The following is a 57,351-nucleotide window of genomic DNA, read 5'->3' on the forward strand; positions in this document are numbered from 1 at the left end:
ACCACCTGATCCCTTCCCGAACTCAGAAGTGAAACCTCTTAGCGCTGATGGTAGTGTGGGATTACCCATGTGAGAGTAAGTCATCGCCAGCTCATTATTCTAAACACCCCCTTCTATTGAAGGGGGTGTTTTTTTATGGGCGAGATCTGATCAATTGATTGCTTACTGAAAACTGCGGGCCAACAGATCTATCAGGTGAAAATCTAATGTAATTCAGCCTGTATCAAGGGATAGTTTCAATATAGTTAAGACTTATCGGCGCAAGCTAGGGTTATTTTCGTTTACGATTGTTAACCTTTTTATGCTTTTAGTGAGCGTTTGAGATGCTAAATTGTAAGTTATTCGTTTTAATAAGTATGTAGAATAACAATGAAACAGGTTCATCTCGCAGCAATGTTGTGTTTAGGCTTTATCCCTTATAGCCTGACTGCCTGTCATGCACAGAACAAGACGTCACAGGAACTGAATAAGAGTCCGGAAGCGGCAAACTCTACTTCTGAAACTGTAACTACACCTTCTTCCACTCAAGTACAGCAAGCCTATAAGGTTAATAATATTGCCGAGTTTAATGAACCATGGGCGATAGCACCTTTAAAGGATGGTCATCTATTGGTTACCGAGCGTAAAGGCAGACTGTATTTATTCGATCCAGAAACCAAGAAAAAGACTGTAATTAAAGGCACCCCAAAAGTGGCTTATGGCGGTCAGGGCGGCTTGGGAGATGTCGCATTACATCCTGATTTCGCCAATACCCCATGGATCTATCTGAGCTATGCTGAACAGGGTCAAGGCGGTTATGGCGCAGTAGTAATTCGTGGCAAGTTGGATTTGAAGCGTAGTACACCACAGCTCACCCAGATCGAAAAAATCTGGACTCAGGTTCCTAAATTTTCTTCGGGGCAGGGCCACTATGGACACCGAATTGTATTCGGGCCGGATGGCAAGCTCTGGATCAGCTCGGGTGAACGTCAACAGTTTGATCCTGCACAAGATATGAAGTCTAACGTCGGTAAAATTATTCGCCTGAACGATGATGGCTCGATCCCTGCCGATAATCCCTTTATGAATCAGGGTGAAATTGCCCAGCAGGTTTGGAGTCTTGGACACCGTAATCCTCTGGGAATGGCGTTTGATCCCAAAGGGCAGCTCTGGGTCATTGAAATGGGACCGAAGGGCGGTGATGAACTAAACAAGATTATCAAGGCTAAAAATTATGGCTATCCTTTAGTATCAAATGGTGATCATTATGATGGAAAGCCAATTCCTGACCACAGTACCCGACCTGAATTTGAATCACCTGTATTGGACTGGACGCCGGTAATCTCTCCATCTGACCTGAACTTCTATACCGGAAAAATGTTCCCGCAATGGCAAAATAAAGCGATAGCCACAGGTCTTTCTTCCAAGGCAATTATTATTATAGATACAATGCAGCAACCTGCCAAAGAAGTTCAACGGCTCGATATGAAAGCACGGATTCGTGGCGCAGTACAGGCTCAGGATGGGGGCATCTGGGTGATTGAAGATGGTCCTCAGGCACGTTTGTTAAAGCTCACAGCGCTTTAAGTCATAATTTTTATATAGATAGGAGGATTCTTAGGAATCCTCTTTTCATTTAAGAGTAAAAATATGCTTCTTATAAAGGTATAAAAGAAAAAGCCCTGACATCCTGTCAGGGCTTTTCCAGATTCATTTATCAAGGTATAACTCCTGTCATACCGATCAACTTCCTGCTGCATTTATTGTTTTTTATTCTTCAAGACATCCTGTCCTGTATGTCTTAACTATAAGAGGAATTCCGGATTTGGTATAGCCTCAATTCTCCCCAATACTTGTACGCCATAGCGTACAGTGGTGCTGAAATTTGCAGCAAGAGAGCGGGAATATTTAAGCTTATAGACAACCCAGGAAGTAAAAGGCCTCGACAGGATGTCGAGGCCTTTTGGATTTGCTATGAAGATCTGACTCCTGTCGGATCTGGCAACTTCCTGTTGTGATGCGCTTTTTCTTATTCTTGTATCGCTATTGGACATCCTGTCCAGTGATGACTTAAATATAGCGTGTATATTTGTAGGCAAATAGCAGTGATTTCTGCTTGGCTTGTAAGCTAAAACGGACGTGGCTGTCCGCGGCAACTTATGCACTGACGTACTGAATCAGCTTGTCTACCACGCCTCGCAGGGTTTTATTATCGAATTCATTCCCTTCAAAGGTATAGTCCTTCGCACGACTAAAGATATCACGGATTTCGATTACCGCATTGGTATCCACTAAACCAAGCTGCGTACCGACCTGTCGGATCTGATCGATAGAGCGCGAGCCATTGGTCGCACCATAGCCGACATAAGCCGCCGGTTTGCCTTGCCATTCCTTACCCAGATAATCCAGGGCATTTTTCAGGGCTGGACTGTAGCCATGGTTATATTCCGGGCTGATAAAAATAATGGCATCTGCAAGTGCAATAAAATCAGCCCATTCCTGTTGTTTAGGCTGGTCATAAATACCGGTGAGTGGAGGATGTGCACCAGCAAACATCGGCAGGTCCCATTCTTTCAGATCGACAATTTCAGCTTCCACTGTACTGAAGTGATAGGTTTTAATTTGTTTAAAGATCCAGTCAGCTACTTTGATCGCTACACGTCCTTCGCGAATACTGCCTACAATGATGTAAATCTTCATCTTATTATCCTGTCATTGCTTCACTCAATTTAAATTAATCAGAATAAGCAAGGATGAATAGGCATGATTTGTATCTTGATATCTGCACTAAAAAAAGCGCCCGAAGGCGCTTTGTCTTGAAATAATGCTTACATCAATTTCACACCTTGTTGACCGGCTGGGGTTACTTTAAAGATTTCTACTTCAAAAGTAATATTCTTGCCAGCTAGCGGGTGGTTGAAATCCACTTCAGTGATGTCATCACCGACGGTTTTCACCACGCCATACAGGCTTTGTTTCGCTTTGTCTTCAAACTCGATCATATGACCTTCAATTGGACGTTCGCCAAATTTCACAGTATCAAATTTTTGTACGTTTTCAGGATTCCATGGACCGAAAGCATCTTCAGGAGGAAGACTTACGGTACGACGGTCACCGGCGCGTAAACCGAACAGCGCTTTTTCAAAGCCTGGTAGCAAGCTGCCATCGCCCATCACCAGACTTACCGGCTCAGTACGACTGCGGGTATTGTCAATTTCAACACCATTTTCAATGGCTACTGAGAAATGAAGCTCAACCTTAGAGCCAGCTTCAATACGAGTTTCCTCGTTAGGATTAATAAAATCAGTCATGTTATTTCGCCTGCTGTTGGTTGCGTTTTCCTTCTAAGAAGAAGGTGTCAATCAGCATTAAAATAGTACCTAACGTAATGGCACTGTCTGCAAGGTTAAAGGCAGGGAAGTGGCTATTCTGATAATAAACATGAATAAAATCGACTACATAGCCGAGAGAAACACGGTCAATCAGGTTGCCGATGGCACCGCCCAGAATCAGGGCAACGGCCAAAGGTAAAACTTTCATGTTCTTTGGCATACGCATCAGCCAGAACACGAAAATCACAGACACTACTCCTGCCAGCGAAGTAAAGAAATAACGTTGCCATCCACCGGCATCGGACAGAAAACTAAAGGCTGCGCCATAGTTATGCAGTAATGTCCAATTTAAAAAGGGCAGGACAGGTACTGGATCTGCGTAATTCAGACTAGTGGTCGCAATCCATTTGGTCCATTGATCCAGAATAATTGAAACAATAGTCAGACCTAACCACCACAAGTTGTGAGGATAGAACTGGAATAAGCCCTTTTTTTCTTGTGGATTAGGCATATTTTCTCTCTTCGCCTTGGCCTGTCGGCAGGTTGATGATACAGCGGCCACACAAGCCTGGGTGTGATGCATGTGTGTTTACATCAGGAAGTACATGCCAGCAACGTACACATTTCTCGCCGTCTGCTGCAGAAACTTTCACATTCAGACCTTCTAGATCAGATGTTTCACCTTGGGCAGCCTCAAAATCATTCACGATCACTTGAGAGGTAATCAGTACAAAACGCAGTTCATCACCCAGTTTGTCCAATACCGCTTTCAGCTCGTTCGACGCCCAAAGTTCAACTTTGGCAGACAAGTTCGAACCCACTGTTTTTTCAGTACGCGCCGCTTCAATAAACTTGTTCACTGCAGATTTTACCGAAATCAGCGTTTGCCATTCAGCTTCAGTCACCAAGTTCGCAGTAGATGCAGCTGGAATGTCATACCATTCAGCAGTGAACACATATTTCTCTGACTGCTCAGGAATCAATGGCCAAGCTTCTTGTGCAGTAAAGCTCAAGATCGGTGCCATCCAGCGTACGAATGCCTGTACCAGATGATACAGTGCAGTTTGTGCAGAGTGACGTGCCTGAGAATCGGCTTTGGTAGTGTATTGACGGTCTTTGATGATGTCGAGGTAGAAACCACCCAGGTCATTGATACAGAAATTGGTTAAGGCATTGGTTACGATATGGAAGTTCATATCTTCATAAGCTTGCTGAACGGTTTTTTGTACTTCAGCCGCACGTTGCAGGATGTATTGATCAAGCGCGATCAATTGATCTACAGGAAGCGCATCAGTTGATGGTTTGAAACCATTTAAGTTGGCAAGTAAGAAACGCAGTGTGTTACGGATACGACGGTAACCATCTGATGCACGGCTAAAAATTTCTTTACCTGCAGTCATTTCATAGCGGTAGTCCGCAGATGCAATCCAGAAACGTAAACCGTCTGCACCCATATCTTTAATGATGTCTTGTGGGGTAATAATGTTACCCAACGATTTCGACATCTTGCGGCCTTTCTCATCCACCACGAAGCCGTGCGTCAGCAAGCCTTTATATGGTGCGCGTTCGTTGATGGCAATCGAGGTTAACAACGAAGACTGGAACCAGCCACGGTGTTGGTCTGAACCTTCAAGGTAAAGATCCGCAGGATCTTGCAGTTCTTCACGTTCACGTAATACAGCGTAGTGCGTTGTACCCGAGTCGAACCATACGTCTAGCGTGTCACGTACCGCATTGTACTGTTCAGCATCATCACCGATGAACTCGCGTGCATCACGATTGTACCAGCCATCAATACCTTCCTGTTCAATCAGTTTAGCGACTTCTTCGATCAGTTCAGGCGTACGAGGATGTAGCTCATTGGTATCTTTATGTACGAAGAACGGAATTGGCACACCCCAAGTCCGTTGACGAGAGATACACCAGTCTGGACGGCCTTCAATCATCGCCTGGATACGGTTTTTACCCCAGTCCGGCACAAAGCTGATCTCGTTTTCGATCGCATTCAATGCGCCTTGACGTAAGCCTTTGGCATCCATGCTAATAAACCATTGTGGTGTCGCACGGAAAATAATTGGGGTTTTATGACGCCAGCAGTGCGGGTAGCTGTGTTTGATTGGGTGATGTGCCCAAAGCTTGTTGGCCTCTGCTAATGCAGCAATAATTTGCGGATTGGCTTTGTAGATATGCTCGCCAGCAAACAGCGGAGACGTTGGTAAATACACACCGTTACCGCCGACTGGATTTTCTACTTTCAGGTTGTACAGCAAGCCAACTTTATAGTCGTCCACACCATGGCCAGGCGCCGTATGTACTGCACCGGTACCACTGGTGGCAATCACGTGTTCGCCCAAGATTACAGGCACTTGACGATCGTTAATCAGTGGATGTTGCAGAATCAGGTGCTCAAGTTTGCTACCGGCAAAATCAGCAATGACTTCAACAGTGGTAAAACCGTAGCGTTCAGTTGCAGATTCCACCAGATCTTTGGCCAGGATAAAGTTTTGCGCCGCTTTTTCTTCGCCACGCGCTTTCACCAGTTGATATTCAATTTCAGCATGCAGGGCAACGGCTTGGTTCGCAGGAAGCGTCCAAGGCGTTGTGGTCCAGATCACGATATCAGTACGGTCAGCGACTTCTACACCTAAACGTGCAGACAGGTCAGCCAGATCGACTACAGTGAAACCGACGTCAATCGCGTCTGATTTTTTATCTTCATATTCAACTTCTGCTTCAGCCAGAGATGAACCACAGTCCAGACACCAGTTGACCGGTTTCAGACCTGGTTCGATATGACCAGCTTTTGCGATTGCACCCAGTGAGCGAACAATATCCGCTTCTTGTTTGAAGTTCATGGTCAGGTACGGATTGTCCCAATCACCGAACACACCCATACGTACAAAATCTTTCTTTTGTAATTCAACTTGGGTGTAGGCATATTCACGGCAAGCTTTACGGAAGGTAGACGCATCGACTTTCACGCCGACTTTACCGACTTTTTCTTCAACTTTAAGCTCAATTGGAAGACCGTGACAGTCCCAGCCCGGTACATATGGGGCATCAAAGCCATCCATGACACGGCTTTTAATAATGATGTCTTTTAAAACTTTATTGACTGCATGGCCCAAGTGGATTTGGCCGTTTGCGTACGGAGGGCCGTCATGAAGTACATATTTTTTCTTGCCAATACGCGACTCACGAATCTGCTGATAAATGTTGTCGGCATACCACTCTTCTAACCATTTCGCTTCACGTACTGCCAGATTTGCCTTCATTGCAAAGTCAGTACCTGGGAGGTTTAGCGTGGCTTTGTAATCCACTGCATTTTCAGGAGTTTGCTTATCGCTCATGCAAGTTGTCTTCCAATTCAATCTGTCATTTGACAGACACGTTTTACAATAAAAATATGGGGGATTAAAAGGGAAATGTGGGGTGATTTCGACGAAACTCAAGTAGTTTCTCGACATCGTCATCAATTCCGGCTTTTAGGGCTTCAAGCGAAGGATAATTCTTTTCGCCATGCAAATAGTTTAAGAATGTCACCCGCATCAACAGGCCATACAGATTAGCAGAAACATCAGGGAAATGTACTTCTAATCGCCATTCTGGTTGTTCCTGCTGAATGGCCGGGCGGGTCCCGACATGTCCGGCGCCAAACAGACCGGTGGGGTCATAGCCAGCAATGCCTGTTTTGCTTGCATCACTAGCTATAGCTTTATCTTTTAAAGATTCGGTTTCACACACCACCTCCACGCCATAAATACCCTGCAAACACGGTCTATGACGGTTTAAGCGCACATTAATGGTCGGGAAATCAATGGTGCGGCCAATCTGGTCACCATACTGTACCCGCCCGGTAATGCTATAAGGACGCCCCAGGAGTTTGGCAGCCATGGCAAGATCACCTGCTTGTAGTGTCTGACGGATACGGGTCGAACTGACACGTTCGCCGTCGAGTTGTACGGTATCCAGATTGGTGACCTGAAAACCATAGTTACGTAGGAATTCGCTATTGCCCTGACGGTGTTTACCAAAGTGGAAATCATCACCCAGCACCAGATGCTCGGCATTCAGTTTATCTTTTAGAATATCGGCAAACTGTTCTGCATTCAGGCTACGGAAACTTTCATCAAATTTCGCCACCGCAATATAGTCCACACCCAGTTCAGTCAGGTATTCCACCTTTTCACGTAAAGATGATATACGGGGTGGGGCCTCATAGCCTTTGAAATATTCCAGTGGCTGCGGTTCAAAGATCATGACCACGCTTTTCAGCTGCTGCTGTTCCGCCACGGCTTTCAGCTGTTTGATCATGACCTGATGACCTAAATGCACACCGTCAAAATTACCAATGGTAACCACCGTTTTAGGTAACTCTGTGCGAGACGATAAGGCATTTAGACGGAGCAGCTTCATGGGCGAATCAGGTGCTTGGAAATTCGAAGAGGCTATATATTGCCATAATCTTTACGTTTCGTCTTGTTGTTGTGTTTTTATGCAATATCTTTTATTTAAAAATCTTTAGCCTAGAACTTAATCGGCTGAATAAAATAAAAATTAATCAATATTTCCTGCTTCCTTAGCGCTCTAATAATCAGAGCTATCTCTATTTTTCTGGCAGTTTAAACAGGTTTATAGCAGACAGGGCAGAGACCATTTTCTGCTGAGCAGAAATCGATTTTTATTTGCAGCGCTCACCTGTTTATCTTTTAATAGTCCAGTATTTTAAAATTGATATGGAAACCCAATGTCTGAACATGCACTGATTATGGCTTTGCCCAATGAATCCAAAGGCTTATTTGAAGCACAAGGTATTGATGTGCATTATAGCGGTATTGGCAAAGTCAACGCAGCCTTTAAAGCCTTTGAAGTGATTCAGAACACAGGCTGCAAGACTTTATTGAACCTAGGTACGGCAGGCAGTTCGCATTTTGATGCGCATGCCCTGGTCGAAGTCAGCCATTTTGTGCAGCGCGATATGGATGTTTCACCACTCGGTTTTGACGTCGGCTTAACCCCGATGGATCAGCATTTCCCGGGAGCAATCGAGCTTGAGCCTTTCTTTGATCATTTGCCCAAGGGTATTTGCGGAACCGGAGATAGCTTCGAAACAGGACAACCGAAAGTGCCCTGCCAACTGGTCGACATGGAAGGCTATGCATTGGCCAAGGTATGCAAGAAACTCGGCGTACGCCTGATTTCTGTAAAATACATTACCGATGGTGCCAATGACACAGCGCATCTCGACTGGGAGGAAAACTTATTGTTAGGCGCGAAAAAACTGTTATTTTTATATCAGATGTTAAAATAAGAATAAGTTCAAAGACCGGATCGGCGACCATAATGACTATGGTCGTATGCCAAGCAAAACTTATGCGTTTTGTTCAGGACGTGGTAGTACACCGTAAAGCATCATATGTACAGTGTGCTGAATCACACGCTGCTGCATGCTACGGTTACGCAGCGTTTTGCCGGTCACCATTTCCATCTGTATGGCAAAGTCGGCATAGTTCTGTGTCACTGCCCAGATATTCAGGATCAGCAGTTCAGGGTCAATATCTTTAGAAATCTTGCCCTGTTCCTGCCAGTTACTGATCACCTTGGCTTTACGTTTCACCAGTTTTTTCAGTGGACCTTTCAGGATTTCCAGAATATGTGGTGCCCCCTGGATCACTTCCAAGGCGAACAGGCGAGATGCTTTCGGTTGCGTGCGTGATACTTCAATTTTCTGCATCAGATAATTGGTGATCGCTTCTTCCGGTTCTAGCTCGGCTTCAAGCATTTGCAGCGGTGCAAGCCACTTTTGCAGTACGGTGGTTAACACTTCTACATAGAGAGCTTCTTTATTTTCATAGTAATAGAAAATATTAGATTTATGCATTTCTGCAATTTGTGCGATTTCGTCCAGACTTGCCCCACTAAAACCATATAGGGAAAAAACGTCTAGAGCGGCACTGAGCAGCTGGTTGCGCTTTTGAGTACTCTTTTTTTGTTCCATCAGCAATATAAAAACAATTAAAAAAGGGAATATTGAATTGTACGGCAAATCATCAGATTTGTGCACAAAGTAGAAGTCTAATTTTTTGAATAATGATGATTTATTCTGTAGATCAACTATGTAATCCTTACAAAACTAGCGAATCCCAGTATAAAAATCAAGCTTTTGAAAATGTTTAAATTATTTTGAAGTCTTTTGTTATTGAGAAATCAGTTTAATCAATGTCAGATTCATGACATTTTATTTTTAAGATGGACTGTAATTTTAATTTTGATGAAATTCTAAGAATTATCTATCCTTCAAAGTGAAAACCCGGATTCTAGAGCCGGGTTTTATTTCTTTTTAGGTTGCCAGTACGGCATTCAGAACTCGCTGTTCCAGTTCAGCAAACTGGGTTCCTTTCTGACGTGGACGTGGCAAGTTGACACGGAACTCTTTGGCAATATGACCTTTGTCCAGCAGGATGATGCGATCTGCTAACTGTACGGCTTCACTGACATCATGAGTCACCAGGATCGCAGTAAAGCCCTGTTCAGTCCATAACTTCTCGATCAGGTTCTGCATGTCAAGGCGGGTCAAGGCATCTAGGGCACCTAATGGTTCATCCAAGAGCAGGATACGTGGTTTATGGGATAAAGCACGTGCCAAGGCTGTACGTTGACGCTGACCACCCGACAGTTGCGATGGCCATAGCCCTGCTTTTTCCTTTAAGCCGACTTTCTCCAGCATGCTTGATGCATTGGCATGCTGATCTTTCGGCAAGCCCAATTGCACATTCTGTTCAATGCTCCGCCATGGCAACAAACGCGGATCCTGGAACATCACCCGGATATCGTCCGCAGTAATACCTTCACGAATATGACGTGCTGACTTGAACTTGATTTCGCCGTAGCTCTGTTTTTCCAGATCGGCAATCAGACGCAGCAGGGTACTTTTACCACAACCACTACGACCGACAATTGCCAGGAATTCGCCCGGCTGAATATGCAGATCCAGATCTTCCAGAACCTTGACCGAGCCATAGAACTTATGCAGCTGTTCAATAATAATTTCGGCACCGATGACTGCATGGGGATCAATATCTGCCGCAGCATAGTCTTGTGGTGCAGTTTGGTCATTGGCGAGACGCCCTAAGCTGAGATCAGTCATCATATGCTCCTCAATATTATTCATTTATTTTTGATAGCCAGCATGCCAGCGCAGCAGGAAACGTTCCAAGGCAACCGCCAGAACATCCGCCAGTTTGCCAAGTAGGGCATACAGTAAAATACCGACCAGTACCACATCGGTTTGCAGGAATTCACGTGCATTCATGGTCATATAACCAATCCCGGACTGTGCAGAAATGGTTTCAGCCACAATCAGCAGTACCCACACTAAACCTAACGAGAAACGTAAACCCACCAGAATCGAAGGCATTGCGCCCGGTAAAATAATTTCTTTATACAGTTGCCAACGGGTGAGCCCATAGCTTTTACCCATTTCGATCAGCTGCGGATCGACTGAGCGAATACCATGATAGGTATTGATATAGATCGGGAAGAACACGCCGATAGCGACCAGAAACAGCTTGGCTGATTCATCGATACCGAACCACAAAATCACCAGTGGAATTAGGGCCAGGGCAGGGATGTTCCGGATCATCTGTAAAGTGGTATCGAGCAGGGTAGAGGCAGCCTTGGATGAACCATTGAGTAAACCTAGAAGCAGCCCCAAACCACCACCCACCAGTAAACCACTCAGGGCACGGCCAGCACTGACTTTTACATGGGTCCAGAGTTCGCCACTCATCAGCAGAGCCCAGAATGCGGCGATGACTGCACTCGGTGCAGGTAAAATTCGGCTTTCCAGCAGGCCGGTACTAGACGCGATCTGCCAGATCAAAATTAATCCAATGGGAACTAACCAGGGCAGCAAACGCTGCCTGAGTTGTGTTCCACGTGAAACCTTCTTTTCTGCGATGGTTTCAACAGAAACGACTTTCGACATTAAGCTGGCTCCTGAACACTCGCAGCTTTCTTGTTCTCATCTGGTGTGTAGTTATTCGCCACAATTTCACCGAATGGACCTGTCAGGTTTGGCTGAGTCAATTTTTTCTGGGTTTCAAGTGGTAAAAGTGGGAATACCAGTTCAGCAAAACGGATCGACTCTTCCAGATGTGGGTAGCCTGAGAAGATAAAGGTATCGATACCCAAGTCAGCATATTCCTGAATACGTGCTGCGACAGTTTCAGGGTCACCTACCAGTGCTGTACCTGCGCCACCACGTACCAGACCGACACCTGCCCAAAGGTTTGGAGAGACTTCAAGTTTGCTACGGTCGCCGTTGTGCAGTTCAGCCATACGACGCTGACCGACTGAATCCATTTGCTTGAATTTTGCCTGCGCTGCTGCAATGGTTGCATCATCTACATACTGGATCAGCTCTTCTGCGGCCTTCCATGCTTCTTCATTGGTTTCACGAACAATCACATGTAAACGGATACCGTAGCTAAGCTTACGGCCTTTCGCTTCAGCTTTGGCACGGACATTTTCAATCTTTTCTTTGACTGCTGCAGGTGGTTCACCCCAAGTCAGGTAAGTGTCAACCTGATCTGTTGCAAGTTCAATCGCAGCATCTGAAGAACCGCCGAACCACAGTGGAGGATGAGGTTCTTGAATAGGTGGATAGAGCAATTTTGCATCGTCTACACTTAAGCGTTCACCGTGGAAAGTGAAGCTTTCACCCGTGTGAGAGCGTTTCAGGATTTCACGCCAGATTGTCGTGTATTCAGTTGCAGTCTTGTAGCGGGTTTCGTGATCTTCATACACGCCGTCGCCTTTTAGTTCCTGCTCATCACCACCAGTGACCAGATTTAGCAAGACACGGCCACCAGATAAACGGTCAAAGGTTGCTGCCATACGTGCAGCCAGTGCAGGAGTCGTTACACCCGGACGTAGCGCAACCAAGAATTTCAATTTCTTGGTCGCGTCAATCAGGCTGGCTGCGGTTAACCATGGATCTTCACATGAACGGCCTGTTGGAATCAGTACACCTTCATAGCCCAGGTTATCGACCGCAACTGCAATCTGTTTCATATAAGCATGATCGACCTGGCGTGCACCTTTGCTGGTACCTAAGTAGCGGCTGTCACCATGTGTCGGAATAAACCAGAAAATTTTCATGTCTTTGATCCTTGAATTATTTGCCTGCCCAAACGGCTTGCTGAATATTGATAGATTTTGGAATGATCTTGAGTTCGCTAAAACGGTTCGCGAGTTCTTGCTGGTCGGCAATCACTTTCTTGGTGAGCGGTGCAGCACCAGATGGATTAGGACGACGCTGGATAAAGGTCTGGCTGACAATTGGTTTTAAGCCAGTACTTTGCGCAAAGATTTTTGCAGTTTCAGCTTTATGACGCTGTACCCATTTATCTGCAACATTGACCTGTTTGATAATTCCTTTTAATGCTTGCGGGTGTTTTTTAATTAAACTTTCTGAAGCCAGATAGAAGGTATAATTGGGACTTAAGCCTTTCCCTGAAGATAAGACTCTGGCTTTATCTTCTACTTGCGCTGCAGCATAGTACGGGTCCCAAATCGCCCAGGCATCAATCGCACCTTTCTGGAAAGCTGCGCGTGCATCCGCAGGGCTTAACCAGATTGGCTGGATATCGGTCCATTGCAAACCTGCCTTACGTACTGCCTGGACCAGTAAATAATGCGAGCTGGAACCGCGATGAACGCCGACACGTTTACCTTTGAGCTGGCTCAATTTGGTAATTTTGGAATTGTGTTGTACCAGAATGGCAGAAGAGAGCGGTTTTGCAGTTTCATAAGCAAAATAATGCAATGGTTTATTACCAGCTTGAGCATAGACAGGAGGAGTGTCTCCAGTCGCACCGATATCAATAGAACCTACAGCTAATGCTTCTAAAATTTGTGGTCCGCCTGGAAATTCGTTCCAGCTGATTTTTGCATTTGGAAATTCCTGTTCAAGTAGCTTTTGCTGTTGTGCAATGACCAGGTTTACCGAAGCTTTTTGGTAGCCTACACGAAGCTGTTTCACTGACGGATCAACTGCCCAAGCGGCACTTGAACCCAACATCGCACAAGCAACTAATACGGCATTCATAGCATGACTGGAGGTTTTGAACCGTGTGATTGCTTTGTTGTGTCGCTGATGTTGAGTCATTATTAGATCCCCTGATATTTTCTTATGATTTATTTGGTTAAAATTGCTGATTGAATATTCAGTTTTGCTGGAATCAGTTGCTGACCATAAAAGGCATCAGCGACCTGCTGCTGTTTTTGCGCCACTTCTGGCGTGAGCGGTTTTACCCCAAAGCCCATTCGTGAAATTGAAGTTTTCAATACGTCGAATGCCAGGCCTGTCGGTTTTTCTAGAAGTTTCGCTGCCTCATCCTGATGGTTAGATACCCATTCAGTAGTCAGGTTCAGCTCATTCACTACCGCATCAATGATCTGTGGATTCGCTTCAGCGAACTTACGATCAGCCAGATAGAACTGATGATTACTCACGATATTCTCACCAGTTGCAATCACACGTGCACCAATCTGATGTTCTGCTGCCGCAAAGAATGGATCCCAGATCACCCAGGCATCAACCGCTCCACGCTCAAAAGCGGCACGTGCATCAGAAGGTGGCAGGTACACCACTTCAATATCGCTGAGTTTCAGATTATTGGCTTCAAGGACTTTTAATAGTAAATAATGAACATTTGAGCCTTTGTTGAGTGCAACACGTTTGCCTTTCAGGTCCTGGACGGACTGAATATTTGAGTCTTTTTGTACAATCAGAGCTTCAGCCTTAGGTGCTTCAGGTTGGTTTGCGACATACACCAGATTTGAGTTGGCTGCCTGAGCAAAGATTGGCGGTGCTTCACCGGCTTCACCAAAAGACACACTGCCTACATTCAGACCTTCAAGTAATTGTGGACCTGCCGGGAATTCCACCCATTTCACATTTACGCCCTGTTGTTTTAATAAAGTTTCCAACGTGCCGCGTTCTTTCAAGATTGGAAGGACGCCATATTTTTGGAAACCGATATTCAGCGTTACACTTTCTTCTTTTTTAGAGCAGCCAGAGAGCAACATCACGCCAGCAATAGCAGTACTCAGGGCTGCTGTTTTTGCAATGAATTTAACCGTAGATTGGCGCATGAATATAAACTCCTGACAAAAAGCCAATTAGATGGAATAGACAAGTTAGGCATACGCTAATCGTTTTTTATTTTCCAAAAAAATAACAATTCGGGAATTTCTAATGAGAAAAAAAGATAAATAAAAAAGCGAAAAACTTATGTAGAAAAGTGATTTGGAATCTTTATGGAATTTAATTTTTACATAATTTAAGTTATTGAAATGTATACATAATTTTTTTAATAAAATATAAAGATATGGATATGAAAATCCATGCAAAGCTTTTTAAGTTAAATACTTAAGAAATCCACATATCTTTAGCAAAAAATAAGATATATAAACAAATAAAAAGTCACATTAAAGTGACTTTTTACAAACCAGGGAATTACGCTGATAGTTATATAGCGCCTGACGGGCATCGGGCAGATCATCGACAGAGGATTGTTCAAAGCCTTGTTCCAGGAACCAGTGTGCAGTGCGTGTGGTCAGAATAAACAGTTGCTGAATACCCATGCTCCGGGCTTTATCTTCCAGATAATTCAGAATCTGGCTGCCGCGGTTGGACTTGCGATAACTTGGATCGACAGCGACACAGGCAATTTCAGCAGAACGCAGCTCATTGCCTGTGGTTGGAATCGGATATAACGCGGCACAGGCCAGAATCATGCCGTCACGTTCAATGACCGCGAACTGTTCAATTTCGTTTTCCAGACGTTCGCGTGAGCGATACACCAGAATGCCTTCTTCTTCCAAAGGCCGTAGCAGGTTAATCAGACCGCCAACATCCTGAATGGTAGCCATACGTACATCTTCATAATGGGCATCGGTAATCAGGGTGCCGGAACCATCTCGGGTGAACAGTTCTTCCAGCAGCGCGCCATCATGAGCATAGGAAATCAGATGCACACGGTTGACGCCATTCATCGAGGCTTCCTGTGCAGCGCGAAGTTGCAAGCTCAGTTCGGATGGCAGGTCTTGAGCATCCTGCATAATATAAGCATCCAGCTGACTTGGCTGCACTTCACGTTGCAATTGTCCATCCATATTCAGCAGGCCATGCTGTTTACCCAGGAAAATCAGCTTGTCTGCCTTGATACGAATCGCAGTTTTGGTCGCAACTTCTTCAGCCAGCAGGTTGAACACTTCGCCAGTGGTGGAATAACCGGTTGGTCCAAGCACCACAATGTTATGGCTGTCAAGATGACGCTGAATCGCATTGGTGTCTACGGTACGGACTTCACCAGTTAACTGGAAATCAATACCGTCACGAATCCCGTAAGGCTTGGCAGTAACAAAATTACCGGATACGACATCAATACGGGCGCCATACATGGGTGAGTTGGCCAGTCCCATTGAGAGCAAGGCTTCAATCTGCAGGCGGATTGAACCCACAGCATTCATGACACAGCTCAACGATTCACGGGTTGTGATTCGGCGCTGACGATGAAAAGGCGTGATGATCTGACTTGCTGCCAGATTCAGGTTGATCTGTGGACGCGCACCATGCACCAGAATCAGATGAATTCCGAGAGAATGCAGCAGGGCAATATCGTGAATAATATGCTGGAAATTGTCATGCAGCACCGCCTCGCCATCAAACATGATCACGAAGGTCTTGTTACGGTGCGCATTAATATAGGGCGCAGAATGGCGAAACCAATGCACATATTGCAAAGTTGTGCTTTGAGACGGTTCTGCTGGGTTCATGCGCTGGCCTATATGAGAAAATAATACTTAATTGAATTTGATTCTAAAAAAACCCGGGAACGAAGTACAGCAATAAAAAAACACCTGAAGCGTGGGCTTCAGGTGCAATGGAGAAAAGATACAGAATTGAGATTTAGTTGAGGATACGGATAATCTTGTCATTACGCTCATTGACTAGCACATAATCACCATTGATTTTGTACCACTGCTGGTTTCTGCCTGCATTTGGCAGACGGCGTGCTTCATAACCACTTACTTCAAAACGGCGGTTGTCATACTGGTTAGGCAGCTTTTGACCGACACGCCAGTCACGGCTTGGATTCACCACACGGTTGTTATAGCGTTTATCATTCCAGCGACGGTCATCACGGCGATCGTCCCATTTTTTCGCATCTTTATGATCCCAATGCGGTGCCGGTTTATGTGGCGCATAACGCGGATCATGTTGCGGTGCAGCCATTGCAGAAGTTGCAACTAAAGCACTCAAGGATAAAGCGATTGTTGTTAACACTTTTTTCATGGCATTCACCTGAATTCATCATTATCGTTTCGATGAGACTAAATTAGCGAATCAGTAGAGAGAAACCGTGAGGGCAATTTAGGCGAATTGTTAAATTTATGAAGAAAAAAAGAAGAATAAGAGTGAATTACAGGTTTTTTTAGTCAAGAACAGCATCCAATACCACCTGGCTAAAATAAAAAAGACCCAAACAAGTTGGGTCTATGAAAATGTGAGGATTTAATGTCCAAGAATTCGAATGATACTGTTGTTGTCCGAATCGACCAGAATGTATTCATTATTGACTTTATACCATTGCTGTCTGCGGTCCGGTTTTGGCAACTTGTGGTCTTTATATTCAACTTTATAACCATTACCACGATAGTGCTGTGGCATGACATAGCCGGGTTGCCATTTCATTTGCTGTAAACGCTTTACACCACGCTCTTCACGCATGCGGCGACGGTCTTCATGATCATCATCTGCGCGATCACGGAATTTTTTAGACTGACCTTGACGTTGATCCATATGACGTTCATCATCAAAATGCGGCGCGGCATTGGCAACATTCGTCAGCATTAATGTACTGATAGACATTGTCAAAGCAACCAAAAGCTTTTTCATGGTGAACCCTCAATCAATTGTTCATTTTCTACAGTCTAATTTACGCAAAAATTGCAGAGAAACTGTGAAGATCAGGCATGTATTCTTTAAAGAATGCAGAGAGATTATGACTATGCCATGATTTCAGTAGTTTTTGAACACTTCATACAGGCTAAGCGCTTGAGAAGCTGTGGAATACTATCCTGAGGCTAATGTATGGTGAGGTCAAGACAAAACCGGTTAATTAGGGCAATTTATCTCCTATATTCCAGTCGAATAGTACCTCAATATTTGCAGGTCTGAACTAGTTCCATTGTTCAGTCAAACCCTGTAACGACTGGATCGCTTCAGCCACACATTCCGCTTCAGTGGCATCATCTAAAGCTTGAATCAAGGTAGCTGATAATTGCAGGCTTTCAATATGGCGAATAGTCTCGATTTTACGTTTTTGGTCAGCCATGCTGGATTCTCCTTTATCTGGTCATCATCTTGAATGCAGGCATCATAGCGCTCAAGCTTTAATTTGAAAAACCGAATAAAATTATTATTAATATGTAAAAAACCGATTTATAGCTGTTTTTAATAGGTTTTCCGAATAAAAAAAGAACACGCTTGGCGTGCTCTTATATCGGTTTAAACCTGGCTTAGTAAGCGTAGTTCAGATCGGTATAGTCAGTCAGGGACTTCTGGAGATGTGCATTAATAAAGGCACGTACATCATCCGTGGTCATGGGCTTGCCCTGATTGCTAATTACATGTTCGATATCCGGCTGATTTTCAATTTTAATGCGATACACAAAATGTTTAGCCAAACGGTAGCCATCATCCAGTTTTTCAATACCTGTCACATAGTAATAGGCATGTTCAAAGTTCAGATCGGTATGGGAAAAGATAAACTGCTCGAATAGTTTTAGCTTGCTGCCATTTTCGAGTGCTTTGATGTCGTCCACAATACTGGCTTCAAACTTCACGCCGTATTTTTCAGAAACCGGCTGCTGATCAATCAGAAGTGACACCATGCCATCTTCCAAAGTGGTCACGGTGATGTTGTTTAGGTCAGTCATGTTGCACTCGAATCAAAATCTGTTAGCGATAGTATGGGTGAATTTTAGCGAAACTCAATGCGACCAGGGTGGAGTCAGATAAGATTTATGCATTATTTCATTCTAAAATAGCAATAAAAAAGGGAACCAAGGCTCCCTCATTTCAATCATTTTCACTTCAATCAGCAGTTAATCCTGCGCATCAATACTTTGACCATTCATATGCAGACTGTCATCACCCATCAGGTAAAGATAAGCCGGCATAATCGATTCCGGGGTTGGCAAGGTTAGTGGATCTTCATCTGGATAGGCTTTAGAACGCATCGCAGTCCGGGTTGCACCCGGATTAATGCAGTTAAAACGCACATGTGGATGTACATTTTCTTTGGCAAATAGCTGGCTTACCGCTTCAATGGCAACCTTAGAAACTGAATAAGCTCCCCAGCGTTCACGCACCTGACGGCCTACACCTGAACTGGTAAAGACCACAGAAGCATGCTCAGATTTTTCGAGCAGAGGAAGCAGGGCCTGAGTCAGCACAAAGGGTGCACGCAGGTTGACAGCCATTACATCATCCCAGACGCCGGGGCTATAGTTTGCCAGTTCAGTACGTTCACCGAGAATGCCTGCATTATGCAGAATTCCGTCCAGACGACCAAACTGTTTACTCAGCGTTTCGAACAGGAGCTCATAATCACGCTCAGAAGCACTGGAAAGCTGTAAAGGCAGAATTGCCGGGCGTGGTGCACCCAAACCTTCAATTTCATCATAGATGACTTCAAGCTTGTTCAGGGTGCGACCATGCAGCACTACCGTCGCGCCATGCAGGGCATAGCTGATCGCTGCTGCACGTCCAATGCCATCGCCGGCACCTGTGATCAGGATAATACGATCCTTTAACAGGTCTGAGCGAGGTTGATATTCTGAATACTTCATGAACGACCTCCTTATTTCTTGCTTATTGTTGTGAAGTTTAATGTTCTGACCGGAACCTGAGTTTTAGCCGAGTACTGGCTTTAAAACCAGATCCTGAATTCGTTGATGTAATTCTTCTACACTATGCACGATACAATCCGCCTGCCAGGTGTTTAAATTATCTTTATGTTCTAAAGGCAGATAACCATAGGCTGCCAGAATAGTATACATATTGGCCGCACGTCCGGCATCGATATCACGTGGATGATCGCCGACATAGATACAGTCTTCAGCCGCCAGGTCAATCTGTTTTGCTGCCAGATACATCGGCTCCGGATCCGGTTTGGTACGGCCCACATCTTCCGGGCAGACTAGTACCGAACAGCGCTCTGAGAGATTCAATGCCGCAAGCAGCGATTCACTTAACCAGCGTGGTTTATTGGTGACAATACCCCAAGGAATACTGCGTGCCTCCAAAGCTTCCAGCAGTGGATACATGCCGTCAAACAGGTCAGTATCTACTGCAATATCGGCACCATACAGGTCTAAGAAACGCTGACGATGCGCCAGCAGGAGAGGATCTTCCAGCTCGAGTTCCGGATAGACCAGCTTGACCATGGCACGAGCACCTTCTGAAACCTGAGTGCGGATCAACTCTGGTGCTACTACTTCACGGCCTTCTTCGCGGCACATATCCTGAATAATGCGGACAAAGTCGGCAGCAGTGTCAATTAAGGTACCATCGAGGTCAAAGAGAACTGCTTTCATTCAGCAGCTCCATTCGCCTGTTCTTTTGCCGTATAGACCATATAGTTAACATCTACATTTGGCGCTAACCAGTAACGTTTGGTCAGCGGGTTATAGTGCAGACCCGTCATATCTTTTAATTTCAGACCAGCGTTGCGGATGTCATGCGCCAGTTCAGATGGTTTGATAAATTTGCTGTAGTCATGTGTACCACGTGCCAGCATACGCAGCACATATTCTGCACCAATAATGGCAAACAGATAGGACTTCGGATTACGGTTAATGGTCGAGAAGAACACATGACCGCCTGGTTTTACCAGTTTATGGCAAGCCTGAATGATCGATGCCGGATCTGGAACATGCTCCAGCATTTCCATGCAGGTCACCACATCGTATTGTCCCGCCTGTTCCTCGGCGAGTTGCTCAACAGGAACCTGACGGTATTGAATATTGCTGACACCTTCCTGTTCCGCATGTAGACGTGCCACATTCAGGGGTGCTTCACCCATATCGATACCAAGCACATCAGCCCCACGGCGTGCCATGCTTTCGGCCAGAATGCCGCCGCCACAGCCTACATCCAGAACTTTTTTGCCGCTCAAGCCGCCAGCATGTTCGTCAATCCAGTTCAGACGTAGTGGATTAATCATGTGTAAAGGGCGGAACTCGGAATGCTGATCCCACCATATGGCTGCGAAAGCTTCAAATTTGGCAATTTCTTGTGGATCAACATTCAATTGCGACATCGGTGTCACCTCAATCAAGTCGTTATATTTTAAAAAAGTTCAATGTTGATTAGTGTAGCGCTTCCTGCAAAAAAAGCGATAAAAGCCTTAAAAAAGTTCACAGAATAAAAACGAAAGCCGCATATTTGATTTATAGTATCTGCATAAGCTAATCATAAAGATTTAGAGGATCATAATTCCAATGAAAAAATTTATTTTAGGCACTGTTGCTGCATCTGTTTTAGCATTTTCTGGCAGTGCGATGGCCAACTTTGTAGCAGGCCAAGACTATCAAGTGCTGGCTAAGCCAGTCAAAGTTGAAAAGCCGGGAAAAATCGAAGTACGTGAATTCTTCTGGTATGGCTGTGGTCACTGCTACACACTTGAACCGCATATGCAGACCTGGTTGAAACAACTGCCTAAAGATATTCGTTTTGTCCGTACTCCAGCTGCGATGAACCCACTATGGGAACAGGCAGCACGTGCCTATTATGTGTCTGAAGCCCTGGGTGTTCGTCAAAAAGCGCACTTGCAGTTGTTCCATGATATCCATGCGAAGCAAAAACCAATTTTAGAACAAGCACAACTCGCCAAGTTCTATACCCGTTATGGTATTTCAGAAGCGAAATTTAACAGTACGTATAAATCATTCCCGATTTCTTCAAAAATCGCCCAGGCGAAAAATCTAGCCGCATCTTATCAGTTAACGGGTGTGCCAGCCGTGACCGTGAATGGTAAGTATGTCGTTCAGGGTGATGATGCCAAAGTAATTCAGGTGGTAAATTTCCTGGTAGAAAAAGAGCGTAAGGCAAAATAATTTCTGCCTGATCTTAAAAAACCTGCACATTGCTGCAGGTTTTTTATTGTTGAAAATATCTATTCTAGCTGCCTGAAGGCTGTTTATGCATGAATGCCCTGAAATAGCAGTTGCATCTGAATAACCGTCTGAGCTTTAAATTCTGCTGCGCGACTTTGTTGAAGATTGGCATCTGACAGACCCTGAATACTCAGCCAACCCATCGCCCAATTCAGGGATAAATCCACGAGCATCTGGATCAGCAGCCTCAAGTGTTGAGGCGATTTGATTCCCTGAGCGGAATAAAGATTTCCCAGCTCATCGACCAGATCAGCAACTAAAAATTGCAGTTCTCGCTCAATACTGGTCCGCAAAAAGTCTGATCCGCCCCAACGTTCTGTACTAAAAAATAGCCATGGCTCAGGATGTTCTTCAACAGCCTGAAGGAAAAGACCAATTGAGGTTTCAGTGTCTGAATGTACTTGATACAAGTAAGCTTCTACCAGCCGATTTAAGACACCTTTTAAATTAATGGCGACTTGGTCGAGCAGTTCCAGACCCAATTGCTGCATGTCCTTAAAATGCCGGTAGAACGCCGTCGGCACCAGTCCAACTTCACGGGACAGTTCACGCAGGCTGATATTGCTAAATGCACGACCACGGCTACTCAGTACCAGTGCGGCATCTAGTATTGCCTGATGACTTTGCTGTTTGCGTTCTGCACGTAAAGACATAAAAATCTTCTCGATATTTCCCTTTAAGTTTAACAAAAAATCGGCAATCACGCAGCGCCATTCAGATGGCCTGATTTTGTATTTTGATCGAACAAGACTGAATTGATTTTGTAAATCATGCCAAGGGCCGGGCAATCTTGGCAGAGGCTTCTGCTATACTGAGCCGCAATTATTTTTCAGTCAAAGCAGGACTTATTTATGCGTATCGACCAGCGAGCATTAGATCAATTACGTGACATCAAAATTACCCGCAATTACACACGTTATGCGGAAGGTTCAGTATTGGTTGAATTTGGTCATACTAAAGTGCTTTGTACTGCCAGCATTGACAACTCGGTACCCCGTTTCCTGAAAGGTCAGGGCCAAGGCTGGGTAACCGCAGAATATGGCATGCTGCCACGTTCAACACATACCCGTAGCGACCGTGAAGCGGCACGTGGCAAACAGAGTGGCCGTACTCAGGAAATCCAGCGTCTGATCGGCCGTAGCCTGCGCGCTATGGTGGACCTGAAAAAACTCGGTGAAAATACGATTACCATCGACTGTGATGTGATCCAAGCAGATGGCGGGACACGTACAGCCTCTATTACCGGTGCTGCGGTAGCATTGATTGATGCGATGAATGTGTTGCTTGAAAAGAAAAAAATCAAGCAAGATCCACTTAAAGGTCTGGTTGCTGCAATTTCTGTGGGTATTTTCAAAGATGAAGTATTACTAGATCTTTGCTATGAAGAAGATTCTAACTGCCAGACTGACTTGAATGTCGTGATGACCCAAGCGGGTGAATTTATTGAAATTCAAGGTACTGCAGAAGACAAGCCATTTACCCGTAGTCAATGCAATGACATGCTGGAAATGGCTGAGAAGGGCATCCAAGAGCTGATCAAGAAACAGCAAGAAGCTTTAGGCTGGTAATTTAGCCTCTAATAAAAAAACGCATCTTCGGATGCGTTTTTTTTATGGGTAGTCTTAGGCTTCAACATTGCCTCACAAAAATTGAACAGGACCTATCTACTGTATCTCTGTGTTTCGAGAGATGATTTTCAATCTAGTTAACTATAGAGGGTCGACGTATGAAAATATTATTCATGGCACTTTCACTCTGTACCGTTCTTGGTCTGACTGCCTGTGATAATAATTCCCGTGATGCAGATCGGGATGGTGCTTCTGCACCAGCAGGACAAAATACCAATTAGTCATCATACCCAAGTGTCACTTCATTCATCTTTATTATTTTTTGTGCAAAAACTGCACAAAAAAAATCGAAAAATAAAAAAAGGGTGCTTCGCACCCTTCTTCTATCGCGTATTCAGCAAGATCTAGGCGTTAAAACGCATGGATAAATCAATTGCTTTCACATCCTTGGTCAGAACGCCCATCGAAATATAATCTACACCTGTACTAGCCACTTCACGTAAGTTCTCAATCGTAATATTGCCCGAAGCTTCCAGTTTGCAACGACCTGCTACATGCTTCACCGCATCAATCATTTGCTGCTGGCTAAAATTATCCAGCATCACGATATCTGCCTTGGCTTCAAGTGCCTGATTTAACTCATCCCAGGTTTCTACTTCGACTTCTACCGGTTTACCTGGTGCTATCTGATGTGCCTTGGCAATGGCCTGTTCAATCCCACCGGCTGCCATAATGTGATTTTCTTTAATTAAAAAGGCATCGAATAGCCCCAGACGATGATTCTGACCACCCCCAATCGCTACGGCATATTTCTGTGCAATACGCAGGCCGGGAATAGTTTTACGGGTGTCTAACAGTTTGGTATTTAAACCTTCTAATTGTTTGACATAGCTTGCTGTTTTGGTCGCGACTGCAGACAGGGTTTGGACAAAATTCAGTGCCGGACGTTCTACCGTGAGGAGACTGCGCGCAGAACCTGCCAGTTTCAGGAAGGCTTCATTGGCCCCGACACGATCACCGTCATTCTTCAGCCAGATCACTTCAATTTTTGGATCGTAGGCTTGAATCAAAGCATTCACCCAAGGTTGCCCAGCCAGCACCATATTCTCACGACTGATAATGGTGGCAGTAGCCTGTTCATCTTCAGGTGTCAGCAGGGCAGTGATGTCACCATCACCAATGTCTTCAGCCAGCGCCTGTTGAATATTGATCTGAATCGACTGCTCTAGCAAAGCTTGAGATATGCTCATGAGTATTTCCGTATCTTTTGTAAGCCGTGAAAATTGCGCGTTATATTAGCACTGTTACATAAAAATGAGCGATTTTTCGTACAGTCATCACAGCTGAATTGAGATTTGGATACGAAAGTTTTAGCATTAGGCCAGCTGCATTGCGCAGCAGTCATTTTGATTGGGGATAGGAAAGTTTTTATGCAACAAGCACCTGCGTTTCATGTGAAGGATGGACAACTCATCGGTGCACGCCAGATTCCCTCACCCAACTTTAACCAGCGTCCGGAAAATACCGAGATTCAACTGATTGTGGTGCATAACATCAGCCTGCCGCCCTCACAATTTGGCGGTGGTTATATTGAGCAGTTTTTCCAGAATCAGCTGGATTGGTCAGTACATCCTTATTTTCAGACCATTCAGGGCATGCAAGTCTCTACCCATCTCTTAATTCTGCGTAGCGGGGAAGTGCTGCAGTTCGTCAATTTTAATGACCGGGCCTGGCATGCGGGCCGTTCGACCTATCTCGCTAAGAAAGAATGCAATGATTATTCGATCGGGATTGAGCTTGAAGGCAGCGATGACCTTCCCTTTGAACAGGCACAGTACGATGCACTAGTGCAGGTGACGGCCTGTCTGCAAGCCTATTATCCAAAAATCCAGCAACACTTTGCCGGACATTCTGATATTGCTTCGGGACGTAAAACTGATCCAGGCCTACATTTCAACTGGGTCGCATTCCGTGAACAATTACATCATTATAAAAATACATCAATACCTGAATAGGAATGTGATAAAGCAATGAACTTCTGCCAGAAGTTTCATTACAATAGGCAAAATTTAAACATTAGGTGAACAGTATGGCGCTGTGGCGTTCGACCGTCATTGTCAGTGCGATGACCATGTTGTCACGGGTACTGGGTCTGGTCCGGGATATTGTACTGCTCAATGTCTTTGGTGCAGGCAAGGACTTCGATACCTTCGTGGTCGCATTCCGTATTCCCAATTTCTTCCGGCGTCTGTTTGCGGAAGGGGCGTTTTCACAGGCTTTTATTCCGGTACTGACCGAATATAAAACCACACGGACGCATGCCGAGGTACAGATCCTGATTAGTAGGGTATTTGGCTGTCTGTCTACCGTCATGAGCCTGTTGACCTTCGTGGCCATGGTGGCTGCACCCGCCATTATTTATGTCTATGCACCTGGCTTCCATGCAGATCCAGAGAAGTTCGCATTGGCATCGGACATGTTCCGCCTGACCATTCCTTATCTGCTGTTCATGTCATTGACGGCTTTTGCCAGCAGTATCCTGAACAGCTACGGTTCATTCACTACACCCGCTTTTGCACCTGTGCTTTTGAATGTGGCAATGATTGCCGGCGCCTTGTGGCTTACCCCGTATATGGCCGAACCGATCATGGCATTGGGTTGGGCAGTATTGATTGCGGGTGCTTTGCAACTGGCGATTCAGATTCCGGAACTGTGGCGCAAGAAACTGCTGATTCCACCCAAAATCGACTTCAAGCATGAAGGCGTAGACCGCATCATGAAACTGATGCTGCCAGCCCTGTTTGGTGTTTCAGTGACGCAGATCAACCTGTTGCTGAATACGATCTGGGCATCCTTTATGCAGGATGGTTCGGTATCCTGGCTTTATAGTGCTGAACGTATGACGGAGTTGCCATTGGGCTTGATTGGCGTGGCAATTGGTACCGTGATTCTGCCATCTTTATCGGCACGTCATGCCGAACAGGATCAGGTGAAATTCCGTAGCATGATCGACTGGGCGGCGAAAGTGATTGTAATGGTCGGCCTACCGGCCAGTATTGCGCTGTTCATGCTTTCTACGCCGATTATTCAGGCGCTGTTCCAACGTGGCCAGTTTGATCTGGAAGATACCCAGATGACAGCAATGGCGCTCCAGTGTATGAGTGCTGGCGTGATTTCATTCATGTTGATTAAAGTTTTTGCACCAGGTTTTTATGCCCAGCAAGATACCAAAACACCGGTACGTGTCGGTTTAATTGCAGTAGCTGCTAACGCGATTCTGAACGTCATTTTTATTGGATTCTTCAAGCTGATCGACTGGCATGCAGAACACATGGCATTGGCTTTAGCTTCTTCAGGTTCAGCTTTGGTCAATGCCGGAATGCTATATTTCTATCTGCACAAGCGTGATATTTTCCGCTTTGGTGGCCACTGGAAAAAGCTCATGTTGCAGTTTGGTTTTGCCAACTTTGCCATGATCGCAGCGCTGGCATATGCATTGACCTGGTATAATGGTGAGGTATCGCAATGGATCCGTGTGGCTGAAGTCATCGGGCTGTGCATTGTCGGAGTCACAGTTTATTTGCTCGCATTGGTATTGACCGGTTTCCGACCACGACATCTGAAACCATAAAATTCATGCAAAAAAATAAGAGCCATGAGGCTCTTATTTTTTACTTCTTATTCCATCGGTAGATGGTCTTGAATCAGGACAAGATCCGTTACTCTAGACCTTACCGCGGGACAAGAAACCAACAATTGCAAGAATAACCGCAATTACCAACAGAATAATCGCGAAATCCTTAGACAGACCGGCTACTCCACCAAAACCCAGTAAACTGGCAATCAATGCAATAACAGCGAATATAATAGCCCAACGAAACATCTTTGAATCTCCATGTGTTTTTATTCTCAAAATTAGTATAGGGACAATAAGCTCTTCAAACTGTTAACCTTTTGTTGATAATCTGTCTAATAGTTAGTAATCGTGTGAGTATAGTTATCAGATGCTTACAGTACGTTTATTTTGTGCAGGGCTGCTATAATAGATTGCTCCTGTCTCATCTCTGCCTGCTGTTATGACTGATACTTTGCGTCCTGAATTCTGGAAACACTATACCCTGAACGAGCTGAAGCCTCAGGAGTGGGAAGCATTGTGTGATGGCTGCGGGCTCTGCTGTCTCATTAAATTTGAAGATGAAGATACTCAGGAAGTCACCTATACACGCGTTGCCTGTAAACTGCTTGACTGTCAGACCGCGCGCTGTTCAGATTATCCCAACCGTTTACAATTCGTGCCTGACTGTATTCAGCTCACGCCTGAAAAATTGGCGGCTATTCACTGGTTACCAGCCAGTTGTGCCTATCGCCGGGTGGCTGAAGGAAAACACTTGCCGTCTTGGCATTACCTGATCAGCGGTTCACGTGAAAGTGTCATTAAAGCGCGCAAGTCAGCCGCAGGCCGCTGTCTGAGTGAGCTCGAAGTCGATGAAGACGAAATGGAAGATCATATTGTGCGCTGGGTGCGCTAGAAATTTCGTTCTAACACACAGTGCTATGCAGTAATTGCTGTGCTGCACTACCCGCCATTGGCCGATAGAAATAAAAACCTTGTCCGATCTGGCAGTCACAATTGATCAGGGTAGAAAGTTGCTCAGTATTTTCAATACCTTCTACCAGCACATCAAGCTCAATACTGGACCCGATCTGGGTAATGGCTTTGACAATTGCTAGTGCCGAGGGATCAGTATTCAGGCGTTCCACAAAGTTACGGTCAATTTTGATACAGTCCACCGGATATTCCTGTAAACGGGTCAGGGAAGAATGGCCGGTACCGAAATCATCTAAAGAAATATGAATGCCCGCCTGTTTTAACAAGTTCAGTGCACGAATGACATAATTAGCTCCCCGTTCTGACAGACTTTGTTCGGTAATTTCCAGTTCAACCTTGTCTGCCGAAATATCAAAGCGAGACAGCCGTTCTAATAACTTTTCAGCATAATCGTCACGTAGGAATTCGACAGGCGCTGCGTTGATCGAGATTGGCAGAACTTCTAAGCCTTGTTCCTGCCATTGGGTCATATCTTCAAAGACTTTCAGCTGCATGGTTTCGCTGATTCTTGAGGCCAGTTCATAGTCCTGAAAAGCACAGAAAATACGGGATGGCAGCTGAACCTGGTGGTGCTGATCTTTCCAGCGCAGCAGTGCTTCAAAACCAATCACCGCACCATCGGACAGGCGTACCTTGGGTTGATAGTAAGGAATAATCTGGTTTGAATTGATAATTTTACGCGCCAAAATTAGTTGACGGGTCATCTTGTCCAGCGATTCAAACATTTCCTGACTGAACATGCGGATGCCACCGCGACCACTGTTTTTCAGATCATTGAGTGCGATATCGGCACATTTTAATAAGTTGGAACTGTTGATGGCATCACGGGGATAAATGGCACCACCAACACTGATGCCACTATTAATACTTCTACCGGCATAACTGATCGGTATTTCCATCTGCTGACAGACCTTTTTAGCCACCTCTAACAGCTGTGATTCATGCTCAAGATTTTGGACCAAGACAGCAAATTCATCACCCCCTAAACGGGAGACGATGGCTTCAGGTCCAAGATTGTTCTTGAAACGTTCCCCCAGGACATGTAAAAGATGGTCACCGGCAATATGCCCCAAGGTGTCATTGATATGCTTGAAATAGTCTAGGTCAATCAGGAGCAGCCCGGCTTGGCTCTGTTGTTGCCGTGCTCTGAACAGGACGCGTTTAAACTGTTTATAGAAAGTGCCGCGATTATATAGTCCAGTCAGCTCATCAATTTCTGTGACTGCTTTCAGCCGGGTTTCCACCTGTTTTTGCTGGCTGACATTACGTGAAACACACAGAATCTGTCGAGTCACATTGTGTTCATCCACGATTGGAGTGAGTAAATTATCCCAATACTCTGGTGCTTGACCCTGTAGCTGGCTAGTGCCAGAAAAACGGGCATTCATGCCTTGGGCAGCACGCTTTAGCGCACGCCTGCCAGATGGACGGACCTCGGCAGGCAGCAGATTCAGCCAGGACATACCAAAATGCTGTTCAGTTTCAGACAGTCCCAAAGCCTGTCGGCCAGAACGGTTTACATGACTCAATTTACCATCAGGCGTCATGATTTTTATGCAGTCTAAGCTTGCATCCAGCATATTTTGCTGAGTAGCAATGATCTGAGAGAGTTGCTGCTGGATTTCAAAATAATCATGCACATCGGTCAGGGTGATAGCCCAGTGCAGCAGGCTACCCGTTTCATAATGAAACTTCATGTTCAGCAGACACATACGATAACCGTGATCGAGTTTCTGGATCCGGCATTGCAGTTCTGCATTCTGACGTTTATTCAGTACAGTATGCCATTCGCTAATAAAATTAGATAAATCATCAGGATGAATAAACTGTTGCCAGTATTCCCGACCGTACTCATTCAGATCAATCCCGAGATAGTCCTGCATGGCCGTATTAAAATATTCAATCTCATCCCGAGTCTGCAACCACATTGGTTGAGGGAGGGCATCAGCAAAATCCTGGATACATGTTAGCTCTGGGCCAGTGGTCGACCTGAAAGTATCTGACGGTAATGAATCCGGTGATTCAAACCGGGCAAAAGTGTCCAAATTCTGCTTATCAAATTCCATGTATTCACCGATACAGAGGTTTTATTTGATCTAACCCCGGACCCACTTATCTATTATTAGAATAAAAGAACATTCATTCAGCGCTAGCTGATCTAAAAAGAATATGATCAAATTTGTATGAAGATGCAAGGTCTAATTCACTTGAAATGATAAAAAATATTGTCATACGTCGGTACAGAGACAGAAGCTAGACAAACTTCATATTCGGAATTAAAAACAGCTAATGCTAGAATGCAAACAGATTAAAAGTGAGCCCATTATAAAATGTCAGACAGCCATATCCCTCTTCCTGAACGTTTGAGGCCACGTGACCTCAGGGAAATTATTGGACAGGATCACCTGCTCGGTGAAAATGCACCTTTACGTCAGATGATTGATCAGGGGCATTTACCGTCTATCATTTTCTGGGGTCCACCCGGTGTAGGCAAAACCACAATTGCACTTTTACTGGCACAGGCAGTGGACCGGCCCTTTGTCAGTCTGTCTGCACTAAATACCGGGGTGAAAGAACTTCGTGAAGTCATTGCGGACGGTGGTGATCTGCTGACCCCCGTGGTGTTTATTGACGAGATTCACCGTTTTAATAAGTCTCAGCAGGATGCTTTGTTAAATGCGGTCGAAAAAGGCAAGATTACCCTGATTGGTGCCACCACCGAAAATCCATCTTTTGAAGTCAACAGTGCCTTGTTGTCACGCTGTCAGGTTTATAGTTTAAATGCTTTAAGTGCCGAGGCAATTGAGACTTTATTGACTCAGGCGATTCACTCTGATAATTTTTTACAAGAGCGTCATATCCAGATTGAAGAATTCGATGCCCTGATCCAGTTTGCAGCAGGAGATGCACGTAAAGCACTTAATCTGCTAGATCTGGTTGCCAGCACCTTTGAACCGGATATGGAAAATATCATCACCAATGCGGTGGTGGTAAAGGTAGCGCAGCAAAATATTGCCCGCTATGATAAGTCTGGTGAGCAGCACTATGATCTAGTCTCAGCCTTTATCAAATCGATTCGTGGCAGTGATCCGGACGCAGCACTATACTGGATGGCACGGATGTTAAAGGGTGGTGAAGATCCAGTCTTTATTGCACGCCGTATGCTGATTGCAGCATCTGAAGATATTGGCAACTCCAATCCAAATGCATTGTTACTGGCGGGAGAATGCTTCCGTTCTGTTCAGGCCGTTGGAATGCCGGAATGCCGGATTATATTGGGACAGTGTGCAGTTTATCTGGCCACCAGTGCCAAGAGCAATAGCACCTATCTGGCCATCAATAAAGCCATGGAGCTGGCAGATAAAACTTCTCATCTGCCCGTACCACTACATTTACGTAATGCACCGACCAAGCTGATGAAAGAGCAGGGCTATGGTGTGGACTATTTGTATCCACATAATTATCCAGAACATTTTGTACTACAGGATTATATGCCGCCGGAACTGAAAGGAACCAGACTGTATGAGTCAGCACGGAATAAACGTGAGGTTGAAGGAGAACGCTTACAGCAACGCCGCTGGCAACAACAGCAACAGCAGCAATAAAAATTTCTACGGATATCTACGGTTTATCCTTTTAGGTGTCCATTTTTATTGGTTTTCCTGCCAAAAGCTGTACGATCAACTCAGGCTGAACTCAGTTGCAAGTCCATTACTTTTTTAGAAACTTAAAACGGTGTGCAAAAAAAAGCCCAGTTCAGGGAGAACCGGGCTGAAAATAGGATGTCCTTGGGGGAGATACATCCTAGAGGGTAGAAAAAATTCTGGTCGGCAAGTCTGGCGAAAAATAACTTCTAACACCATGACCTCGCCTGCTATAGAAATGATTTTAAGAGCTTTGATCAGAGATGTAAAACCGGTCATTTTTATTAATAGAATTCGTTTTTTCGATGATTGAGGAAGGCAATAAAAAAACCGAGCTAGGCAGCCCGGTTTTCGATTTGATTCTGCTGAGCAGACTGCAGCAATTCATCCATTTTATGGCGAATTCGACTTTCAATTTTGCGTACATTCTTGGCATTCAGAGATTTACTCATGGCACGTAGCGGGATAAACAGTTTATCTCCCATACCATCAACCAGGACAAATTCCGGTTTACCACTGCGCTTTTCACTGTACATGATGCCGGCAATATTCACTTCCCCATAAACAATATGCAGATCGCAGCAGGCATCAAAAAATTCATCCAGTGCTTTAGCATGTGTGTCATTAAACTCACCAGTACGGCAGAGTTCGTGCAGGGTAATACCGTTGCCATTCGGACTGATAATTTTCTCGACAACCAGTCCTAAGCCCTGATCTGTTTCCACAAAGCCATAGGGTGTTTCAATCGGGAAACTAAAAATGTTGTGCTTATAGTGATTTTTACACAGCTGTAGGTATTGCAATACTTCACGGCGGAACTGCTTATATACACCTTGAGCATGCCCACGTTTAAAACGGCCGAGATGTGCCCATTCACCATTATCATTGATGCGGTTTGGATTCATCACTTTAATGGCTTTACTTTCATCAGTCGGATGCTGATAAACCAGTTTATAACCGCCTTTACCTAGAAGGGTAAGATCATTAAGTTGATACATCATGGAGACCTGAATAAAATAAATGGGAGAATTTTTAACCGTAATGTAACATAAAATACACGAAAAAGCCCACCCAATACCTTTGGTGAAAGGAGTACATGATAGTAACTACTTGAGAACCAAGTTAAATAACGAAGTGGTTCAGCTCAAAAAATTGTAAATTAAGCTTCGAGCAGCTTTTGCATCTGCGCTTTAATTTTAGTCTCAACTTTACGTACATTTTTAGCATTGATACGCTTGCTCATGGCACGTAATGGAATGAGTAGTTTTTCACCCATACCATCGACCAGAACAAATTCAGGTTTATTATGCCGCTGTTCGGTATACATGATGCCGGCAATATTCACTTCACCATAGACAATATGCAGATCACAACACTGATCAAAGAAGAGATCCAAAGCCTGTGCATGCTTCTCGGTAAATTGTTTTTCACGACAAAGCTCATGCAGGGTAATTCCTCTGCCATTTGGGCTGATAATTTTTTCCACGACTAGCCCCAAACCTTTATCGGTCTGAACAAAACCATACGGAGTTTCAACAGGAAACTCAAACTGGTTATATTGATAGTTGTTCTTGCATAATTGTAGGTATTGCAATAACTCACGGCGGAACTGTTTATACGCCCCTTGAGACAACTGGCGCTTGATCTTGCCATGACCTTTCCAGCCCCCATCAGTATCTACACGATCTGGATTCATGATCTTGATAATCTTATCGTCTTGCTCGGGGTGCTGAAAAACAATTTTTGAGCATCCTTGGCCCAGACGGGTAAGTTCATCAATTTTATACATCATGTAATGTTCCTGATAAGTCGAGGGATCTCATCCTACGCCGATGGCGAAATGGACAGATGGGTTAATGCTACCTAAAAATAAGAAAAATTTCATGTGCTGACATGGAAATGATATTTAAACTGATGATTTGCAAAAGCATAAAAATAAAAAACCGAGCCATTCAGCCCGGTTTTTTGAATCTGTCGATAACAGATCAGATATTGTCTAAATCAATACCTAAACGTGCAGCAACTTCTTCATATGCTTCAACCACACCGCCCAGGCCTTGGCGGAAACGGTCTTTGTCCAGTTTTTTCTTGGTATCTTTGTCCCATAGACGGCAACCGTCTGGAGAGAATTCATCACCCAGTACGATACGGTCGTGGAACACACCGAATTCAAGTTTGAAATCAACCAGAAGCATATTACCCGCTTGGAATAATGCTTTAAGCACTTCGTTCACTTGGTAAGTCAGTTCTTTCATTTTTGCCAGTTGTTCAGCAGTTGCCCAACCCAAAGCAATCGCTTGAGATTCGTTCACCATTGGATCGCCAAGGGCGTCATCTTTAAAGAACAATTCGAATGTAGGAGGTGTTAACTCTTTACCTTCTTCAACACCAAGACGACGGCATAAAGAACCCGCAGCATAGTTACGTACAACACACTCTACTGGAATCATTTTGAGTTTTTTTACCAATACTTCGTTTGGCGTTAATAGCTTCTCAAAATGAGTTTCAATACCAGCAGCAGCCAGCTTTTCCATGATGAAGGCGTTAAAACGGTTATTCACCTTACCTTTACGATCCAGTTGTTCGATCTTTTCGCCATTGAATGCTGACGCATCGTCACGAAAAACTAAAATCAGGTGGTCTTCACTGTCTGTGGTATAGACAGATTTCGCTTTACCAGTATAGAGCAAGGTTTGTTTTAACATGAGGGAACCTTCTACAAAAAAAAATGCCTAGAAAATGTCTAGGCTGGCCAATTTTGGTAAATCTGGTTTAACAGTTCTGTTGCTTTTTCGCGATCGGCAAAACTGTTATCAGGATTAAACACAGCCAGGGTGTTACTCGAACCTGCAGGAGAGAGTCTTAAAACATAGGTCTGCTGATCGACCTTAATCGTTACCTGGTAACGATCTTTGCTTTGACCAACGATGGAATGGTTAAGGCTGCTGAGCGTGGCAAGAGTGTATTGCCATATTGTAGCAGCATTTCCATCAATTTTGAGCAACGGATTTTGATTTCCATCCATTACCAGTTGCGGCTTTCCTGTTATATCTGTAACAGTTTCATCAGCTTGAGTTGAACGAACTGGCTCAGCAGAAGGGCGGGGCAGGGCAAAACGGTTGCCACGTTCATTTTCCAGTTTTGGTGCATGTTCAATCGCAAGCGGATCTACTGTCGGAGCAGGATACAATGGCGTTGCAGGACGAACCATAGCACCTTCAGGGTATTGCAGAGGCTCTAGCGTAGTGGTGTCCTTGTAATCCAAAGTGCCATTTTTAAAGGCCATTGAACTACAACCCGCTAAACTGAATGCTGAAAGGGCAAGGATAAGTCCTAAACGTAATTGCATAGTATTGTGCTCTTATTTAATGACGCCCGCTGCAGCAAGTGCTTCATGAAGCGGAGCGCGATATTGTTCTGCAAGTGGTGTTAACGGCAGGCGAATACCTGTACCGATGAGGCCCATGTCATGGAGTGCCCATTTCACAGGAATTGGATTCGATTCGCAAAATAAAATATTGTGTAAATTTGCAACCTGAGCGTTAAGCGCTTCAGCGTGAGCATCATCACCGCTAATCGCAGCGGCACACACTTCGCTCATGACTTTTGGTGCAATGTTGGCGGTCACAGAAATGTTCCCTTTCGCACCATGTGCCATCAGCTGATACGCCGTTGCATCATCGCCAGAATACACGGTCATGTCTTTGCCTTGTAAGCCAGCGATCAGTGCAGCACCGCGTTCAACATCACCTGTCGCATCTTTAATCCCGACAATTTGCGGGATATCTGCCAGACGAATCACTGTTTCGTTTGACATGTCCACACCGGTACGGCCTGGTACGTTGTACAGGATTTGCGGCAGGTCTACTGCTTCGGCAATCGCTTTATAGTGCTGATACAGGCCTTCTTGAGTTGGCTTGTTGTAATACGGAGTGACTAGAAGTGCAGCATCTGCGCCCAGGTCTTTGGCTTCCTGGGTCAGCTCAATGGCTTCACGTGTTGAGTTTGCGCCTGTACCGGCAATGATTGGAATGCGTTTGTTCGCGACACGAATGATTTCTTTGATCACTTGCGTGTGTTCACTCATGCTGAGTGTAGATGCTTCACCTGTTGTACCAACCGCGACAATACTGTTGGTGCCCTCTGCAATGTGCCACTCAACCAGCTTCTCGAGACCCTTCCAATCTACGCTGCCATCTTCAAACATAGGGGTGACGATTGCGACAATGGAACCCTGAATGGTCTGTGCTTGCTGAGTCATTTTAAAAAACTATCCTATTTGTCCATCCGAAGAGAATGAGAAAACATATTTGGGATGGGTTTGTATTTTGATTTGTAGCAAATTCAATGCATTTGCGCCGAATTGAATATTGCGTATGCAAATTATGACTGATCAGCAGCATAAGAACAATATGCTTTGCTGAAAGCCACTCAATTCTTTATACAAAGCTCTGTAACAACAAGCAAGCAATAAAAAGAATGAAGCTTCTTGTAAAACGATAAAAAGAGAAGAGTATTTTCACATGGTCTGGATAATTGGACACTTAAATAAAATTGTCATATAAATGACTGTTTAAGTAAGTTATTACATTGAAAATTCAAATAGTTAAGCGATTATTTAAGATTTATAAATGATTATCCAATAGCTAAAACATATCAATAATACAAGGATAGACATGGTTAAAAATGCATTGAAATCCCTGTACTAATTCTTTTTAGATATTAATGAATCTTTAGATATTTATTGAATGTTGGATTTTTTTAGCTGATCTGTAAGCCTTAAATCCTTAAACAGGAATTTTCTGGCAATGACAATAATTGTTTTTGTGACTTTCTAAGGATTCTATCTCAAACAACAGCACCGATCCCTGTATCTGTATATCCCACTAAAACATTCAACTTATTGGTAGTTAAATCCGACTTCGGTCTCATAGATGATGACGGCTCTATTTGAACGCTGATTGAACAAGGATAATCCAATGGAAAAATCAGATAATAAGCATGCTATCGTCACGGTCGCGATCTGTTTTCTGATTGCAGTGATTGAAGGCTTAGATATTCAGGCTGCAGGTATTGCAGCAGCGGGTATTCGTGAGCATTTTGGTCTCGATAGCTCACAATTGGGTGTATTTTTCAGTGCAGGGATTCTGGGCCTATTGCCTGGTGCACTGGTCGGTGGTCGTATTGCGGACCGTATTGGCCGTAAGACTGTTTTGATCTGGTCTACAGCGGTGTTCGCTGTATTCACACTTTGTACAGTATGGGTCAATAGCTTTAACTCATTATTGGCTGTACGTTTCTTGGCAGGTGCGGGTCTCGGGGCGGCAATGCCAATCTTGATTACGCTTGCATCTGAAGCTGTAACACCTGCAAATCGTGGTCGTGCAGTCGGTTTGATGTACTGTGGTATGCCAGTCGGTGCAGCAATTCTGTCATTGATTGCAGCGACTGAATTTGGTGCAAACTGGAAAAACATTTTCTACCTCGGGGGATTATTACCAATCATCGTGATTCCGGTGATGATGTTCTTATTGCCTGAGTCTAAAGAGTACTTAAAAGCGAAAGATCTAGCAGAAAATGCACCTGCTGATGCTGCGCCTAAAGGTGCGTTTAAAGATCTGTTTAACTCACAAAACCTGCTACGTACCATGTTCATCTGGGTAAGCTACTTCTTCACATTGATGGTGGTATACATCATGCTCAGCTGGTTGCCATCTCTATTCCAAGAACTTGGCTTCACACGTAAAGAAGGTGCTACGGCTCAGTTCTACTTCATGTTAAGTGCGACTGTAGGTACAGTGATTCTAGGTGTGTTAACTGACCGCTGGAAGAAAGCATACGTCATTCTATTAATGTACGGCGGTATCTTGGCCGGTCTATTGGCGCTAAACGCTGCAGGTTCATTAACACAAATGTACATGGCATCAGCGCTAGTGGGTGCATTCGTTATTGGCTGTCAAGGTGTATTGTATGCCTTCGGTGGTATCGTTTACCCAACAGAAGTTCGTGGTACGGGTGTTGGTGTTGCATCAGCAGTAGGCCGTATTGGTGCAATGCTTGGACCAGCAATTGCAGGTAGTCTGTTAACTGCAGGCTTCGGTGCGGCGGGCGTAATCTCAGCAGCGATCCCATGTATTATTATCTCAGCAGTATTTATGTTGTTCTTGGTTCGTAAAATGAACAGTGCGGCATAAGCGAAACTGAATAAAAAACCCGCAGGATGCGGGTTTTTTTATGTCTCAAAGAATGATTCAAACGACATGAATTAACGTCTTAAAACCTATGTCGCTATTCGAATTCAGCCATATTTGTCATGATTGCACTAAAAAATAATTACAAATAAGAAAAGAGTGCTTAGCTCAAAAACTGCGCATTGTGCATTTCCTATAACAACATCAAAACTATACGCTATGGACCATTCAGGGCGAAATTGAGCTTGAGTTTTATCTCATCTCCTTGACACTCAAACACATCTCTTTCTGGACGGGCATAGCTCAGCTTTGAAGATCAAGCGCGTATGGATGATGTAAATCTACACATCATTGTCTTTAAGCTTGATGCAATGCCGAAATATTTTGATTGGCTATATACGACGTTACACACGGGCTTATTGTTACTTTCATGTGGCATCGCTAGGTAAAGCCAAAATCTACCTATGTTTTGTGCGCGATTTGGCCCAAGAATTGCCCGAATATGATTTTTGTCAGAATGCGCAGTCATTCTATTTTTGTCACCGGGACTAAAAAACAGGATGGTTTTTAGGCTATGCTTGGGCATCATCAAGATTTCAAGGAATGAGAGCGTATGCAGCAGAATGCCGCGTTGATTGTTGTGGATGTTCAGAAGGGATTTACCCCGGGAGGTAATCTGGCAGTCGCAGGTGCGGATCAGATTATTCCGAATATCAATCAACTAGGACAATACTTTAGTAATATTGTACTGACCCAGGACTGGCATCCAGAAAATCACATTTCCTTTGCAGCTCATCATCCTGACAAAGCTACCTATGACACGATCCAGCTAGAGTATGGCCCTCAGGTGCTCTGGCCAAGCCACTGTGTGCAGGGCACTGCGGATGCTGAACTGCATCCAGAATTGGATCTGCCACAAGCGCAGCTGATTATTCGCAAAGGCTTTCATCAAAATATCGACAGTTACTCTGCTTTTATGGAAGCAGACCGGAAAACCAGTACCGGTCTGGCAGGTTATCTGCGAGAACGTGGTATCGATACGGTATTTATTGTTGGAATTGCCACCGATTTCTGTGTGGCGTGGACAGCGATGGATGCCTGCAAACTGGGCTTTAAGTCCTATGTAATTGCGGATGCTACTAAAGGCATTGACCTGAATGGTTCACTGCAACATGCCTGGCAGGATATGCTGGCTCAAGGAGTAAAAAGGATTTATCTGAAAGATATAATCGATGTGGCCTAAGCGCTGGCTTTTTATTTTTGAGCTGATCTGCTTTCAGACGAGTTGATATATTTATATATTTTGAGGCATCAAACGATGCCTCGATTTCCTTTTAAATGCCCCCGGATTTCCCCATGTCAGCACTCCTTCAATTTAGCCAGTTTGTCCAAAAGACCTTTGCTTTGTGGGTGATTCTGTTTTCTGCCATTGCCCTGATGCTACCGGAGCTTTTTGTCTGGCTACGTGCCTATATTCCCTGGATGTTGGGCCTGATTATGTTGGGTATGGGCATGACCATGACAGTAGGCGATTTTAAAAGTGTGTTACAGAGTCCAAAAGCAGTGGCAATTGGGGTGGTGGCCCAGTTTATGGTGATGCCAGGGCTGGCTTTTCTCCTATGTCAGCTGTTCCAGCTTCCGGCTGAAATTGCGATTGGGGTAATCCTGGTTGGTTGCTGCCCGGGTGGAACTGCATCCAATGTGATTACCTACATGGCCAAAGGCAATACAGCCCTGTCTGTGGCCTGTACTTCGGTTTCAACTTTGCTAGCACCTGTTTTAACCCCGACTATTTTCTATCTGTTGGCTAGTCAGTGGATTGAGATCAATGCCTGGTCAATGCTGGTATCAATTCTGCAAGTGGTATTATTTCCGATTATTTTGGGCCTGATTATCCGTGCCATTTTAAAGGCTAAAGTTGAGGCTTATATCCAGGTAATGCCACTGATCTCGGTGATTGCGATTGTCGCAATTGTCGCCGCAATTATTGCTGGCAGTAAAACCCAGATTCTGGAATCCGGACTAATGATTTTAGGCATTGTTGCCTTACACAATGGCCTGGGTTATTTGCTTGGTTATTGGGCTAGCAGAATCTTCAAACTGGCTGAAATTGACTGCCGTGCGGTGTCGATTGAAGTGGGGATGCAGAACTCAGGGCTAGGTGTGGCTTTGGCTGCAACCCATTTTGCTGCATCTCCCATCACAGCCGTACCGAGTGCCATTTTTAGCTTATGGCACAATATTTCTGGACCAGCCTTGGCTACTTATTGGGCAGCTAGAAAACCCGCTGAGACGGATCAGCAGAACTGATGCCAGCAGAAACAAGGAATAAAAAAAGCCCGATGCTAAGATCGGGCTTTTTACTCTTCAAAATTTATTAGGAGGCTTTGGACTGTTTCGATTTCAGGATATCGGTTCGGAAGCTTTGCGCCAGTTCTGCCATCTCGGCATCCATCCCATTCATCACGAAAGCATGACGGGTCAGGACATTGGTTGGATTTGGCATGCTGACCAGTTCATAGTGATCAGAAATAGATTTAAGTAAGAAATTCGGGACATGTACCGCACTTTCACGCGCTATCAGTTGCTGTGCCAGACGTTCAGCCGCTTGAGTTGAATTCAGCTGCATTTCATCCACTTTTGAAGCGATCGCGCTGCGTGTCTGCAAGACAAAACGTTTATCTTCACGATAGCGTTTGTACAGCACTTCAGAAAGTAACTGGAAGACATAGCTGATCAGGGTGAGGCAGGCGAGGGCATTGGGCTTGTCTGCGGCAATACTCAGTGTTGCACCTTTTTCATCAAACTTGTGTACCGTCCAGACATCCGAACTGTTCAGTTTATAATGTTGTACGCACAGTTCAGTGGCCTTATTTAGGAAGATCTGACACAAGTTGAAATAAGGCACAGACACAGTCTTGTTGACCGAATCCAGCAGCTGTTTGGGATCATAGAACTGGATATTCAGCGACAGGGTATCTTTTTCGACTACAGCCGGCGTGCTGTCTTTTTCCTTTGGCTTATTGTGAACCGCTTGCTGTGCCTGAGCAATTGCCAAAGCCGCATTGTGTTTTTCCTGTTCCAGTGCCTGAGTCAGCGTTTGAATTTCAAATTTCAGACGTGATTCATTATTGATGCGCGCCAGGTATTCACTGCGGCTTGGACGGGCAATGGCGCGATAAGCTAACCATAATAAACTATGCAGAATGAAAGAGAATAAAATCGCTGTCCACTGGGTACGCAGAATTTCACCGATACTTGGCTCAATCAAAGTAATCTCAACTGAACCGACTTTTTTCTCGTTAAGTAATGCTTCGCGGACAAAAACCTCACCACCTCGGGTTTTCGTCAGACCACCAGTGGCTAAAACCTGAGCATTTGCATCCAGGATGCGAATTGAGGCAACACTTGGGTTAGTGGAATAACGATTTGCCAGTAAAGCCAATGAAACACGATTGGCTGGATCCAGCTCAGCTAGGCTGTCTGTCACCAGTTGACTGGTCATGAGCTGACCTTGGCTGGCACGGTTTTCATTCAGCTGGTGAGTGGTTGCCAATACCAGTAAGAAGGTATGAAGGGCAAAACTTATAATCAGTAGGCTAGCAAATAGCCCTTGTCTAGGCGCATTCAACGTAAACTTCCAAGGCAATTCTATTCAAATTCGATTATGATTCTAACAATAGTTGTAGCTCAGACCCGAGTCAATTCATGCGAGAAATCATTCTTATATCATTCTTAGGACCCGACCAGCCTAATCAATTTACACGATTAATGCAGGTTTTGTCCGCTCATTCCTTACAGATCCTGGATGTTGGACAAGCGGTTATTCATAACCAGTTGACCTTAGGTATTGTTGTATCTTCGGACGACCAGACCGCTACCGCATTAGCCATGAAGGAAATCCTGATTCTAGCACATGATATCGGGTTAACAGTGCGCTTTAAACCGATCTCTGTCACAGAATACAATCAATGGGTCAAAGAAGGCGGTCAGACCCGTTATATCGTGACCGCATTGGCCCCGGAATTAAAGGCTTCCCACTTGCAAGCCGTGACCCAGATCGTGTCCAGTCAAGGCTTTAATATTGAAACTGTAACCCGACTCTCCGGTCGTCCGGTACTGGACGATGATGATACGGAGGCTGGACCAAAACGTGCCTGTGTACAGTTCAGCCTGAAAGGTCAGATGCTGGATGCCGCAGCAATGCGTACAGCCTGCCTAAGCCTGTCTACGGCACTGAATGTCGATGTTGCAGTTCAGGAAGACAATGTTTATCGCCGTAACCGTCGTCTAGTCTGCTTTGATATGGACTCGACCCTGATCGAGCAGGAAGTGATTGACGAGCTGGCAATTGAAGCAGGTGTCGGTGCACAGGTGGCTGAAATCACCGAACGTGCCATGCAGGGCGAGTTAGACTTCCAGCAAAGCTTCCGTGCACGTGTAGCACTACTAAAAGGCATGGATGCATCTGTGCTGCCGAAGATCGCAGAACGTCTGACCATTACTGAAGGTGCAGAACGTCTGATCTCTACCTTGAAAGCACTGGGTTATCGCACCGCAATTCTTTCTGGCGGCTTCCAGTACTTTGCTGAGCATCTGCAAGCCAAGCTAGGCATTGATGAGGTCCATGCCAATGTCCTCGATGTTGAGGATGGGATTGTGACAGGTGAAGTCAAAGGTCATATTGTTGATGGTGCGCGTAAGGCGCATCTGTTAATGACGATTGCTGAAGAGATGGGTATTTCCCTGGAACAGGCAATTGCCGTGGGTGATGGTGCCAATGACCTACCAATGCTATCGATTGCCGGTTTAGGCGTGGCATTCCGTGCCAAGCCACTGGTCCGTCAGAATGCCAATCAGGCGATTTCTAGTGTCGGTCTGGATGGCGTGCTGTACCTGCTTGGTGTGCATGACAAAGACCTCAGCCGTGCCTGAGATTAGCGATTTTTAAGATAGAAACGCGGTCAAATGGCCGCGTTTTTTTATGCTGATTGATCACGCGCTGAAGAATAGTAGAGGGAGCTGTATAGAAATATACCGATCATCTTAAACGGAAAAATAATTTTTTCAGGCCAGGAAAACGGCGTTTATTTTGTAATGACACTCCAGCATCGATGGGGCAAATGTTTCAGAAAAACTCTAAAAATAAAAAATGTAATGACAAAATAATATCGCGACAGAATATGTCGTTGAACAGAAATAAAGGACTTTTTTTAGTCAAAAAACTCATCATAATGCTGGCATAGATAGACAAATCAATATATTCCACGAAGTGGGTTTTACGACATTCAACCATGAGAACCGCTGCATTACTTGCATGATCTGGGGTTGGACGGAGGGGATTTTATGGTAACAGCGAATTTAGCAACAATTGTGGGCTTTAGTCTGGTAGCCGCTGCTGTACTTGTTGTGTTCTTCTCGCCGTATCGTCGCTGGTTAAGTTTTATGGTGGCTGGAATGTTTACCTGGGGGCTGATTGAAGTCATTCGCCTGGGAACACAGACACTATTTGAACTGCCAATGACCTATGGTTATTTAGCGGCGTTATCGAGCGTGATGGTCATAGTAACTCTATTGTTGCTACGTGAAGATCGTCGTGCCGAGCGCGCACTGGCCAATCGCCGCTGCATCGAACATACACCTGTTTATGAAGATGACCAGCAGCAGTTCTCTAGTCGATAATTGCGCTACTAAAAACAATAAAAACAAATGCACCTTCGGGTGCATTTTTTGTTAACGATCATCTACAAACTGCATGCTTAACCTCCTTGTAATTTATGCTAGGATAGCTATCAATTTTCGTAGAATTACAATAGGCATAACTCATGAAACTGTCGTCAATTCCTGTCCTGAAACTTCCTTTGGTCGATCTCAGTACCGACCCGCTTGATTTACTGGTTGCAGGCTTGGCTTTGCGTATGAAGCAGTTGGCACGTACCAGTCCGAAATTTATTGAATTGGTCCATGAGCGTCAGTTCCGTATCCAGATCGGTACAGATGAAGGTCTGGCGCGCCAGATTATTGTCAATAACGGTGATATTGATACTGTATCAGGTAATGCTGAGCCAGCAGATTTTGTATTGCAGTTTGCAGACAGCGAGCAGGGTGTTAAAACTTTGATGAAAGGTGACCCAACCGCATTTATGACCGGCATGCAAAACGGCACTATCAAAATGGAAGGTGACTTCGGGTTGTTGGTCTGGTTTAACCAAGTGGCGAAAATGCTTCCACCAAAATTGCCAAAACCAGTCAAAGAAAAAGTGAAGCTAGTACGTCAGTTCATTAAAGAGAAAACTGGTAAATAAGATTTAAATTTTTTAAAAGATCTGGAATGCTAGTCAATTAAATAATTGGTTAGCATTTTTTTCGAGCTTAGAAAATATTGGACACATGAAATATCATCCGCAATTGTTTCAGGCAAGACTAGAGCTAAAAGAGATTGTTTCTGCGAGACATATATTCATTGATCAGACCTGACGAGTTTTGCGGTGAGGAGCATTGCTTCGCAAGATGCCTCCCTTGCGAAGCTCCACTTCTCATTCAGGCAAAACCAAAATAATAAAGACTGAAAAAAATAATTTATAAAGAAAAAATTTCGAGAAACAAAGTATCAGGAAACTTGTTATTCAACTTCTAAATTAAACGTCACCGGTCCGTCATTGATCAGATGCACTTTCATGTCGGCGGCAAAAATACCAGTTTGTACATGATCAAACTGGCTTTGTGCATATTCCACCAGCTGTTCATACAAGGCTTTTGCTTCAGCCGGTGGCATGGCCGGACCGAAGTCAGGACGTAAACCTTTTTGGGTTTGCGCCATCAAGGTAAATTGGGACACCAGCAGTAAACCGCCACCAGCTTGACTAACATTCCAGCCCATTTTTCCCTGTTCATCATCAAAGAAACGGTATTTCAGAATTTTATCAATCAGCTTCTGGCCTTTTTCTAGGGTATCTTCCTTACCAATCCCTAAAAAGACCAAGATACCGTGCTGAATTTCTCCGGTTGTTTCACCCTCAACAACGACTTTGGCTTCTAGCACTCGCTGTAATAATGCGCGCATATTTGACTCAAAAACTGAAAATTATGTGCATTGTACAAGAACCGCAGCAAGTCTGCAGATTAGCTCTGCTTAAAATGTATTCTAATCTATTGACTATATTTGATAATATTTTAAATAATCTAAAAACACGATTGAATTTATAAAAATTATCTGTTTTATCTATTTTTTGCTCTCGAGTATCTTAGCCCATGCAGGAAAGGTAATAAATTGAGAGATTTAGAAATGTTTAAGCGTTCATTACTGGTTGCAATGCTTGCAACTGTCACAGCCGCACAAGCTGCCCCATTAACTAAAGATAACGGCGCGCCAGTGGGGGATAACCAGAACTCGATCACCGCCGGTCCAAATGGTTCCGTTTTACTTCAAGATGTACAATTAGTTCAAAAATTACAACGTTTTGGTCGTGAGCGTATTCCTGAACGTGTGGTACATGCGCGTGGTACAGGAGCATATGGTGAATTCGTTGCAACCAAAGACCTATCTGATCTGACCCTTGCTTCATTGTTCAAAGCCGGTACTAAAACTCCAGTTTTCTTACGCTTCTCTACCGTAATTCATGGTAAAGGTTCACCAGAGACTTTACGTGACCCGCACGGTTTCGCAGTGAAGTTCTATACTCAAGAAGGTAACTGGGACTTGGTCGGTAACCAGACACCGGTATTTTTTATCCGTGATGCAATCAAATTCCCAGACTTCATTCATGCCATGAAGCCAAGCCCGGTGACTAACGTACAAGATGCCAACCGTGTGTTTGATTTCTTGTCGAGCCAGCCATGGGCAACCAACATGCTGACCTATGTATACGGCAAGCAAGGTGTTCCAACCAGCTACCGCGAACAGGACGGTTTTGGTGTTCACGCTTACAAACTGTATAACGACAAAGGCGAATACAAGTACGTGAAATTCAACTTCCGCTCTAAACAAGGCGTGAAGGGCTTGAACGTGAAAGAAGCGGCTGAGCAGCAAGGTAAAGATTTCAACCACTTGACCAATGACCTTTATAACAACATCTATGCAGGTAACTTCCCGAAATGGGATCTGTACATTCAGGTGCTTGATCCTAAAGACCTGGGCAAGTTTGATTTCGATCCACTAGATCCAACTAAAATCTGGCCAACTGAGCTGGTTCCAGAAACTAAAGTCGGTACCTTGACCCTGAACCGTATGCCGAAGAACTTCTTCAACGAGACTGAACAGTCAGCATTTGCGCCAGGTAACCTGGTACCAGGAATCGAGCCATCAGAAGACCGTCTGCTACAAGGCCGTATCTTCTCTTATTCAGATACACAAATGTACCGTCTGGGTGCAAACCACCAGCAGATTCCGGTCAACCGCCCAGTGGTGAATGTGAATAATAACAACCAGGATGGCTACATGAATGTATCTGAGCGTGACTCAGATGTGAACTATGAGCCTAGCCGTAAAGAGCCAAAAGCTGCAACTGCGAAAGCACGTGCGGTTCAAACTCCACTTACTGGCACAGTTCAACAGATCGGTGCCAAAGAACAGAACTTCAAGCAGGCTGGTGAACTTTACCGCTCATACACAGCTAAAGAGAAAGATGACCTGATCATGAACCTGGCTGCTGACTTAGGTGCAGTGAAAGATTCAGAAACCAAGCACATCATGTTGTCTTATTTCTACAAGGCAGATGCAGACTACGGTACCCGTATGACCAAAGCAGTCAACGGTAACCTGGCGACGGTTAAAGCCAAAGCTGCAAAATTAAAAGACTAATCTCGATTGGTCTTGAGGAACTGGTGACTAGGGTATAGCACATCACCTCCGAAAAGTCCTGTAAAACTCCAAACCTTTCCTGCACCCTAGGGGGAGTTTTACAGGCACTCCGCTTCTATCTCATCTCAGGTGAATTGAATCCTGAGTGACTGAAATTTTCTTTTCGATTTCTGTTGGAGTTCATCATGAAAGTTATGCCAGAAGCATTTTTAGCCAGTATTCTTGCCTTCAGTTGCGCATTCGCAACTGCTGCTGAAGTGAAGAATGTCTCCCCTGCAAAAACTGCGACAAGCGTTCAGATGACCTCACAACAGGAATTGGTCGACCTGTTCTTCGCTGCGGCCAAAATTGGTAATAGCGAAGTTATCAACGAATTTTTAAAACATGGCTTTCCGGTCGATGTGCGCAATAAAGACGGTTATACCCCGCTAATGATGGCGACCTATTATGGTCACCAGAGTATTGTTACGACCTTGTTGAAACATGGTGCAGACCGTTGTGCCCGAGACAACCGCGGCAATACCGCTTTAATGGGTGCCTTGTTCAAAATGGAATTTGCCATTGCCAAGCAGCTGCGTCAGGTGGATTGTGATGCCCAAGCCAAAAAGACCGGAAAAAAAACCACGGCTGAATTTGCTAAAGTGATTGGCCAGGAAAAACAGCTACAAAAAATCATCCAAGAAGCAGAAAAATCTAAAGCAAAAGCAGATAAATAGGCTGTTATTTACAGCAGTACTTTGGTCTATATTTCTCCTGGCTGTATGTAATTGCTGCAATATTGCAGGGCTTTTTATGCTTTAATGCAAAGATAAGCACAGCGATATTTCCTAAGTTATGGCGCCAATCATCCAATCCCTGCTTGATACTGACTTGTACAAATTCACCATGTTACAAGTGGTATTACACAAGTTTCCGCAAACACACAGTCTTTATCATTTCCGTTGCCGTAATCTTGAAGATACGGTTTATCCACTCACGGATATCCTGGATGATCTGAACCATCAGCTTGATCTACTGTGCCAGCTGAAATTTAAAGAAGATGAACTGCAGTATTTACGCAGCTTGCGTTTTATCAAAAGTGATTTTGTGGATTATCTGGAGCTGTTTCAGCTCAAACGCCGCTTTATCAAGGCGACCATCGACAGTGAAGGTCGTTTAGACATTACCGTTGAAGGCCCAATGGTTCAGGCCATGATGTTTGAAATCTTTGTCCTAGCGATTGTCAACGAACTGTATTTTAGCCGGATCCGTACTCCAGAAGTGCTGATAGAAGGTGAACGTCGGCTGCAGGCCAAAATGCAACTACTGAAACAGTACGATGCTTCGCAGGATTCAAATGATCCGCCATTTCTGGTATCTGATTTTGGTACCCGCCGCCGTTACAGCTTCGAGTGGCAAAAGCATGTGGTGGAAGAATTTAATAAGGCAGCGCCACAAGTCTTCCGTGGAACCAGTAATGTACTATTAGCCAAAGAACTGGGTATTACGCCAATTGGTACGATGGCGCATGAATTCCTGCAAGCTTTCCAGGCACTGGATGTACGCCTGCGTGATTTCCAGAAAGCAGCACTTGAAACCTGGGTACAGGAATATCGTGGTGATCTGGGAATTGCCCTGACTGATGTGGTCGGGATGGATGCCTTCTTACGTGATTTCGACCTGTATTTTGCCAAGCTGTTTGATGGCCTGCGTCATGACAGTGGCGACCCTTATGAATGGGGCGATAAAGCCTATGCCCACTATAAAAAACTGAAAATAGACAGCAAAACCAAGATGCTGACTTTCAGTGATGGCCTGAATCTGGAAAAAGCCTGGAAACTGCATCAGTACTTCAAAGATCGCTTCCAGGTCAGCTTCGGGATCGGAACGAATTTGACCAATGACATGGGACAGACACCGCTGAATATCGTGCTGAAACTGGTGGAATGTAACCGTCAGTCAGTCGCAAAAATTTCCGACAGTCCAGGAAAAACCATGACCGACAATGATACCTTCCTTGCGTATCTGCGTCAGGTATTTGACATCAGCGAAGTCGCTGAAAAGTAATCTCAATCAGCCGTCTTCAACCTGAGGCGGTTTTTTATGCAATGTCCTGTGTGTCAGGGTCTTTAGCATAAATTGTGATAAATAACCCAATAAAAACCGCATAATTGTAAAAATGAGCTGTGCTAAGATCAGACTGATTTGAACCAGAATACCTATGATAACGATGACAGCTTCAGCTTTTAATTTGGGTCTGCTGATAGAAACAGAAGACTTGGTGCCGCATCTGGGCAATGAAAAACTCCGTATTGTTGACCTGAGTCGTGCCTCTGTTTATGAACAGTTGCATATTCCGCATGCACTCCATTTACAGCCAAAAATGCTGGTTCGTCAGGAAGAGCAAGCTTTGGGTCTATTACCGGATCAAGAAGGCCTGGAGGCACTAGTTCGTTATCTGAATATTTCTCCTGAGCATCATGTCGTGGCTTATGATGATGAAGGTGGGGCTTGGGCAGGGCGTCTGTTATGGAACCTGCATTGTTTAGGATTTGAGCACACCAGCTTACTCAATGGTGGTATTCATGCCTGGTTAGCGGCTGGGCTGCCGACTTCCTCTGATCCGGTGAAGCTGGAGCCAGTCGAACAACTGGTGCAAATCAACCTGAACCAGGAAAATGCAGTAGGGATTGACTATGAAGCCCTACGTCAGCAGGTCGATCAAGGGCAGATCCAGCTCTGGGATTGCCGTACTGAAGATGAATATACCGGCCTGCGTCTGACAGCACGACGCGGCGGTCACATTCCGGGAGCACGTCATTTTGAGTGGAGTACTGCCCTTAACCGTGAAAATCATTTAAAATTACACCCTTTGCAGCGCACACAACAGCGCCTGGAACAACTGGGTTTTAATCTTAAGCAGCCTGTAGTGGTGTACTGTCAGTCACATCACCGCTCCGGGCTGGCCTATATCTTAGGACGTTTGCTCGGCTGGAAAATCCAGGCTTATGACGGTGCGTGGAGTGAATGGGGCAACCGCCTCGATAGTCCAATCGCTACAGGGGAGTTGCCATCTTGAGCATCACATCGCGTTTAAAACAACAATTATTTATCCAGGCTCAGAAAGTGGTGCCACAGCATCGTCTGTCTCGTGTGGTAGGTAAAATTGCAGCTAGTGAAAATCCGGTTGTAAAAACTGCGGTGATTTCTGCTTTTAAAGCCAAATACGGCATCGATATGTCGATTGCGGAGCAGACCAATGCCTTGAAGTTCAAGTCATTTAATGATTTCTTTACCCGCGGTCTAAGAACCGGAGTGCGTGCGGTTGACGCTGACCAGGGCAGTATTGTTTCTCCTGCCGATGGCGCCATTTCCCAACTCGGCAAGATTGAAAATGGTGATGTGTTCCAGGCCAAAGGTCAAAAGTTTACAGTTGAAAATCTGATTGCCGATCCACAACTGGCGCAGCCATTCAAAAACGGTGAATTTGCCACAGTATATCTGTCACCACGTGACTATCACCGTGTGCATATGCCATTTGCTGGCACACTGACAGAAACCCTGTATGTACCGGGTGAACTGTTCTCGGTCAATCAGACGACAGCAGAAAATATTCCAGGTCTGTTTGCACGTAATGAGCGCATGGTGTGCCTGTTTGATACTGAGCTTGGTCGTATGGCAGTGGTGCTTGTTGGGGCCATGATTGTAGCCGGTATTGAAACCGTGGCGACGGGTAAAGTAAAACCTTCAGGCCGGATTGAATTGAACCAGCATAATCTGTTCCTGGAAAAAGGTGCAGAACTTGGCCGTTTCTACCTGGGCTCAACGGCTGTCATTCTGTTTGAAGAAAACAAGATGCAATGGGATGAGAAGTTTAAAGCCAATTCAACAGTGTTGATGGGTGAAGCTTTAGGGCATACCGTTTAAGAAAATTCCTCCTGACCTTCCTTTGAAAAGGGAGGAATTAAAAGGTACAAAAAAAAGCGCCATCAGGCGCTTTTTTTAGATCTAGAATTTATTTATTGCTTCACAACAATCGAATCGATACCACTATGCTGCAAAGTCTGTTGTGCAATCACTGCCGCTTCTACAGAATCATAAGGGCCGGAAACCACACGGTACCAGACCTTGCCATTTTCAACGCTTCTGACCACATCCGCAGATAGGCCATTCAGGATAATCTCGGCACGGCGTGCATCCGCCTGATCCGGATCATCAAAACTGCGTACTTGTAGAATATAGGTCGCTACTGGTGCAACAGGTTCTTCAGTTACCAGTCCCGGCTCATTCACAGTTTCAGGTGCAGCTTCCTCAGTTCGAGGAGCTTCTACAATGACCACAGCATCCTGTTTATTGGTTTCAGGCACAGCCTGTTCAGGAATTGGAGTAACCTGCTGTTTCGGCAACAGGTCATAGAAGCGATAATCCTTGTTGGTGTCTTCCTCTTCATAATGCTGAGAAGTGATCTGATCATTGTTTGGTTTTACAGGTTCCCATGGCTTCCACAGCATGAGCGCCACCAGAAAACTTAACACGATTAAAATGATCACGAGTGTGCCTAACCATGCAGGAATCAATGGCTTCTTTGGCTTGTTCGGACGTTCAGATACACCGCGTTGCGTTTTTCCAAACACTGGGGATTTCCTCTTGTATTTATTTTACCAGACAGAGAAAGGCATAACCGGTGTTATGCCTTACTCTCTGCATCGTATGTGATCGTAATACAAATGTCATTATACAAATCACCCACTCCACAGGATATTTTTATGAACTAGATGTCAAATTGGACATCTAGTTCATAGTTTTGGCTGTCTGCTTGCATGCTTACTCTGAACAAAGTTCTTCGTCTCGCGTCAAATAGAAAAGTAATGCTTTACATTTCCACTTCGAGCCTAGCTCTCGTCTTGCGAGTCTGCAAAGCAGTGCTTTGACTATTTACCTTCTTGTATCAATGTAAAAGCAGTGCTTTACATTGATTCAGGAGCTGATACGCCAAGAAGTTCCAGACCATTGCGTAGCACTTGACGTACATTTACAGACAACAGCAGACGAGCTTGAGTCAGTTCAGCATCATCACCGAGTACTTTGTTCTCATTGTACCAACCATGGAACAATGCAGCCAATTCTTTCAGATAATTACCCACCTGGTGCGGTTCATAGCTGTTTGCAGCACGAAACACAATCTCAGGGTAGGCTGCCAGTTTTGCCAAGATTTCAGTTTCAGCATCCAGCTCGAGCTTAGCGGCCAGACCACGTGCAGTCACAGCATCAAAGTTTACGCCAGTCGCAACCGCCTTTTCTAACATACGGCAGATACGTGCATGGGCATACTGGATATAGTACACAGCGTTGTCCTTGCTTTGTGACACTGCAAGGTCAAGGTCAAAGTCAATGTGCTGCTCAGACTTACGCATCACATAGTAGAAACGTGCTGCATCATTACCTACTTCTTTACGCAGGTCGCGTAAAGTCACGAACTGACCTGAACGAGATGACATTTGCACCATCTCACCACCACGCCATAAGCTGACGAACTGCACTAACAGCACAGTCAGTTTCTTCGAATCATAACCCAGTGCATCAATTGCAGCTTTTACACGTGCGATATAACCGTGGTGGTCTGAACCCCAGATATCAATGATATCGGTATAGCCACGTTGTAGTTTATTTAAGTGGTACGCAATGTCTGATGCGAAATAAGTCGTTTGACCATTACGGCGTTTGACCACACGGTCTTTTTCATCACCAAATTCAGTTGATTTGAACCAGATATTGCCATCTTTTTCGTATAAGAAACCACGTTGATCCAGCGTTTGTAATGCTTCTTCAATTTTTTCTGTCAAAGATGCTTCGCTGAACCACTGGTTGAAAGTTACGCCAAATTCACCAAGGTCATCTTTAATGTCATCAAGAATCGCTTTAAGCGCTGCTTGATGGAACACGCGGTAACCTTCGCCAATTAAGCTTTGAGAATTGAAGATCAAGCCATCGATATGTTTTTCTTTATCGCCTGAAAGTACGACTTTATTGCCTTCAGCATCCGGTTCAGCCGCAAACTGCACATCTTCAGGTACGTCTTTGTAGACATCTGCCACCGGGCGTACATAGGCATCGCCATCCTGGTCGATAATGCTTTGTGCGATTTCTTTAACGTAGTCACCTTGATAGGCATTTTTCGGAAATACCAGTTCTTGGCCAGTCAATTCCAGATAACGTAAATAAGTTGAAGTCGCCAGAATATCCATTTGACGACCAGCATCATTCACATAATATTCCCGGTCAACTTTCGCACCTGTTGCCTCTAACAGGTTCGCTACGGTCATACCATATGCAGCACCACGGCCATGACCCACATGCAGGCTAGAAGTTGGATTCGCAGAAACGAATTCCACCTGGATGCGTTTTTCCGCATTGGCCTGGGTACGACCATAAGTCGCTTGTTGCGCCTGGATCTGGTCCAGAACCGCGAAACGCTGGTCAGCATTCAGGAAGAAGTTAATGAAACCCGGGCCTGCAATCTCGGCTTTACTGATATCTGCAACTTCTGGCAAGGCAGCAAGGATTTTTTCTGCTAAATCACGCGGCTTCATACCCGCAGCTTTAGACGCGATCATGGCAATATTTGATGCAAAGTCACCGTGGCTACGGTCTTTGGTACGCGTCAAATTACTTGTATTGTTCCAGTCAGATGGGAGTACGTTTTGTGCCTGTAAGGTTTGCACTGCATGATCGAGAGCTGCTTGGATTGCCGTATTCATAATCAGTCGAAAATAGATATCGCAGAAAAACAGCAAATATAGCAAATTTCCGACTCTTTAGGTAAAACCATTTATGGGGAATAAAAAATATACGATCGGTAGCTGGAAGATTTATACAGAATTGTCATTTATTCGTTCGTATATCACATAAACAATATCGTAATAAGCAAGTTGCAAAATTTGCTATAAAAATGAATTCTTAATCACTAAAAATAGCCTATATTAACCCGACTGAAATAACAAAAAGAGCTTGCAGTGGATTCGCAACAACGTCCGGTTATCTTTGGCAATATTCCTAAACTTCCCGCTAAATGGGCACTGATAATTATCCCTTTCATCCTGTCCTGCCTGATGAGCGGTATCATTTCTTTCATTAATATGCTGCGTACTTTGGGCTGGATTGAAGGTTTTATTACCTTATGGCTGCACAACTGGATGATTTCCTGGGCGTTTGCTTTTCCGATCGTGCTGCTATTGTTGCCATTCGTACGTAAGCTCACTGGCCTGTTGGTGGATATGAGTGGCTCACAACTGCCGAAGTAGATTGATTGATTGCATAAAATTCACGCGTTGATTGAGTTGATTTACCTGCCGATGTTGAAAAGTATACAGCTGGCCCGAATGATCAATTTTCAGGACTCTGGCTTGCACTAGAGCAAGCAGGAAGATCTCCAGTTTTTTGAGATTAAGCAGGACAAAAGGATTACCAAGATTGTTCTAGCAGGAACTACACCTGACCTTGTACTGCTTAAAACACGCTTAAGGTTTCGTAGGATTATTATCTGACAAATAGAAACTTGGACGATAGCTCAATCCCTGAGATTTGAGCATACCCTAAGAATCAAAGCACATATTCGACAATGGCCCGGATAATGCCCAGTACCAGGCCGATAAAGGCCCCGACCACCACGCCGTTGACCCGGATCATATGCAGATCGCCACCGACCTCATTTTCAATCTTGTCAATCATTTCACGTGAATCCCACTCATGAATCCGTTCACTGATAAAACGGATGACTTTCTCGCTGTATTGATCACTTAAGTCAACTGCCATATTACTCATACGATTATTCAGTAATTCACGCACTGAACTGTTGGAAATGATATTTTCACCCACTTGCTGAATGGCAATACGTAGATTTTCTGCAATACCGGAATCCGGTTTTTCCAGATCTGCCTTGATCGCATCACAGAGAATCACCACGGCACCACTAATGAAGTTCAGTACCTGTGGGCTGTCCAGCAGGGCATCTTTAGCAGAATTTAGACGCTGACTGGCATCGCTATCATTGTCAGCCAGTTGCAGCATCAGCTGATGGGCAGACTCTTCAATCTTCAGGCGCCAAGGATGATCCGGATCTGCCAGCATGGCTTCGATGCGCTGAATTACCGAGTCGATACTGCGCTGTTGCACGTCAATCCCGATCCAGCTGGCACCCTTTGCCAATTTCCACACCCCCATTTCCTTAAACAGGGTACGGGTCAGTTCACGGGTCTGCTCCGGATGAGACGTCATCCAGGCATGTACCAGATCCAGGCCACGTTGCAGAACATCCTGATGAAAATCATTTTCCAGTACAGCGCGCAACATCTCACTGGCCAGATGATTGATCTGGGTGCTTTTCACCCATTGCACACTATTGCTCTGAATAAAGCCGGAAATCTGTTCCTGACCGACAAATTCAAAGATCCGTGGAGCAGTCTGCTGGATGACCTGAGTCACCTGACGGTTATTCTCCGGATTTGCCAGCCAGCGGCCTGCTGCCAGGCTCAGGTCGGTACTGGCCAGACTACGCTCCACAATCTGTGGAGACAGGAAGTTTTCCTGCACAAAGCGACCCATCGACTCGGCAATACGGGCCTTATTGCGTGGAATGATCTCGGTGTGGTCACGCAGAAACCTGGGAATGGGTAACTTGCCAAAAGGATTGCGGAACAGAACGGTAATTGCGTACCAGTCTGCCATTCCACCTACCACACCTGCTTCTGCAGACAGCATCAGGATATGGATCAACCATACATATTCTGGCAGTAATTTGGCAGCGACCATCAGTGCCAGCCAGGTGACGACAGCCACAATTAAAGCAATGGTGGCAAAACGTTTACTACGTTGCAGGCTCGGTGAACTGGTCTCTGTCTGCATAAAGACTCCTATTTAGTCATAGTCACGGGCTGTGGCTGCAGTATCTCACCTGTTGGGCTCAGACCATATTTAGCGCCGAGCGATTGTAGAATCAAGCGAGCATCGAAGGCATCTTTGGGGGCCTGTGCCTGTTTAAAGCATTCAATCGTATAGGCAATCTGTGCTGGCTCTACAGTGACACGATACGGCATGTCATAGAAGGGATCAGGCCAATAAAATGGATGCCGGCGATAATAGCCATAGGGATATGGCATGGGTGTGGGATAGACGATTGCTTCACGCGGAGGTCGTTGGGTACGGTTGCTTGGATCATCCAGCACCCGAAAGAACTGGAATCCATTCTGTACAGTTGTCTGGGCCGCCTTAACCAAGGTAATTTCTTCAGCTGTCCCAAAGCTCATGTTTGGAAGTGCCTTGAAACTGATCCGGTAAGTCTGGGCATTGAGAGGTGTAGTACTGTACTGGCCGAGCTGGTCAAAGGTCAGTGGTTTGGAAGGGGTGGTTGCACAGCCTGAAAGCAGGGCAGTGCTTGCAAATGCTAAGGCGATGATGGTCTTTTTCATCTTCGTTCTCCTGATGGGGTGATCCAGCGACAGCAGTACCTGAAAATTCCTAGAAACTGCTATCCGGCTGGGTCAGGAAACTTAATTCTTCCTCGGTAGATTCACGGCCCAGAATCTGGTTGCGATGTGGGTAGCGTCCAAAGCGTTCGATAATGATTTTATGCTTGATTTCATATTCGAGATTAGACGGGTTACCGAGGCGTTGAAATAGTTTGAAGGCATATTCATGAATCAGTCTGGATTCACTGTGCATGAACGGCATATATAAAAAAGCCCGCTGTTCCGGACTGAGTTGCTTGTCCAGATCCAGGCTAATGGCTTCCTGTGCCAGAGCTAGAGCCAGGCTATCCTGGGCAAAAGCACGTGCAGTACCCCGAAAAATATTGCGAGAAAACTGGTCCAGAACAATGATTTCTGCCAGACGGCCTTCAGCAGTTTTACGCCAGGACCATAATTCAGCCTGACTTGCCTGTTCCAGAATTTCTGAAAATTGCTCAGTCAAACTTTGGTCGAAATGGTCGCTTTTGGCAAACCAGTTCGGCTGGGTTTCGGCACTAAACCAGAAGTCCAAAATATCTTGATAATTCATAAGGTTTACAATTCGTTAGCATTTATTCGTTAATAAAATCACAAATTTCACATGTCTTATAGAGAAAGTTTGTGTTAAAAATTTGCGGAATTAAAATCAATGATTTGCCTGAAAAGCAGGCAGGGTGTAATGTGCGGATCTAAAATCACGTTATACTCTTATAAAATGATGATTTTATATTAATAGTTTAGCCCATTAAGCGAGATTGTAATGAGTCAACCTGAATCGACCAGCCAAGCTGTATTACCAACTTGGGTGGATTCGTCGCTCATCAAGGGGATGCTGCGCGGAATTGAGCGAGAAAGCCTGCGTATGCAAGGTAATGGCTTTCTGTCGCAAAGGCCGCATCCTGTAGCACTAGGTTCAGCCCTGACTCATCCGCATATCACCACTGACTATTCTGAAGCTTTGATGGAGTTTATTACTCCGCCAAAAGACAGTATTCGTGGCGCTTTGGATTACCTGATGGATATCCATGCCATCGTACATCGCAAACTGGAAGATGAAGAAAAGCTGTGGCCGATGTCGATGCCATGCATGCTCGACAGCAGCGATGACAGCATTCCACTGGCGCAGTACGGTTCTTCCAATATTGGTTTATTCAAGACACTTTATCGTCGTGGTCTAGGTGTGCGCTATGGTCGCCGTATGCAGACCATTTCAGGCGTACATTATAATCTGTCTTTCCCGGATCATTTCTTCGAGGCGCTACAGGCCAACGAAAGTGACGCGTCACTGCGTAACTTAAGCCTGCAGGATTACCGTAGCCACCGTTATATGGGGCTGATCCGTAACTTTATCCGACTGACACCATTGGTGATGTTCCTGGTTGGTGCTAGCCCGGCAGTGTGCCAATGCTTTATGACCGGACGTGATCATCAACTGTTGCCACTTACTCGTGGCACCTTATATACCCCATATTCAACTGCATTGCGCATGGG

57 protein-coding genes and 1 rRNA gene (1 of these 58 only partly in view) are annotated in these 57,351 nt (G+C 44.9%); 23 read left to right on the forward strand and 35 right to left on the reverse strand.

Annotated features, from left to right (window positions below):
* Both rrf and ACTJIX_RS05335 read left to right on the forward strand, forming a co-directional pair.
* A 5S ribosomal RNA gene (rrf, locus tag ACTJIX_RS05330) occupies positions 1-92 on the forward strand; the annotation flags it as partial.
* A gap of 277 nt (positions 93-369) precedes the next feature.
* Positions 370-1,566 (forward strand): PQQ-dependent sugar dehydrogenase, encoded by a 1,197-nt coding sequence (locus ACTJIX_RS05335; protein WP_440611246.1) that lies wholly within the window; start codon positions 370-372, stop codon positions 1,564-1,566.
* A gap of 570 nt (positions 1,567-2,136) precedes the next feature.
* Here the strand turns inward: ACTJIX_RS05335 and ACTJIX_RS05340 are convergent.
* The 5 genes from ACTJIX_RS05340 to ribF form a co-directional block, all read right to left on the reverse strand.
* Entirely contained in the window at positions 2,137-2,679 is a 543-nt protein-coding gene (locus ACTJIX_RS05340) for an NADPH-dependent FMN reductase (protein ID WP_048882116.1), read from the reverse strand.
* Positions 2,680-2,807: 128 nt separating this feature from the next.
* A complete protein-coding gene (locus ACTJIX_RS05345) occupies positions 2,808-3,290 on the reverse strand; it encodes an FKBP-type peptidyl-prolyl cis-trans isomerase (protein WP_004890959.1) in 483 nt (160 codons plus the stop codon).
* 1 nt (position 3,291) lies between these two features.
* Positions 3,292-3,822 (reverse strand): signal peptidase II, encoded by a 531-nt coding sequence (gene lspA / locus ACTJIX_RS05350; RefSeq protein ID WP_004813944.1) that lies wholly within the window; start codon positions 3,820-3,822, stop codon positions 3,292-3,294.
* Positions 3,815-6,661: an isoleucine--tRNA ligase gene (ileS, locus tag ACTJIX_RS05355; protein WP_440611247.1), complete on the reverse strand. Its 2,847-nt coding sequence runs from the start codon at positions 6,659-6,661 to the stop codon at positions 3,815-3,817. Before ileS ends, lspA begins: the two co-directional genes overlap by 8 nt.
* A gap of 64 nt (positions 6,662-6,725) precedes the next feature.
* Positions 6,726-7,727: a bifunctional riboflavin kinase/FAD synthetase gene (ribF, locus tag ACTJIX_RS05360; RefSeq protein WP_440611248.1), complete on the reverse strand. Its 1,002-nt coding sequence runs from the start codon at positions 7,725-7,727 to the stop codon at positions 6,726-6,728.
* Positions 7,728-8,058: 331 nt separating this feature from the next.
* Between ribF and ACTJIX_RS05365 the strand changes: the two genes are divergently transcribed.
* A complete protein-coding gene (locus ACTJIX_RS05365; RefSeq protein WP_004813939.1) occupies positions 8,059-8,622 on the forward strand; it encodes a 5'-methylthioadenosine/S-adenosylhomocysteine nucleosidase family protein in 564 nt (187 codons plus the stop codon).
* A gap of 60 nt (positions 8,623-8,682) precedes the next feature.
* On the opposite strand, the gene ACTJIX_RS05370 is transcribed toward ACTJIX_RS05365, so the two are convergent.
* From ACTJIX_RS05370 to ubiG, 14 genes are all read right to left on the reverse strand, one after another.
* Positions 8,683-9,318 carry a TetR family transcriptional regulator C-terminal domain-containing protein gene (locus ACTJIX_RS05370; RefSeq protein ID WP_171058634.1) on the reverse strand — a complete coding sequence of 212 codons (636 nt, stop codon included), beginning with the start codon at positions 9,316-9,318 and terminating at the stop codon, positions 8,683-8,685.
* A gap of 333 nt (positions 9,319-9,651) precedes the next feature.
* Positions 9,652-10,458 (reverse strand): ABC transporter ATP-binding protein, encoded by an 807-nt coding sequence (locus ACTJIX_RS05375; protein ID WP_111810717.1) that lies wholly within the window; start codon positions 10,456-10,458, stop codon positions 9,652-9,654.
* A gap of 24 nt (positions 10,459-10,482) precedes the next feature.
* Positions 10,483-11,298, reverse strand: a complete 816-nt coding sequence (gene ssuC, locus ACTJIX_RS05380) for an aliphatic sulfonate ABC transporter permease SsuC (protein WP_103799799.1) — start codon at positions 11,296-11,298, stop codon at positions 10,483-10,485.
* Positions 11,298-12,473: an FMNH2-dependent alkanesulfonate monooxygenase gene (ssuD, locus tag ACTJIX_RS05385; RefSeq protein WP_004890944.1), complete on the reverse strand. Its 1,176-nt coding sequence runs from the start codon at positions 12,471-12,473 to the stop codon at positions 11,298-11,300. The genes ssuC and ssuD overlap by 1 nt, the downstream gene beginning before the upstream one ends.
* Before the next feature lie 16 nt (positions 12,474-12,489).
* The gene (locus ACTJIX_RS05390) at positions 12,490-13,482 is read right to left on the reverse strand and encodes a sulfonate ABC transporter substrate-binding protein (protein ID WP_440611249.1); all 993 of its coding nucleotides are present in this window, start codon (positions 13,480-13,482) and stop codon (positions 12,490-12,492) included.
* A 29-nt stretch (positions 13,483-13,511) separates the two neighbouring features.
* Entirely contained in the window at positions 13,512-14,471 is a 960-nt protein-coding gene (locus ACTJIX_RS05395; RefSeq protein ID WP_286862439.1) for a sulfonate ABC transporter substrate-binding protein, read from the reverse strand.
* A gap of 336 nt (positions 14,472-14,807) precedes the next feature.
* A complete protein-coding gene (argA, locus tag ACTJIX_RS05400; RefSeq protein WP_286862437.1) occupies positions 14,808-16,157 on the reverse strand; it encodes an amino-acid N-acetyltransferase in 1,350 nt (449 codons plus the stop codon).
* 133 nt (positions 16,158-16,290) lie between these two features.
* Entirely contained in the window at positions 16,291-16,677 is a 387-nt protein-coding gene (locus ACTJIX_RS05405) for an RcnB family protein (RefSeq protein WP_048882123.1), read from the reverse strand.
* 219 nt (positions 16,678-16,896) lie between these two features.
* Complete coding sequence (locus ACTJIX_RS05410; protein ID WP_004813917.1) at positions 16,897-17,280, reverse strand: RcnB family protein; 384 nt, start codon at positions 17,278-17,280, stop codon at positions 16,897-16,899.
* Between the two features lie 283 nt (positions 17,281-17,563).
* Positions 17,564-17,719 carry a hypothetical protein gene (locus tag ACTJIX_RS05415; protein WP_167367438.1) on the reverse strand — a complete coding sequence of 52 codons (156 nt, stop codon included), beginning with the start codon at positions 17,717-17,719 and terminating at the stop codon, positions 17,564-17,566.
* Positions 17,720-17,903: 184 nt separating this feature from the next.
* Complete coding sequence (locus ACTJIX_RS05420; RefSeq protein ID WP_180185294.1) at positions 17,904-18,323, reverse strand: hypothetical protein; 420 nt, start codon at positions 18,321-18,323, stop codon at positions 17,904-17,906.
* Positions 18,324-18,491: 168 nt separating this feature from the next.
* Positions 18,492-19,238: a YciK family oxidoreductase gene (locus tag ACTJIX_RS05425; RefSeq protein WP_180185295.1), complete on the reverse strand. Its 747-nt coding sequence runs from the start codon at positions 19,236-19,238 to the stop codon at positions 18,492-18,494.
* A gap of 63 nt (positions 19,239-19,301) precedes the next feature.
* Positions 19,302-19,985, reverse strand: coding sequence for an HAD family hydrolase (locus ACTJIX_RS05430; RefSeq protein ID WP_163172585.1), 684 nt, complete (start codon positions 19,983-19,985; stop codon positions 19,302-19,304).
* Positions 19,982-20,710: a bifunctional 2-polyprenyl-6-hydroxyphenol methylase/3-demethylubiquinol 3-O-methyltransferase UbiG gene (gene ubiG / locus ACTJIX_RS05435; protein ID WP_048882125.1), complete on the reverse strand. Its 729-nt coding sequence runs from the start codon at positions 20,708-20,710 to the stop codon at positions 19,982-19,984. Before ubiG ends, ACTJIX_RS05430 begins: the two co-directional genes overlap by 4 nt.
* 181 nt (positions 20,711-20,891) lie before the next feature.
* Between ubiG and ACTJIX_RS05440 the strand changes: the two genes are divergently transcribed.
* Positions 20,892-21,506, forward strand: a complete 615-nt coding sequence (locus ACTJIX_RS05440; protein WP_004813905.1) for a thiol:disulfide interchange protein DsbA/DsbL — start codon at positions 20,892-20,894, stop codon at positions 21,504-21,506.
* A gap of 83 nt (positions 21,507-21,589) precedes the next feature.
* On the opposite strand, the gene ACTJIX_RS05445 is transcribed toward ACTJIX_RS05440, so the two are convergent.
* Positions 21,590-22,219: a TetR family transcriptional regulator gene (locus ACTJIX_RS05445; RefSeq protein WP_004813904.1), complete on the reverse strand. Its 630-nt coding sequence runs from the start codon at positions 22,217-22,219 to the stop codon at positions 21,590-21,592.
* A gap of 198 nt (positions 22,220-22,417) precedes the next feature.
* Here ACTJIX_RS05445 and rph point away from each other — a divergent pair, with 198 nt between their 5' ends.
* Complete coding sequence (rph, locus tag ACTJIX_RS05450) at positions 22,418-23,134, forward strand: ribonuclease PH (RefSeq protein ID WP_004813903.1); 717 nt, start codon at positions 22,418-22,420, stop codon at positions 23,132-23,134.
* Positions 23,135-23,292: 158 nt separating this feature from the next.
* A complete protein-coding gene (locus tag ACTJIX_RS05455; protein ID WP_290445826.1) occupies positions 23,293-23,415 on the forward strand; it encodes a hypothetical protein in 123 nt (40 codons plus the stop codon).
* A gap of 123 nt (positions 23,416-23,538) precedes the next feature.
* Here the strand turns inward: ACTJIX_RS05455 and nadC are convergent, their stop codons facing one another.
* Positions 23,539-24,384, reverse strand: a complete 846-nt coding sequence (gene nadC / locus ACTJIX_RS05460) for a carboxylating nicotinate-nucleotide diphosphorylase (RefSeq protein ID WP_286862429.1) — start codon at positions 24,382-24,384, stop codon at positions 23,539-23,541.
* A 180-nt stretch (positions 24,385-24,564) separates the two neighbouring features.
* On the opposite strand from nadC, the gene ampD reads away from it, so the two are divergent.
* Both ampD and murJ read left to right on the forward strand, forming a co-directional pair.
* Positions 24,565-25,149: a 1,6-anhydro-N-acetylmuramyl-L-alanine amidase AmpD gene (gene ampD / locus ACTJIX_RS05465; protein ID WP_163167639.1), complete on the forward strand. Its 585-nt coding sequence runs from the start codon at positions 24,565-24,567 to the stop codon at positions 25,147-25,149.
* A 65-nt stretch (positions 25,150-25,214) separates the two neighbouring features.
* Positions 25,215-26,765 (forward strand): murein biosynthesis integral membrane protein MurJ, encoded by a 1,551-nt coding sequence (gene murJ, locus ACTJIX_RS05470; protein ID WP_171063854.1) that lies wholly within the window; start codon positions 25,215-25,217, stop codon positions 26,763-26,765.
* Between the two features lie 93 nt (positions 26,766-26,858).
* Here murJ and ACTJIX_RS05475 read toward each other — a convergent pair whose 3' ends face one another.
* On the reverse strand, positions 26,859-27,017 hold the full coding sequence (locus ACTJIX_RS05475) for a DUF1328 domain-containing protein (RefSeq protein ID WP_004647174.1): 159 nt from the start codon (positions 27,015-27,017) through the stop codon (positions 26,859-26,861).
* Positions 27,018-27,210: 193 nt separating this feature from the next.
* On the opposite strand from ACTJIX_RS05475, the gene ACTJIX_RS05480 reads away from it, so the two are divergent.
* Positions 27,211-27,663, forward strand: a complete 453-nt coding sequence (locus ACTJIX_RS05480) for a YcgN family cysteine cluster protein (RefSeq protein WP_005220481.1) — start codon at positions 27,211-27,213, stop codon at positions 27,661-27,663.
* A 10-nt stretch (positions 27,664-27,673) separates the two neighbouring features.
* On the opposite strand, the gene ACTJIX_RS05485 is transcribed toward ACTJIX_RS05480, so the two are convergent.
* Complete coding sequence (locus tag ACTJIX_RS05485) at positions 27,674-29,809, reverse strand: putative bifunctional diguanylate cyclase/phosphodiesterase (protein WP_163172573.1); 2,136 nt, start codon at positions 29,807-29,809, stop codon at positions 27,674-27,676.
* Between the two features lie 264 nt (positions 29,810-30,073).
* On the opposite strand from ACTJIX_RS05485, the gene ACTJIX_RS05490 reads away from it, so the two are divergent.
* Complete coding sequence (locus tag ACTJIX_RS05490; protein ID WP_163167633.1) at positions 30,074-31,348, forward strand: replication-associated recombination protein A; 1,275 nt, start codon at positions 30,074-30,076, stop codon at positions 31,346-31,348.
* A gap of 374 nt (positions 31,349-31,722) precedes the next feature.
* Here the strand turns inward: ACTJIX_RS05490 and ACTJIX_RS05495 are convergent, their stop codons facing one another.
* The 5 genes from ACTJIX_RS05495 to dapA form a co-directional block, all read right to left on the reverse strand.
* Positions 31,723-32,388: a YrbL family protein gene (locus ACTJIX_RS05495; RefSeq protein WP_440611250.1), complete on the reverse strand. Its 666-nt coding sequence runs from the start codon at positions 32,386-32,388 to the stop codon at positions 31,723-31,725.
* Between the two features lie 158 nt (positions 32,389-32,546).
* Positions 32,547-33,179: a YrbL family protein gene (locus ACTJIX_RS05500; RefSeq protein ID WP_180185300.1), complete on the reverse strand. Its 633-nt coding sequence runs from the start codon at positions 33,177-33,179 to the stop codon at positions 32,547-32,549.
* A gap of 193 nt (positions 33,180-33,372) precedes the next feature.
* The gene (gene purC, locus ACTJIX_RS05505) at positions 33,373-34,092 is read right to left on the reverse strand and encodes a phosphoribosylaminoimidazolesuccinocarboxamide synthase (protein ID WP_004813888.1); all 720 of its coding nucleotides are present in this window, start codon (positions 34,090-34,092) and stop codon (positions 33,373-33,375) included.
* 38 nt (positions 34,093-34,130) lie between these two features.
* Positions 34,131-34,736, reverse strand: a complete 606-nt coding sequence (locus ACTJIX_RS05510) for a lipoprotein-34 precursor (NlpB) (protein ID WP_163172567.1) — start codon at positions 34,734-34,736, stop codon at positions 34,131-34,133.
* 12 nt (positions 34,737-34,748) lie between these two features.
* Entirely contained in the window at positions 34,749-35,648 is a 900-nt protein-coding gene (gene dapA / locus ACTJIX_RS05515) for a 4-hydroxy-tetrahydrodipicolinate synthase (RefSeq protein ID WP_353380531.1), read from the reverse strand.
* Positions 35,649-36,366: 718 nt separating this feature from the next.
* Here dapA and mhpT point away from each other — a divergent pair.
* The 3 genes from mhpT to ACTJIX_RS05530 all read left to right on the forward strand — a co-directional run bounded on the left by mhpT (position 36,367) and on the right by ACTJIX_RS05530 (position 39,888).
* Complete coding sequence (gene mhpT, locus ACTJIX_RS05520) at positions 36,367-37,581, forward strand: 3-(3-hydroxy-phenyl)propionate transporter MhpT (RefSeq protein WP_004813883.1); 1,215 nt, start codon at positions 36,367-36,369, stop codon at positions 37,579-37,581.
* Between the two features lie 610 nt (positions 37,582-38,191).
* A complete protein-coding gene (pncA, locus tag ACTJIX_RS05525; RefSeq protein ID WP_004813881.1) occupies positions 38,192-38,821 on the forward strand; it encodes a bifunctional nicotinamidase/pyrazinamidase in 630 nt (209 codons plus the stop codon).
* Positions 38,822-38,934: 113 nt separating this feature from the next.
* Positions 38,935-39,888: a bile acid:sodium symporter family protein gene (locus tag ACTJIX_RS05530; RefSeq protein WP_004813879.1), complete on the forward strand. Its 954-nt coding sequence runs from the start codon at positions 38,935-38,937 to the stop codon at positions 39,886-39,888.
* 67 nt (positions 39,889-39,955) lie between these two features.
* Here ACTJIX_RS05530 and ACTJIX_RS05535 read toward each other — a convergent pair whose 3' ends face one another.
* A complete protein-coding gene (locus tag ACTJIX_RS05535; protein WP_004813877.1) occupies positions 39,956-41,209 on the reverse strand; it encodes a hypothetical protein in 1,254 nt (417 codons plus the stop codon).
* Positions 41,210-41,286: 77 nt separating this feature from the next.
* Here ACTJIX_RS05535 and serB point away from each other — a divergent pair, with 77 nt between their 5' ends.
* From serB to ACTJIX_RS05550, 3 genes are all read left to right on the forward strand, one after another.
* Positions 41,287-42,513, forward strand: coding sequence for a phosphoserine phosphatase SerB (gene serB, locus ACTJIX_RS05540; protein WP_004890910.1), 1,227 nt, complete (start codon positions 41,287-41,289; stop codon positions 42,511-42,513).
* 411 nt (positions 42,514-42,924) lie between these two features.
* On the forward strand, positions 42,925-43,260 hold the full coding sequence (gene aciT, locus ACTJIX_RS05545) for a ciprofloxacin tolerance protein AciT (RefSeq protein ID WP_004813875.1): 336 nt from the start codon (positions 42,925-42,927) through the stop codon (positions 43,258-43,260).
* 143 nt (positions 43,261-43,403) lie between these two features.
* Positions 43,404-43,883 (forward strand): hypothetical protein, encoded by a 480-nt coding sequence (locus ACTJIX_RS05550; protein WP_004813874.1) that lies wholly within the window; start codon positions 43,404-43,406, stop codon positions 43,881-43,883.
* Positions 43,884-44,200: 317 nt separating this feature from the next.
* Here the strand turns inward: ACTJIX_RS05550 and dtd are convergent, their stop codons facing one another.
* On the reverse strand, positions 44,201-44,641 hold the full coding sequence (gene dtd / locus ACTJIX_RS05555; protein WP_004813873.1) for a D-aminoacyl-tRNA deacylase: 441 nt from the start codon (positions 44,639-44,641) through the stop codon (positions 44,201-44,203).
* A gap of 222 nt (positions 44,642-44,863) precedes the next feature.
* Here dtd and ACTJIX_RS05560 point away from each other — a divergent pair, with 222 nt between their 5' ends.
* The 5 genes from ACTJIX_RS05560 to asd all read left to right on the forward strand — a co-directional run bounded on the left by ACTJIX_RS05560 (position 44,864) and on the right by asd (position 50,284).
* Positions 44,864-46,378, forward strand: a complete 1,515-nt coding sequence (locus ACTJIX_RS05560; protein WP_008305852.1) for a catalase — start codon at positions 44,864-44,866, stop codon at positions 46,376-46,378.
* Between the two features lie 185 nt (positions 46,379-46,563).
* The gene (locus tag ACTJIX_RS05565; RefSeq protein WP_440611251.1) at positions 46,564-47,094 is read left to right on the forward strand and encodes an ankyrin repeat domain-containing protein; all 531 of its coding nucleotides are present in this window, start codon (positions 46,564-46,566) and stop codon (positions 47,092-47,094) included.
* 118 nt (positions 47,095-47,212) lie between these two features.
* A complete protein-coding gene (gene pncB / locus ACTJIX_RS05570) occupies positions 47,213-48,424 on the forward strand; it encodes a nicotinate phosphoribosyltransferase (protein ID WP_008305847.1) in 1,212 nt (403 codons plus the stop codon).
* 163 nt (positions 48,425-48,587) lie between these two features.
* Positions 48,588-49,436: a sulfurtransferase gene (locus tag ACTJIX_RS05575; protein ID WP_340817212.1), complete on the forward strand. Its 849-nt coding sequence runs from the start codon at positions 48,588-48,590 to the stop codon at positions 49,434-49,436.
* Positions 49,433-50,284 (forward strand): archaetidylserine decarboxylase, encoded by an 852-nt coding sequence (asd, locus tag ACTJIX_RS05580; RefSeq protein ID WP_004813864.1) that lies wholly within the window; start codon positions 49,433-49,435, stop codon positions 50,282-50,284. The genes ACTJIX_RS05575 and asd overlap by 4 nt, the downstream gene beginning before the upstream one ends.
* A gap of 92 nt (positions 50,285-50,376) precedes the next feature.
* Here the strand turns inward: asd and ACTJIX_RS05585 are convergent, their stop codons facing one another.
* The gene (locus tag ACTJIX_RS05585; RefSeq protein WP_004813862.1) at positions 50,377-50,991 is read right to left on the reverse strand and encodes an SPOR domain-containing protein; all 615 of its coding nucleotides are present in this window, start codon (positions 50,989-50,991) and stop codon (positions 50,377-50,379) included.
* 333 nt (positions 50,992-51,324) lie between these two features.
* Positions 51,325-53,115 (reverse strand): arginine--tRNA ligase, encoded by a 1,791-nt coding sequence (gene argS, locus ACTJIX_RS05590; protein ID WP_440611252.1) that lies wholly within the window; start codon positions 53,113-53,115, stop codon positions 51,325-51,327.
* Positions 53,116-53,370: 255 nt separating this feature from the next.
* On the opposite strand from argS, the gene ACTJIX_RS05595 reads away from it, so the two are divergent.
* Positions 53,371-53,658: a DUF2798 domain-containing protein gene (locus ACTJIX_RS05595; protein WP_440611253.1), complete on the forward strand. Its 288-nt coding sequence runs from the start codon at positions 53,371-53,373 to the stop codon at positions 53,656-53,658.
* Positions 53,659-53,956: 298 nt separating this feature from the next.
* On the opposite strand, the gene ACTJIX_RS05600 is transcribed toward ACTJIX_RS05595, so the two are convergent.
* From ACTJIX_RS05600 to ACTJIX_RS05610, 3 genes are read right to left on the reverse strand one after another with little or no spacing between them, the layout of a single operon-like run.
* Positions 53,957-55,258 carry a DUF445 domain-containing protein gene (locus ACTJIX_RS05600; protein WP_440611254.1) on the reverse strand — a complete coding sequence of 434 codons (1,302 nt, stop codon included), beginning with the start codon at positions 55,256-55,258 and terminating at the stop codon, positions 53,957-53,959.
* Positions 55,259-55,266: 8 nt separating this feature from the next.
* A complete protein-coding gene (locus tag ACTJIX_RS05605; RefSeq protein ID WP_440611255.1) occupies positions 55,267-55,821 on the reverse strand; it encodes a CC0125/CC1285 family lipoprotein in 555 nt (184 codons plus the stop codon).
* 49 nt (positions 55,822-55,870) lie between these two features.
* Positions 55,871-56,410 (reverse strand): DUF924 family protein, encoded by a 540-nt coding sequence (locus ACTJIX_RS05610; RefSeq protein ID WP_004813851.1) that lies wholly within the window; start codon positions 56,408-56,410, stop codon positions 55,871-55,873.
* A 210-nt stretch (positions 56,411-56,620) separates the two neighbouring features.
* On the opposite strand from ACTJIX_RS05610, the gene gshA reads away from it, so the two are divergent.
* Positions 56,621-57,351: the start of a glutamate--cysteine ligase gene (gene gshA / locus ACTJIX_RS05615; protein ID WP_440611256.1), read on the forward strand. The gene runs 862 nt beyond the window's last position; only the first 731 of its 1,593 coding nucleotides appear in the window; its start codon is at positions 56,621-56,623; its stop codon lies beyond the right edge, outside the window.

This window comes from Acinetobacter sp. 22323, assembly GCF_052044895.1.
Classification (GTDB): domain Bacteria; phylum Pseudomonadota; class Gammaproteobacteria; order Pseudomonadales; family Moraxellaceae; genus Acinetobacter; species Acinetobacter schindleri.

Excerpts from the sequence above, each read along its gene's own strand:
- dapA (WP_353380531.1), bottom strand. The coding sequence starts at position 35,648 with ATGACTCAGCAAGCACAGACCATTCAGGGTTCCATTGTCGCAATCGTC.
- ACTJIX_RS05550 (WP_004813874.1), top strand. The coding sequence starts at position 43,404 with ATGAAACTGTCGTCAATTCCTGTCCTGAAACTTCCTTTGGTCGATCTC.
- ACTJIX_RS05575 (WP_340817212.1), top strand. The coding sequence starts at position 48,588 with ATGACAGCTTCAGCTTTTAATTTGGGTCTGCTGATAGAAACAGAAGAC.
- rph (WP_004813903.1), top strand. The coding sequence starts at position 22,418 with ATGCGTATCGACCAGCGAGCATTAGATCAATTACGTGACATCAAAATT.
- pncA (WP_004813881.1), top strand. The coding sequence starts at position 38,192 with ATGCAGCAGAATGCCGCGTTGATTGTTGTGGATGTTCAGAAGGGATTT.
- ssuD (WP_004890944.1), bottom strand. The coding sequence starts at position 12,473 with ATGAAAATTTTCTGGTTTATTCCGACACATGGTGACAGCCGCTACTTA.
- ampD (WP_163167639.1), top strand. The coding sequence starts at position 24,565 with ATGCAACAAGCACCTGCGTTTCATGTGAAGGATGGACAACTCATCGGT.
- nadC (WP_286862429.1), bottom strand. The coding sequence starts at position 24,384 with ATGAGCATATCTCAAGCTTTGCTAGAGCAGTCGATTCAGATCAATATT.
- ACTJIX_RS05340 (WP_048882116.1), bottom strand. The coding sequence starts at position 2,679 with ATGAAGATTTACATCATTGTAGGCAGTATTCGCGAAGGACGTGTAGCG.
- ACTJIX_RS05510 (WP_163172567.1), bottom strand. The coding sequence starts at position 34,736 with ATGCAATTACGTTTAGGACTTATCCTTGCCCTTTCAGCATTCAGTTTA.
- ssuC (WP_103799799.1), bottom strand. The coding sequence starts at position 11,298 with ATGTCGAAAGTCGTTTCTGTTGAAACCATCGCAGAAAAGAAGGTTTCA.
- ACTJIX_RS05485 (WP_163172573.1), bottom strand. The coding sequence starts at position 29,809 with ATGGAATTTGATAAGCAGAATTTGGACACTTTTGCCCGGTTTGAATCA.
- ACTJIX_RS05565 (WP_440611251.1), top strand. The coding sequence starts at position 46,564 with ATGAAAGTTATGCCAGAAGCATTTTTAGCCAGTATTCTTGCCTTCAGT.
- purC (WP_004813888.1), bottom strand. The coding sequence starts at position 34,092 with ATGTTAAAACAAACCTTGCTCTATACTGGTAAAGCGAAATCTGTCTAT.
- ACTJIX_RS05425 (WP_180185295.1), bottom strand. The coding sequence starts at position 19,238 with ATGAAGTATTCAGAATATCAACCTCGCTCAGACCTGTTAAAGGATCGT.
- ACTJIX_RS05475 (WP_004647174.1), bottom strand. The coding sequence starts at position 27,017 with ATGTTTCGTTGGGCTATTATATTCGCTGTTATTGCATTGATTGCCAGT.
- ACTJIX_RS05365 (WP_004813939.1), top strand. The coding sequence starts at position 8,059 with ATGTCTGAACATGCACTGATTATGGCTTTGCCCAATGAATCCAAAGGC.
- ribF (WP_440611248.1), bottom strand. The coding sequence starts at position 7,727 with ATGAAGCTGCTCCGTCTAAATGCCTTATCGTCTCGCACAGAGTTACCT.
- ACTJIX_RS05440 (WP_004813905.1), top strand. The coding sequence starts at position 20,892 with ATGAAAAAATTTATTTTAGGCACTGTTGCTGCATCTGTTTTAGCATTT.
- aciT (WP_004813875.1), top strand. The coding sequence starts at position 42,925 with ATGGTAACAGCGAATTTAGCAACAATTGTGGGCTTTAGTCTGGTAGCC.
- argA (WP_286862437.1), bottom strand. The coding sequence starts at position 16,157 with ATGAACCCAGCAGAACCGTCTCAAAGCACAACTTTGCAATATGTGCAT.
- serB (WP_004890910.1), top strand. The coding sequence starts at position 41,287 with ATGCGAGAAATCATTCTTATATCATTCTTAGGACCCGACCAGCCTAAT.
- ACTJIX_RS05395 (WP_286862439.1), bottom strand. The coding sequence starts at position 14,471 with ATGCGCCAATCTACGGTTAAATTCATTGCAAAAACAGCAGCCCTGAGT.
- ACTJIX_RS05610 (WP_004813851.1), bottom strand. The coding sequence starts at position 56,410 with ATGAATTATCAAGATATTTTGGACTTCTGGTTTAGTGCCGAAACCCAG.
- ACTJIX_RS05410 (WP_004813917.1), bottom strand. The coding sequence starts at position 17,280 with ATGAAAAAGCTTTTGGTTGCTTTGACAATGTCTATCAGTACATTAATG.
- ACTJIX_RS05495 (WP_440611250.1), bottom strand. The coding sequence starts at position 32,388 with ATGATGTATCAACTTAATGATCTTACCCTTCTAGGTAAAGGCGGTTAT.
- mhpT (WP_004813883.1), top strand. The coding sequence starts at position 36,367 with ATGGAAAAATCAGATAATAAGCATGCTATCGTCACGGTCGCGATCTGT.
- ACTJIX_RS05600 (WP_440611254.1), bottom strand. The coding sequence starts at position 55,258 with ATGCAGACAGAGACCAGTTCACCGAGCCTGCAACGTAGTAAACGTTTT.
- dtd (WP_004813873.1), bottom strand. The coding sequence starts at position 44,641 with ATGCGCGCATTATTACAGCGAGTGCTAGAAGCCAAAGTCGTTGTTGAG.
- ACTJIX_RS05530 (WP_004813879.1), top strand. The coding sequence starts at position 38,935 with ATGTCAGCACTCCTTCAATTTAGCCAGTTTGTCCAAAAGACCTTTGCT.
- ACTJIX_RS05405 (WP_048882123.1), bottom strand. The coding sequence starts at position 16,677 with ATGAAAAAAGTGTTAACAACAATCGCTTTATCCTTGAGTGCTTTAGTT.
- ACTJIX_RS05605 (WP_440611255.1), bottom strand. The coding sequence starts at position 55,821 with ATGAAAAAGACCATCATCGCCTTAGCATTTGCAAGCACTGCCCTGCTT.
- ACTJIX_RS05500 (WP_180185300.1), bottom strand. The coding sequence starts at position 33,179 with ATGATGTATAAAATTGATGAACTTACCCGTCTGGGCCAAGGATGCTCA.
- argS (WP_440611252.1), bottom strand. The coding sequence starts at position 53,115 with ATGAATACGGCAATCCAAGCAGCTCTCGATCATGCAGTGCAAACCTTA.
- ACTJIX_RS05455 (WP_290445826.1), top strand. The coding sequence starts at position 23,293 with ATGAAAATATTATTCATGGCACTTTCACTCTGTACCGTTCTTGGTCTG.
- ACTJIX_RS05420 (WP_180185294.1), bottom strand. The coding sequence starts at position 18,323 with ATGACTGACCTAAACAACATCACCGTGACCACTTTGGAAGATGGCATG.
- ACTJIX_RS05335 (WP_440611246.1), top strand. The coding sequence starts at position 370 with ATGAAACAGGTTCATCTCGCAGCAATGTTGTGTTTAGGCTTTATCCCT.
- ACTJIX_RS05560 (WP_008305852.1), top strand. The coding sequence starts at position 44,864 with ATGTTTAAGCGTTCATTACTGGTTGCAATGCTTGCAACTGTCACAGCC.
- ACTJIX_RS05415 (WP_167367438.1), bottom strand. The coding sequence starts at position 17,719 with ATGGCTGACCAAAAACGTAAAATCGAGACTATTCGCCATATTGAAAGC.
- pncB (WP_008305847.1), top strand. The coding sequence starts at position 47,213 with ATGGCGCCAATCATCCAATCCCTGCTTGATACTGACTTGTACAAATTC.
- ACTJIX_RS05490 (WP_163167633.1), top strand. The coding sequence starts at position 30,074 with ATGTCAGACAGCCATATCCCTCTTCCTGAACGTTTGAGGCCACGTGAC.
- ACTJIX_RS05445 (WP_004813904.1), bottom strand. The coding sequence starts at position 22,219 with ATGTCTTTACGTGCAGAACGCAAACAGCAAAGTCATCAGGCAATACTA.
- ACTJIX_RS05345 (WP_004890959.1), bottom strand. The coding sequence starts at position 3,290 with ATGACTGATTTTATTAATCCTAACGAGGAAACTCGTATTGAAGCTGGC.
- ACTJIX_RS05390 (WP_440611249.1), bottom strand. The coding sequence starts at position 13,482 with ATGACTCAACATCAGCGACACAACAAAGCAATCACACGGTTCAAAACC.
- ACTJIX_RS05480 (WP_005220481.1), top strand. The coding sequence starts at position 27,211 with ATGACTGATACTTTGCGTCCTGAATTCTGGAAACACTATACCCTGAAC.
- ubiG (WP_048882125.1), bottom strand. The coding sequence starts at position 20,710 with ATGTCGCAATTGAATGTTGATCCACAAGAAATTGCCAAATTTGAAGCT.
- lspA (WP_004813944.1), bottom strand. The coding sequence starts at position 3,822 with ATGCCTAATCCACAAGAAAAAAAGGGCTTATTCCAGTTCTATCCTCAC.
- ACTJIX_RS05375 (WP_111810717.1), bottom strand. The coding sequence starts at position 10,458 with ATGACTGATCTCAGCTTAGGGCGTCTCGCCAATGACCAAACTGCACCA.
- ACTJIX_RS05430 (WP_163172585.1), bottom strand. The coding sequence starts at position 19,985 with ATGAAAGCAGTTCTCTTTGACCTCGATGGTACCTTAATTGACACTGCT.
- ileS (WP_440611247.1), bottom strand. The coding sequence starts at position 6,661 with ATGAGCGATAAGCAAACTCCTGAAAATGCAGTGGATTACAAAGCCACG.